The following is a 57,671-nucleotide window of genomic DNA, read 5'->3' as shown; positions in this document are numbered from 1 at the left end:
ATGGCGGAAACGCAGAAGAAGCTCGTGCGCGAGTACGAGACCATCTACCTGCTCAAGGCCGAGACGGCCGACGAGCAGGTGGACGAGATCAAGGAGCGGCTCCGCGCGGTGGTCTCGCGCGAGGGCGGCAAGGTCATCCGGTTCACCAACCAGGGCAAGCGCAAGACCGCCTTCCCGGTCGGCAAGAACCCGAAGGCGCTCTACATGCACGCGCTCTACGTCGGCAAGCCCGGCCTGGTCGCGGAGTTCGAGCGCAACCTCAAGATGATCGACAGCGTCACCAAGTTCCAGTCGGTGAAGGTCGCCGACGACGTCGACTTCGAGGCCCGGCAGGTCGAGGCCGACGTGAAGGTCACGCCGGTCGAGGACGAGCCGCGTCCCCGCGAGGAGCGCGGCGAGTTCGGCGAGCGCGGCGAGGACGGCTTCGAGGCCGGTCCCGAGTTCGAGCGAGGGGAGGAGTAAGCCATGGCGCGTCCTGACATGGGTGGCGGCAAGTTCGGTGGTGGCGGCTTCGGCGGCAAGCCGGGCGGCTTCGGCGGCGGTGGCGGCGGCGGCTTCGGCCGCGGCGGCGACCGCGACGAGCGCGGCGGCCGTGACGCCGGCGGCATGGAGGAGGGCGGTCGCGGCCGCGGCTTCGGCCGCCGCAAGGTCTGCCGGTTCTGCGCCGACAAGACCCTCAAGGTCGACTACAAGGACCAGGGTCAGATGAAGTACTTCCTGACCGAGCGCGGCAAGATCATCCCCCGCCGCATCAGCGGCAACTGCGCCAAGCACCAGCGCGAGGTGGCGACCGCCATCAAGCGCGCCCGCATCGTGGCGCTGCTGCCCTACACCGTCGTCACCGCCTAGGAGAACCACATGAAGCTCATCCTTCGCGAAGACGTGGACAACCTCGGCAAGGGCGGAGAGCTCGTCGAGGTGAAGCCCGGCTACGGCCGCAACTACCTGCTCCCCCGCGGGCTGGCGGTCCTCGCCAACCCGAAGAACGTCCGGGAGCTCGAGCACCAGAAGGCCGTGGCCGAGGCCAAGGCCGCCAAGCTCAAGGCCTCCGCCCAGGCGGTCGCCAAGCGCATCAACGAGACGCCGGTCACCCTGCAGCGCAAGGTCGGCGAGCAGGACAAGCTCTACGGGTCGGTCACCGCCCTCGACGTCGTCGAGGCGCTCGCCGCCCGCGGCCTGCAGCTCGACCGCCGCCTCATCGACCTCAAGGACCCCATCAAGACCCTGGGCGACTTCGAGGTGCCGGTGAAGCTCCACCGCGAGGTGGACGCCAAGGTGAAGGTCAAGGTCGAGGCCGAGGCCTCCTAGGCCGGACCCGACGTGAACCCCGAGGAGGGCCGGCGATGAGCCGGCCCTTCTCCTTTTCGGAGGCGCTCCTTGCTCGCTCCGCTGCTCTCCCTGGCCCTCGCCGCCCAGCCGCACGCGATGACGGTGGACGACCTGCTCGCCGTGCCCCGCGTGGCGGAGCCGGAGCTGTCGCCGGACGGGCTCGAGGTGGCGTTCACGGTGGCCCTCCCGGCCCCCGCCGGCGACCGGCTCGACTCGGCGCTGTACGTGGTCCCGGCGAAGGGCGGCGAGCCGCGCAAGCTCACGAGCGGCGCCGGCGAGCGCGTCACCTCGCCCCGCTTCTCGCCCGACGGGAAGCGCCTCGCCTTCGTCTCCACCCGCGGCGGCGCGAGCCAGGCCTGGGTCGTCCCCGCGCAGGGCGGCGAGCCGCGCCAGGTCACCTCCCTCCCGACCGAGGTGAACGAGCTGCTCTGGGCCGGCGACGGCGCGCTCCTCGTCACGAGCGACGTCGATCCGGCCTGCGGCGCCGACATGGCCTGCAACGAGCGGGCGGCGAAGCAGGCCGAGCACCGGCCGCACCTCGCGACGCGGCTCCTGTTCCGCCACTGGACGAGCTGGCGCGAGCGCACCCGCACGCACGTGCTGCGGGTCTCGCCGGAGGGCGGCGCGGCGCCGGTGGACCTCACGCCGGGCGATCGCGACGTCCCGCCCTTCCAGCGCGGCGAGGCGGGCGACCTCGCGGTCTCGCCCGACGGCCGGACCCTCTACTTCACCGCGGTCGCCGACCGCGTGGAGGCCACCTCCACCAACGGCGATCTCTACGCGGTGCCGGTGAAGGGCGGCGAGGCGCGCCAGCTCACGGCCGGCGCCGGCTGGGACGGCTCCCCCCGCCCGTCGCCGGACGGCAAGCTGCTCGCCTTCCGCAGCCAGCCGCGCGCCGGCTACGAGTCGGACCGCTTCCACCTCCTCGTGATGCCGGCCGCGGGCGGCGCGCCGCGCGACCTCACCGCGAGGAGCGAGCTCTCGGTCCAGGAGCTCGCCTGGGCGAACGGCGGCAAGGCGCTCCGCTTCACCGCCGACGTCGCCGGCCGGGTGGAGCTCTTCGAGGTGGACCTCGCCGCCGGCGAGCCGCGGCAGCTCACCCGCGGCGCCAACCTCACCGCCCTCCGCGGCGCGCGCGCCGGGCTCGCCTTCGCCGGCCTCGCCGACTCGCTGGTCCGCCCGCCCGAGGTGGTGATGCTCGAGGGCGGCCGGCCGCGCCCGCTGACGCGCTTCGGCGAGGCGGCGCTCGCCGACGTGCAGCGGGTGACCTACCGGGCCTTGGACGCGCGGTCGAAGGACGGCGCGCTCACCCACGGCTGGATCGTGCAGCCGCCCGGCGCGAAGCCCGGCGAGAGCCGGCCGGCCGTGGTGCTCGTCCACGGCGGTCCGCAGGGCGCGTGGCACGACGGCTGGAGCTACCGCTGGAACCCGATGCTCTGGGCCTCGCAGGGCTGGACGGTGATCCTGCCGAACCCGCGCGGCTCGACGGGCTGGGGCCAGGCCTACGTCGATGCGGTCAACCACGACTGGGGTGGGCGTCCGTTCGAGGACATCCTGGCGCTGACCGACGCGGCGGTGGTGGCCGGCGAGGCCGACCCGGCGCGGACCTGCGCGGCGGGGGCCAGCTACGGCGGGTACATGATCAACTGGATCAACGGCCACACCGACCGTTTCCGCTGCCTGGTCACCCATGCGGGCGATTTCGATCTCGAGTCGGCGTATTACGACACCGAGGAGCTGTGGTTCCCCGAGTGGGAGATGGGGCTGCCCTGGGAGCACCGCGCCGAGTACGATCGCTGGTCGCCCCACCGCTTCGTCACCGCCTGGAAGACGCCGACCCTCGTAACCCATGGTGAATTGGACTACCGCGTGAACGTCGCCCAGGGTTACTCCACGTTCACGGCGCTCCAGCGGCGCGGAATCGACTCGAAGCTGTTGCTGTTCCCGGACGAGGGTCACTGGATCCTCAAGCCCAGGAACGCGCGCACGTTCCACGAGGTGGTGTTCGGCTGGGTGCGCGAACACCTTCATTAAGCGTTGATAACCTACCCCCCCTTGCTATAGTCCCGGACCTCGCCGTGCTCGACTGGCTCCACAACATCATGTCCCGCGATCTCGCGATCGATCTCGGGACCGCCAACACCCTCATCTACATTCGCGGGGTGGGCATCGTCTCGAACGAGCCCTCCGTGGTCGCCGTGCAGAACGAGTCGCGCGGGGGCCGCAAGGTGCTCGCGGTCGGCAAGGAGGCGAAGGAGATGCTCGGGCGCACCCCGGGCAACATCGTCGCCATCCGGCCGATGAAGGACGGCGTCATCGCCGACTTCGAGATCACGGCGGCGATGCTCAAGTACTTCATCCAGTCCGCCCACAACCGGAAGTCGTTCGTGAAGCCGCGCATCATCATCGGCATCCCGAGCGGCATCACCGAGGTGGAGAAGCGGGCGGTGCGCGAGGCGGCGGAGTCGGCCGGCGCGCGCGAGGTCTACCTGATCGAGCAGCCCATGGCCGCGGCCATCGGCGCGGGCCTCCCCATCACCGAGCCGTCCGGCAACATGATCGTGGACATCGGCGGCGGCACGTCCGACGTCGCGGTGATCTCGCTCGGCGGCATCGTCTACAGCCGCTCGGTGCGCGTCGCCGGCGACAAGATGGACGAGGCGATCATCCAGCACATCAAGCGCAAGTACAACCTCCTCATCGGCGAGCGCACCGCCGAGCTCATCAAGATGGGCATCGGCACCGCCTATCCGTCCGAGGAGGAGCTCTCGATGGACATCAAGGGGCGCGACCTCGTCGCCGGCGTGCCCCGCACCCTCACCGTCACCTCGCCGGAGATCCGCGAGGCGCTCTCCGAGCCCATCAACGGGATCGTCGAGGCGGTGAAGGTCACCCTCGAGCGCACGCCGCCCGAGCTCGCCGGCGACATCGCCGACCGCGGCATCGTCCTCGCCGGCGGCGGCGCGCTGCTCAAGAACCTCGACACCCTGCTCCGGGAGGAGACCGGGCTGCCCGTCTTCCTGGCAGAGGATCCGCTCTCCGCGGTGGTGATCGGCGCCGGCAAGGCGCTCGAGGAGCTCGACATCCTCCGCCAGGTGGCGGCGCACACCTAGCATCCCTGTCGCATCCCCGCGCACATCCGCATCCTCCCCCGAAAGCGGACGACCGACCGGTCGTCCGCTTTCTGCTTTCCGGACGCACAGTTGGGTCGTCAGGGGCCTGACGCGCAACCTTAACCGGTCTGGTTGCCGGGACGCAGGTTTTGCGGTCGCAGTAAATTGACGTAGGGCAAAGTGGTTCGAAACCCGGGGAGTTGAAGCCACTTTTCTCCGCCAACGGCCACGGGGTTGCGGGCACAACCGTTGCACACGGCCCACCCCGAAATGCGTCCTACGCTCATCGCCATCGTCCTCTGTCTCTCCGCCGCGGCCGCCCCCGCCCGCGCCGGCGAGGCGAAGAAGTCCGACAACCAGCTCTCCGCCGACGCCCAGGCCTGCCTCGGCTGCCACGCGGAGGCGCAGGGCACCGACAAGCCGGCCATCGACGCCAAGGCGTTCCTCGGCTCGGTCCACGCCGGCATCGCCGACTGCACCGACTGCCACCAGGGCTACAAGCCCGACGGCATGCACTCCGAGGGGCTGCCGCAGCTCACCGGCCCCGACGCCGACCGCGTCGCCAAGCTCGCCGCCGCCCGCCGTCCGGGCGAGCCGAAGCCGACCGGCGAGCGTGGCCCGGGCGAGCCGGTCACGGTCTCGCCGCGCGCCTTCGTCGCCTGCGGCAACTGCCACTCCGAGGTGGCCGACCAGTACTGGGGCTCGGTCCACGCGAAGTCGATCCTCGAGCCGGGCAAGGTGGCGGGCGCGACCTGCGTCTCCTGCCACGGCGCCATCCACGCGGTGCAGCCGCTCGTCGCCAAGGACGCGAAGGGCCACCGCCCGCAGGGCGACGCCAGCATGCGCGCCCTGGCGACGCGCTGCGAGAAGTGCCACGCCAACGAGGAGTACGCGAAGGCGGCCGGCCTGAACCCCGAGGTGGGCGTCACCTACCGCGACTCGATCCACGGCCGCCAGGTGGCGGTCGGCAACCCGCGCGCGCCGAACTGCTCGGACTGCCACGGCGGCCACGGCATCCTCGCCAAGGCCGACCCGGCCTCCACGGTGGCCGGCCACAACCGCGCCCTCACCTGCGGCAAGTGCCACCCCGGCGCGAACGACACCTTCGCCTCGGTCATCGCCCACCGCGAGCTGCAGGAGGACCCGCGGAGCCCGATCCCGCACTACGTCCACCTCGCCTTCTCCTGGCTCACCACCCTGACGCTGCTCTTCTTCGGCTTCCACGTGCTCATCGACTTCCTCTGGGAGATCCGCCGCCGCCTCTCCCGCAAGGCGGGGCACCACGTCGAGCCGGAGCTGGCCGAGAAGACGGTGAAGCGCTTCGACATCCACCAGCGCATCCAGCACTGGCTGTTGCTCTCGGGCTGCATCCTGCTCGGGCTCACCGGCTGGCCGCTCCGCGGCGCCGGCTACCTCGAGAAGCCGGAGGCGCTCGAGTCGTCGCGCAAGGCGCTGGCGCTCTTCGGCGGCGCGCACGCGGCCGGCCTGTGGCACCGCTTCGCGGCCGTGCTGCTCATCGTGTCGGGCGTCTACCACGTCCTCTACCTGGCGTTCCTCGCCCAGAAGCGCGCGCTCCCCTTCAGCATGCTGCCGATGCCGAAGGACGCGCTCGACATCCGCGACAACATCCTCCACATGCTCGGCCTGAAGAAGGAGCGCCCCAGGTTCGAGCGCTTCAATTACATGGAGAAGTTCGACTACTGGGCCGTGTTCTGGGGCTGCGCGATGATGATCGGCACCGGGTTCATCTTCTGGTTCCCGGTGACGTTCGCGAAGTTCCTGCCGCACTGGGCCCTGTCGGTGGCGCAGATCATCCACGGCGAGGAGGCGACGCTCGCGATCCTCTTCCTCTTCGTGGTGCACTTCTACAACGTGCACCTGCGCCCCTCGATCTTCCCCATGAACTGGACCTGGCTCACCGGTGAGACCACGCTCGAGTTCATGAAGGACGAGCACCCGCTCGAGTACGAGAAGGCCGAGGAGAAGAAGGAGCTGCCGTAGGAAGGCAGCGCACCTCGAGGCTGCTCACGGCGGCGGGCTCCGGCCCGCCGCCTTTTCTTTAGCCCCGCTTCGCCTTCCACAGGTGCGGCTCGTGGCACTCCACGCAGCGGCGCCCGCGCGCCCGGGCGTGGACCGGCGCCTTCGCGACGTCCTTGTGGCAGGAGGTGCACGCCACGAGCGCCTCTTCCTTGGTCTTGGCGTGCGGCTTGTGACAAGCTCCGCAGGCGAACTGCATCGGCGCCTGGTCGGAGAAGCGGGACGGCAGGACCCCCTCGGCGCTGTGGCAGCGCAGGCAGTCGCGGCGGGTGGGCTTGAGGCCCGGGTCCTGGGAGAGGAAGTCGTGGCAGGCGAAGCAGTGGAGCTGCTGCATCCCGGACACGCTCACCGCGTGCTGCCCGTGGCACGCGCGGCAGCTCGCCTGCACCGGCTCGAACCCGTGCACGCTCGCGGCGTGGCAGCGGACGCAGGCGATCCGCTGCTGGTCCACGTGGATCCTGTGGCCGCGCGAGCCGCCCACCTGCGGCCAGCGCGGGTCGTGCGAGAGGTGGCAGGCGGCGCAGGCGCCCACCTCCACCTCGCCGTGCCCGCCCTTGCCGCCGGGCCGGGTCCCGGCGAGGAAGCCGCGCAGCATGGCGACCTGCTGCTCCTGCGTGTTGTGGTGGCAGCGCTGGCAGGCCACCATCCGGTGGCTGCCGCGGTTCCAGAGCGCGAACTCGGGGCTGGCCCGGTGGCAGTAGGCGCAGAGCCGCGGGTCCTCCTCCATGAACCGCTTCATGCGGACGGCGCCGGCCACGGCGGCCGCGGCGAGCACCACCGCCACGCTCGCCGCCGCGTACAGGATCCGTCGCCGCCGCTCGCCCATTCCGCCTCCCGTGACGAGGTGTTCCCGTGATCACGCTCCGGGTCAAGCTCTTCGCCCTCATCGCGGGCATCACCATCTTCTCGACCACCGGCGTGACCGCGGTGGCCCTCTGGCGGGACCTGCAGCGCTCGCAGGAGCTGCTCGCCCGCGAGGGCGCCGCCCTGGCCGCCAGTGTGGCACCGGCGGCCACGCGATGGGTGAACCCCGACGGGGCCGCGCCCGCCGGCCGGGCCGCCCTCGCGCTGCTCGTCAACCAGCTCGTGACCGGCGCGCCGGTGGCGCGCGCCTGGGTGGTGGACCGCTTCGGCAAGGTGCTCGCCTGCGCCGATCCGTCGGGGAAGGGGTGCCCCGAGGGCGCCCCGACCGTCTTCACCCCGGCGCAGAGCCCGCTCGAGGTGGTGACGCGGCTGGTCGAGCCGGAGGGGATCGTCGCCGGCGCGCCCATCCTGCGCGACGGCCAGCTCGTCGGCGCGGTGCGGGTCGAGTTCGAGCACGAGCAGGTGCTCGGGAGCGCCTGGCGGCTCGCCTGGACCGCCTCGGCGCTGGCGGCGGTCTGGATCTTCCTCGGCCACGTGCTCGCGGTGGTCCTGCTCCGCACCATCACCCGGCCGCTCACCGAGGTGAGCGAGGCCTCCGAGGCGCTGGCGCGCGACGAGGCGGGCCGGCAGCTCGAGGTGCCGCAGGAGCGCGAGCTCGCCGAGGTGGTGAAGGCCTTCAACGCCATGTCGCAGCGGCTCGCCGAGCGGCGGGTCGAGAACGAGCGGCTCATCGAGGGGCTGGAGGCGCGCGTCGCCCAGAAGACCCGGGACGTGCTGCGGGCCGACCGGCTCGCCACCCTGGGCGGCATCGCCGCCGGGTTCGCGCACGAGCTCGGCAACTCGCTCAACGTGATCCGCGGCTTCACCGCGGTGGCGCTGCGCGAGCTCCCGGACGAGCACCCGAACCGGCCCGACCTCGAGGCGGTGCGGCGCGAGACCCAGCGCGCGGCCGGGCTCCTCGAGCGGTTCCTGGTCTTCGCCCGCTCGCGCGACGCGGTCACGCAGCCGCAGTCGATCGAGCCCGTGCTGCGGGAGGCGGTCGAGGTGGTCGGCCCGGCGGCGGCGCAGGCGCGGGTCGCGACCTCGGTGGAGGTGGCCCCGGACCTGCCCGAGGTGAACGCCGACGCCGACATGCTCCGCCAGGCCTTCCTGAACCTGTGCGTCAACGCGCTCCAGGCCATGCCCGAGGGCGGGGCGCTCCGGGCGAGCGCCCGCGCCGAGGGGGGCGAGGTGCTGGTCGAGGTCCGCGACTCGGGCCCGGGGATCCCGCCCGAGGTGGCGGCGCACGTCTTCGAGCCCTTCTACACGACCAAGGCGAGCGGGACCGGGCTCGGCCTCGCCATCGTCCGCCAGGCCGCCGAGACCCACGGGGGCGCGGTGGAGGTGGAGAGCCCGCCGGGCGGCGGGGCCCTGTTCCGGATGCGGCTGCCGGTCGCCGGGGCCGCCGCCGGGGCCGGGGGTGGGGCCCGGGCCGCCCCGGTGTAGACTCCAGGGATGGCCGCTCCCGCAGCGCCCGACGTCCTCGGCGACGCCATGAAGGTGATGCTCCCGGTGTCGCTGCTGCTCGTCGCCGGCATCTTCTACGCGGTGTACCGGATCGTCTCCTGGATGGACCGGAAGGGCCTGCTCCCCGGCCAGGCGGAGGAGCGCGCGGCGGCGGAGAAGAAGGCGGAGCGGGAGGCGGCGGAGCGGCGGGCGCGCGAGGCGGGCCGGCGAGACGGCGAGGGAGGCGAGCGGTGAAGCCCAACGTGATGGTCATCGACGACCTCGACTCGGCGCGCCAGATGGTGAAGCGCACGCTGTCGCGCAGCTACGACGTCTACGACTTCGCCTCGGTGGCCGAGGCGCTGCCGGCGGTGGAGCGGGCCGCCTTCGACGTGATCGTCACCGACCTGCGGATGCCCGGGATCGACGGGCTCGAGGGGCTGAAGCGGTTCAAGCAGAAGACGCCCGAGATCCCGGTCGTGATCATGACCGCCTTCGCCACCGTGGAGACCGCCGTGGCGGCGATGAAGGCGGGCGCCTTCGACTACCTCAAGAAGCCCTTCGACCCGGAGGAGCTGGAGCTGCTGGTGGAGCGGGCGGTGGAGCACGCGCGGCTCCGGCGCGAGAACGCCCAGCTCAAGACCGCGCTCGCGGGCGGCTACCAACTGCACGGGATCGTGGGGAGGTCGCCGGCCATGCGCGACGTGGCGGCGCTGCTCGAGCGCGTGGCCCCGTCCGACGTGCCCATCCTCGTCGAGGGCGAGAGCGGCACCGGCAAGGACCTCGTCGCGCGGGCCGCGCACGCCATGAGCCGGCGCGCCGCCGGGCCGTACCTGGCGCTCAACATGAGCGCGATCCCCGAGACGCTCGCCGAGTCGGAGCTCTTCGGCCACGAGAAGGGGGCGTTCTCCGGCGCCGACGTGGCGCGCGAGGGGTTCTTCGCCGAGGCGGAGGGCGGCACGCTCTTCCTCGACGAGATCGGGACCCTGCCGCTGACGGTGCAGGCGAAGCTCCTGCGGGTGCTCCAGGACGGCGACTACATCCCGGTCGGCTCCCGCAAGCCGCGCAAGGCGAACGTGCGCGTGATCGCGGCCACCAACGAGCAGCTGCGCAAGGCGGTGGACGCCGGGCGCTTCCGCGAGGACCTCTACTTCCGCCTGCGGGTGGTGCCGCTCCGGCTGCCGCCCCTGCGCGAGCGGCGCGAGGACGTCCCGCTCCTCGTCGAGCACCTCGTGAAGAAGCACGCCCTGCGCCTCGGCCGGCCGCCGCTCGCGCCCGACGCCGAGGCGATGCGGGCGCTCCTCGACCACCCCTGGCCCGGCAACATCCGCGAGCTCGAGCACGCCATCGAGCGGGCGCTCCTGCTGGCGCGCGGCGACGCGATCACGCTCGCCGACCTGCCGCCGGAGCTCACCCCGCCGGAGCCGGCCGACGCCGCCGAGGGCGGCCGGTACAAGCGGGCGCGCGAGGCCTGGGAGCGGCGCTGGTTCGAGGACCTCCTGCGCGAGGCGGGCGGCTCGGTCGGGAAGGCGGCCGAGCTCGCCGGGCTGCACCGGAGCACGCTCTACGAGAAGCTCGCGAAGATGGGGCTCGTCTCGGGAGAGAAGAAGGAGTGAGGGCGCCGCGGCCGCGGCGGCGGTAAGCACACGTTTAACGTGCGCGCCCTTCGTGGGTTCAGCCGGTCGAGGGATCGCCTCTCCCGGAGCCCACGTGAAGATCCTGATCGCGAACCACCACCTCGCGGAGCGCGCCGGCTCCGAGCTCTACACGAAGGAGCTCGCGACGGCGCTCTCGCGGCGCGGGCACGAGGTCGCCGCCTTCACCTTCGTCCCGGGCGCGATCGCCGACGAGCTCCGCGCGGCCGGCGTGCCGGTGCTCACGCCCGCGGACGGCGAGGCGGTGGAGGCCTTCGCGCCCGAGGTGGTGCACGTCCAGCACGTCCCCTGCCTGTGCTTCCTGGCGGGGCTGCGGCTCGACGCGGCGGCGATCTTCTCCTCGCTCGGGCCCCGGCCGGCGCTCGAGGCGGCGCCGCCGCTCTGGGAGGGCGTGTCGCTCGGCCTCGCGGTCTCGGAGGAGGTGCGCGACGGGCTCGCGGCCACGCCGTTCGGCCGCGCGGTCCCGCTCCGGATCGCCCGCAACTGGTTCGACGACCACGGGCTGGTCCGGCCGGCCGCGCCCCGGCCCCGCCCGGTGCGCGAGCTGCTCGTGGTGACGAACCACCTCGCCCCGGCCCTCGGGGCGGCGCTCGACCGGATCGCGGCGGCGCGCCCCGGCTTCCGCTGGACGCACTGGGGGCTGCCGGCCGCCTCGATGCCCATCGACCCGGCGCGCCTCGCCGCCTTCGACGCGGTGATCACCATCGGCCGCACCGCGCTGCTCGCGGGCGCGCTCGGGGTGCCCTGCCTGCTCCTCGACGTCCACGGCTGCGACGGCTGGCTCGAGGCGGGGCGGCTCGACGCGCTCGCGGCCCGCAACTTCTCGGGCCGGCTCGAGGGCCGGCGGCCCTCGGACGCGGAGCTCGAGGCGCTCCTCTTCGAGGCCTGCCCGGCGCTCGACCTCTCGGCGGTGGCCGAGGCCTGCTGGTCCCGCTTCCGGCTGGGCCGCCGCTGCGAGGAGCTGGAGGCGCTCTACGCCGAGGCCCGGCGCGCCGGCCCGCGGCTGGGCGCGCGGAGCCGCGCCGTCTTCGGGCGGCTCGGCGAGGCGCTCCGCGACGGCTACGCGGCGGCGCGCCACGAGGACGGGGCGCGGCGCGGGCGCGCGCTCGAGGAGGCCCGGGCCCGGCTCGCCGGCGCCGAGGAGGACGCGCACCGGCTCCAGCAGATCCTCGACCGCGTGAGCGCGGCGCTCGCGGAGGCGGAGACCCGGGCCGCCGCGGCCGAGCGGCGGCGCGCCGAGGCGCAGGCGCGGCTCGACGCCCTGGCCCGCTCGGTGGCGGTGCGGCTCGTCCGCGCCGGCAAGCGGATCCCCGGCGTCCACCGGGCCTACCTGGCCGCGAAGGAGCTCCTGGCCGGCTGAGGCGCCGGTGAAGGGACCGCTCGCCTCGCCGGGCGGGAGGGCCGCCTCGCCGGCACCGCTCAGCGGGCCGCGAGCCGCGCCGCGTAGAAGCCGTCGCAGTCGTGGCGGCTGGGCAGGGTGAGGAGGTCGCCCTCGGCGGTGAGCGCGTCGGCCGGGAAGCCGGCGGGCGGCGGCAGCCGCGAGAAGCCGAGGTCCACGAGCGCCTGCACCAGCGCGGGCCCCTCCGCCCGCGAGAGCGAGCAGATGGCGTAGGTGAACGGCGCGCCCGGCCTGGCGTAGCGGAGCGCGTTGGCGGCGATGGCGCGCTGCAGCCCGGCGGCGCGGGCGAGGTCCTCGGCGGTCCGGCGGAGCTTCAGCTCGGGGTGGCGGCGGAGCGTGCCCAGCCCCGCGCATGGCGCGTCGCAGAGGACGGCGTCGAAGCTCGCGGGCGCGAGGCCGGGCAGGGGCTGCGAGGCGTCGGCGCAGATCACCTTCACCTGGCGGTAGCCGCGGCGCGCCGCCTCGTCGCGGAGCTGGTCGGCCTTGCGCGGGTGGAGCTCCACCGCGACCACCTCGCCGTGCGGCCCCACCAGCTCGGCGAGGTGGAAGGTCTTCCCCCCGGGCGCGGCGCAGGCGTCGAGCACGCGCGCCCCGGTGCTGCCGGCGAGGTGGCCGGCCGCGTAGAGCCCGGCGAGCTGCGCCCCCTCGTCCTGCACCTGGAACGGCACGCCCTGGGCCGCGCGCGCCAGCGCCCGCACCGGCGCGCCGGACAGGATGGCGCCGTGCGGCGAGCGGGCCGCGGGCCGCGCCGCGAGCCCCGCCGCGCGCGCCTTCTCGAGGAGCTCGTCGCGCCGCGGGCTGCGGACGCAGAGCGGCGCCGGCTGGTTCATGGCGCGGGCGAGCGCCAGCGCCTCCTCCGCGCCGAGCCAGGCCACCCACTCCTCGGCGACGAAGCGCGGCAGCGACTCGGCGACGGCCACGTGGCCGGCCGGATCGTCCCCGAGCGGCGGCGGCTCCGGGAGCCTGGGGGCGCGGGAGAGGGCGCGCAGCACCGCGTTCACGAAGCCGGCGGCGCGGCCGGCGTCCACCGCCTTCACGAGCCCCACCGTCTCGCCCACGGCGGCGTGCGCCGCGGTGCCGAGGAAGAGGAGCTGGTAGGCGCCGAGCCGGAGCGCCACCCGCGCGGCGGGATCGAGGGTCCCGATGGCGCGGCGCGAGTGCGGGGCGAGGGCCGCGTCCAGGGTGAGGGCCCGGCGGAGCGTGCCGTAGGTGAGCTCGGTGGCGAGCCCGGCCTCGCGCGGGTCGATGGCGCCGGCGGCCTCGAGCGCGGCGTCGAGGGCGCGGGAGGCGAAGGCGCCCCCCTCCTCGACGCGGCGCAGGACCTCGAAGGCGATCCGGCGCGCGCTCATGGGGTTGCCCGGAGCCCTCTCACCCGAGCACCGTGCCGGCGGGCACCGGCTGGCCCTTGAGGAAGTCGGCGGCCGACATGCGCTTGCGCCCCTCGAGCTGCAGCTCGGTTACCAGGATGGCGGTGCCTCCGCCGCAGGCCACGAAGAGCCCGCTCGACATCGCCTGCGCGGTGCCGGGGCGCATCACCGGGTCGCCGTGGGTGGCGCGCGCGGCGTGGACCTTGAGCGTCTTGCCGCCGAGCGTGGTGTAGGCGCCGGGCCAGGGCGTGAAGCCGCGGAGCCGGCACACGAGCTTCTCGGCCGGGAGCTGGAAGTCGAGCCGCCCGTGCTCCTTCTGGATGATGGGCGCGAGCGTCGCTTGGGTATGATCCTGAGGGGCCGGCACGATGCGCCCCTCGGCGAGCAGCCCGAGCGCCTCGACCAGCGCCGCGCCCCCGAGCCGCGAGAGCCGCTCGGAGAGGGTCTCGGCGGTGTCGGCCGGCTCGATGGGGAGGACCCGCTGCAGGAGCACGTCGCCCGTGTCGAGCCCCTCGTCCATCTGCATGATGCTGACGCCGGTCTCGCGGTCGCCCTCGGCGAGCGACCACTGGATGGGCGCGGCGCCGCGGAGCCGCGGGAGCAGCGAGGCGTGCACGTTCACGGCGCCGTGCGGCGCGAGCTCGAGGAGATCCTTCCCGAGGATGCGGCCGTAGGCGACCACCACGAGCACGTCGGGCGCGAGGGCCCCGAGGGCGGCGGCGAGCTGGCCGTCGCGGACCTTCTCAGGCTGCAGCACCGGGACGCCGCGGGCCTCGGCCCAGACCTTGGTGGCGGGGGCGCGCAGCTCCTGGCCGCGGCCGGCGGGGCGGTCGGGCTGCGCCACCACGCAGGCGAGCTCGTGGCCGGCGGCGGCGAGCGCCTCGAGGGCGGCAACGGCGAACGGAGGGGTGCCGAGGAAGGCGATCTTCAACGGAGGCGCTCCAGGGGAGGGGGTCTCTTGAGATGAAAGGCGCTCAGGCCTTCTCGCGCGCCCGCGCCGACTTGCGCCCGGGCTTCCCCTCGCGCGACCAAGCGGAGGGGAGCACGTCGAACGGCAGGAGCTTCGCGAGGAGCGGCAGGAGCAGCATGCCGCCCGGGGCGGCGAAGATGGCGAGCGCCGGCACGGCCTTGGCGAGGTCGATGAGGATCACCTTCACCCGCCGCTTCTCGTCGGCGGTGAGCGGCGTGCCGGCGGCGGCCTTGGCGACGAGCCCGCTCACCGAGCCGGTCTCCTTGAGCTCGGCCACGACCGCGTCGAGGTTGTCGGAGACGGCCTGCGAGACCTTCTCCAGCATCTCGTCGGCGGCGTCCTCCCAGTCGGCGGGGGAGAGGTCGTCGCCGTCGCCGCTCGGCTGGAACAGGTGGCGGTAGTCGGCGTGGACGATGGCGGCGCGCGCGCGCAGCTCCACCAGCTCCTCGGGCTGGATCCCGGCGGCGGCGGCGAGCGCCTCGAGCCAGGCGGCGCGCTCCGGCGAGGCGCCGGCGGCCACCTCGGCGAGGGCGAGGTGCTCGACGAAGGTCTGGGCGGCGACCGGCAGCACGACGCGGGCGAGCTGGGCGGGGGAGCGCGGCGTGGAGACGCGCTCGAGGAGCTCCTTCTCGTCGAGCTTCTGGAGGCCGAGCCGGGTCACCTGCCGGCGCCAGGTGCGCCGCCGGGCCGCGTCGAGCGGCGCGCCCGCGGTGAACATGCCGGCGAGCATCTCGGCGAGGAGCGCGAGCTCGCGGCTCGCCGCCAGGAGCTGGCGCCGGGCGGCCTCCTTCTCGAGGTGCCCGCGCGCGTAGTAGCCGATGGCGAGCCGCGCCAGGAGCCGGCGCTGCACCGAGAGCACGCAGGGGTAGAGCGGCAGGCCGTCCACCGGATCGCCGGCGGGGTAGGTGCGCTTCTTCAGGATCACGCCGGCGCGCGCCAGCCCCCGGCGCACCGGCCCCTCGTCCGGCTCGTCGATCTCCCCGGGGTCGGCGTCGAGCGCGCCGGCCACGTCGCCGCAGGCCGCGGCGAAGAAGGTGGCGATCTCGGCGCGCCGCTTGCCCGGCTCGAAGGTGCCGGCCTGCAGGAGCGCGAGGTCGAGGACGAGGTCGATGTGCCCCCGGATCGGCGAGAGGAACGCCTCGTCGGGGCGGCCGCCCTCCGGCGGGTCGATGCGCTGCCGCACCGAGCGGAGCACCACCAGCCGGGCCCGCGCCTCGAGGTCGGGCCCGTCGGCGTCCTGGAGGCGCAGCTCGGGCGGGAGCCGCAGGCGCGCCTGGGCCGGGTCGTAGCCGGCGAGCTCCGCCTCCACGAGCGCGGAGAGCCAGTTCTTCTTGGAGAGGTCGATGCTCACGGAAGCGGGGTTTCGGGCAGGCGTGAAGGCGGGCCATGCTAGCGCACCCGCGCCTCCGGGACCACGGCGGCGAGCGCCGCCGTGGGGGCGCGTCGGCGGCTACCCGGCCCGCTTGGCTCCCTTGCGCTGGGCCGGGGAGGCCTCCTCCTCCTCGGCGGGCGCGGCGGCCGGCACCGGGGCCGGGCCGCGGCGGATGCCGAACTTCTCGAAGAGCTGCCCCTCGACCTGCTGCAGCACCTCCGGGTGCTCGCGCAGGAAGGTCTTGGACTGCTCGCGCCCCTGGCCGATCCGCTCGCCGGCGAAGCTGTACCAGGCGCCGCTCTTCTCCACGATGTTCTCGTTGGAGGCGAGGTCGAGGAGGTCGCCCTCGCGGCTGATGCCCTGGCCGTACATGATGTCGAACTCCACCTCCTTGAAGGGAGGCGCGACCTTGTTCTTCACCACCTTGACGCGGGTGCGGTTGCCGATGACCGACTCGCCGTCCTTGATGGCGCCGATGCGGCGGATGTCGAGCCGCTGCGAGGCGTAGAACTTGAGCGCGTTGCCGCCGGTGGTGGTCTCCGGGTTGCCGAACATCACGCCGATCTTCATGCGGATCTGGTTGATGAAGATGACGATGGTGGACGACTTGGAGATGGTGCCGGTGAGCTTGCGGAGGGCCTGGCTCATGAGCCGGGCCTGCACGCCCATGTGGGCGTCGCCCATCTCGCCCTCGAGCTCGGCGCGGGGCACGAGGGCCGCCACCGAGTCCACCACGAGGACGTCCACCGCGCCGGAGCGGACCAGCGTCTCGGTGATCTCGAGCGCCTGCTCACCCGTGTCGGGCTGGGAGATGAGGAGGTCGTCGGTGCGGACGCCCAGCTTGCGGGCGTAGCCCACGTCGAGGGCGTGCTCGGCGTCGACGAAGGCGGCGATGCCGCCCTTCTTCTGGGCCTCGGCCACCACGTGGAGGGCGAGGGTGGTCTTGCCGGAGGACTCCGGCCCGTAGATCTCGATGATCCGTCCCCTGGGGAAGCCGCCGACGCCGAGGGCGATGTCGAGCGACACCGACCCGGAGGAGATGGCCTGCACGTCCTTCACGAGCGCGTCCTCGTTGCCGAGGCGCATGATCGAGCCCTTGCCGAAGGCCTTCTCGATGGACGAGACGGCCAGCTCGATCGCCTTCTCCTTCTCCGGTGCCACGGGCATGTCGGTCTTCTCCTTTGCGGGGCGGGGCGCCGCCCCGTTCTCAGCGTGGGGGTGCTTCTAACAGCGGGCTCTGACAACCACACCGATACTGAACGAAAGGTCAGGTGTCAATCAACTGGACGCCTGTCTCCCCGCCGAGCCGGCGACTCGAGACCAGCGAATGCAAAATGGAGTTCCCCCCAAGGTAGCTCACCCGTTCACGGGGCGTGCGAGCGAGCCCCCGCACGGTAGACTGCGCGTCACGGCGGGGGGTCTCGCCGCGAATTCCAAAGGGAGGAACACACATGAAGCGGATTGCGATGGTGGTCGCCGTCGCCGCGCTCGCGGCGTGCGGAAGCTCGAGCAGCAGCACTCCTGCTACCAACGACGGCTCCGCCGCGAAGGCGGCCACGTTCAACTACGACACGGGCCAGGCGGCGAGCCCCACCCAGACGGCCGTGGTGGACAGCGCCATGTCGGGCCTCGCGGCGCTCCGCTCCGGCGGCGTCGCCACCGCGCCCGGCGACACCGGGGAGATCACCACCGGCCTGCTCGGCTCGACCGGCATCGACTTCAGCCTGCCGGTGAACGCGTCGCAGACCGCCGCGCTGCAGAAGGTCGGCCAGGCGCTCACGACCTCCGGCTCCACCTACGGCTTCAACGACGACAGCTGCGTGCAGGTCGCGAGCGACCAGAGCTCCGTCAAGTTCACCAACTGCACCGTGACCATCACCAACGCAAGCACCAACACCAACCTCACCGGCACGGTCAACGGCTCCTTCGTGCTGACCGCCGCGACCGACACGCTCACGTGGACCCTCACCGTCAACGTGAAGGGCAACGACGAGAACCTCACCGGCATCGACATCACCTACTCGCGCGCCGGGAACCTGACCGTGACCGCCAGCACCGTGAAGGGCGACTTCGGTCAGGGGCTCTACGGCGGCCTGACCCACAACGGGACGGCGTACACCTTCAGCGTCGGCGAGTCGGTCATCATCGACCTCACCTACGCGAACGGCTGCGTGACCTCGGGCACGCTCGAGGCGAAGCGCGTCTGGGCGACGCGGCCGGTCGGCGCGGACGCGTCCAAGCTCGACCTCACCGACAAGGCCGTGAAGATCACCTGGACGGGCTGCGGCCAGGCCAACATCCAGTACTCCAAGTAGCGCGTCGGCCATATCGGCCGGTCGAAGGCGGCGTCGCGAGCCCTCTCGCGGCGCCGCCGCTGTTTTCAGCGAGGAATTCCCGCCCGTGCTGAACCGGCGGCCAGCGTAAGCGGACGCTTTTCTTGATCCGAGGCACGCCCGCGCCGCCCAGGTGTTCAGGCGTAGGTCGAGGTGGCGCCAGTACGCGCGGGCGGACCCTACCCGCCGGGGCCGAGCCGCGCCCGGAGCAGCGGCTCGTAGCGGGCGCCGCCCGGCGACAGGTGGGAGCGGAAGAGCGTGACCTCCTCGGCGCGCCACGGCGCGCTCGACGGCGGGGGCGCGCGCGAGAGGAGCGGCGCGAGGCCGCGGGCGCCGCGCGGATCGCGGGCCCGGCCCAGCGTGAGGTGCGGCGAGAAGCGGCGCTCCTCGGGAGGGTAGCCGAGCGGCGCGAGCCCGGCCCCGAGCGCGGCCACGAGCCCGCGGAGCGGCTCGACCTCGCCGGCGACGCCGGCCCAGAGCACGCGCGGGCGCGACGGCGAGGGGAAGGCGCCGGCCCCGGCGAGCCGCAGCGTCGCGGGAGCGGCCTGCGCGGCCGCGGCGGCGACCGCCGCCTCCACCTCGCCGCGCCGCTCCTCCGGCACCGCGCCGAGGAACTGCAGCGTGAGGTGGACGGAGTCGGGGTCCACCCACCTCACGTCGGCCGCCTGCGCGCCGGCCTCGCGCCGCAGCGCGGCCTGGAAGGCGCGGAGGTCCTCGCGCACCGGCGCGGGGAGGTCGAGGGCGACGAAGAGGCGGAGCGACGACATCCCGGATCCTCCTGGCCGCCCCTCCCCGACCCTCCCCGCGCGGTGGGGAGGGAGCGCCGCGCAACGTTCCTCTCGCGGGGAGTGGCGGGCCGCTTCCCCCTCCCGCGGAGCGGGAGTGCAACGCAGCTTCCCTCTCCCGCGGAGCGGGGGAGGGCGAGGGAGAGGTGAGACGCGTGGCCCCCGCCCCGGCGCCCCTACTCCACCGTGACGCTCTTCGCGAGGTTGCGCGGCTGGTCCACGTCGGTGCCCTTGAGGTCGGCCACGTGGTACGCGAGGAACTGGAGCGGCAGGATGGAGAGCAGCGGGGCGAGGAGCGGCGGCGCCTCGGGCACGGTGAGCGCCACCTGCGCCAGGCTCGCCGCGTGGACGTCGCCCTCGGAGACCACCGCGTACACCTGCCCGCCCCGGGCGCGGACCTCCTCCATGTTGCCGAGCGTCTTCTCGTAGGCCGGCTCGCGCGTGGCGAGGACGATCACCGGGAGGTTCTCGTCCACGAGCGCGATGGGGCCGTGCTTCATCTCGCCGGCGGCGTAGCCCTCGGCGTGGATGTACGAGATCTCCTTCAGCTTGAGCGCCCCCTCCAGCGCCACCGGGTACTGGCTGCCGCGCCCGAGGAAGAGGACGTCGCGCGCCTGCGCGCAGCGCTTCGCGACCGGCAGCACCGCCGGCTCCTGCCGGACCACCTGCTCCATCCAGGCGGGGAGCTGGCGGAGCGCGGAGAGGTGCGAGCGCGCCGCCTCCATCGAGAGCGTGCCGCGCAGCCGGCCCAGCTTGACCGCGAGGAGGAAGAGGCAGGCGAGCTGCGTGGTGAAGGCCTTGGTGGAGGCGACGCCGATCTCCGGCCCGGCGCGCGTGTAGAGCGTGCCCGAGCACTCGCGCGGGATCGCCGAGCCGACCACGTTGCAGATCGAGACGGCCCGCGCGCCGCGCCGCTTCGCCTCCTTCACCGCCGCGAGCGTGTCGGCCGTCTCGCCCGACTGCGAGATGGCGAGGCAGAGCGTGCGCTCGTCCACGATGGGGTCGCGGTAGCGGAACTCGGAGGCGAGCTCCACCTCCACCGGCAGCCGCGCCAGGGTCTCCATCATGTACCGGCCGCAGAGCCCGGCGTGCCAGCTCGTGCCGCAGGCCACGATGACCAGCCGCGAGATCCGCTGCGCCTCGTCGGCGGAGAGCTCGAGCCCGTCGAGCGCGACGTCCCCCTCCTCGAGCAGCGTGCGGCCGCGGACGGTGTCCACGAGCGCGCGCGGCTGCTCGTGGATCTCCTTGTGCATGAAGTGCTTGTGGCCCTCCTTCTCGGCGGCCACCGCGCTCCACTCGATGCGCCGCGGCGGCCGGTCGAGCGGCACGCCGTCGCGGTCCTCGAGGGAGATGCCCTGGGCGGTCAGGTGCGCGAGCTCGCCCTCCTCGAGGTAGACCACGTCGCGGGTGTGCTCGAGGATCGCCGGCACGTCGGAGGCGAGGAAGCTCTCGCCCTGGCCGAAGCCGACCACGAGCGGGCTCGCGTTCTTGGCGGCCACGATCTCGTTCGGGAAGCGGTCGGAGATGACGGCGACGGCGTAGGTGCCCTGGATCTGCGAGAGCGCCGTCCGGACCGCCTGCACGAGGTTCCGCTTCCCGTCCTCGAGCGCCTCGGCGATGAGGTGGGCGAAGATCTCGGTGTCGGTCTCGGAGGCGAACTGGTGCCCGCGCCCCTGGAGCGACGACCGGAGCGCGAGGTGGTTCTCGATGATGCCGTTGTGCACCACCGCCACGCCGCCGTACCGGTGCGGGTGGGCGTTCTCGTCGGAGGGGCGCCCGTGGGTCGCCCAGCGGGTGTGGCCGATGCCGGTGGTCCCGTGGAGCGGCCTCTCCTTCAGCACCCCGACCAGGTTCGCGAGCTTCCCCTTCGAGCGCGCCACCTCGAGCCCCGACGCCCCCACCACCGCCACGCCGGCCGAGTCGTAGCCCCGGTACTCGAGCTTCTTCAGCCCCGAGACCACGAGGTCCACGCACTGTCGCGGCCCCACGTACCCAACGATTCCGCACATGCCGGAAACTTATAGCAGGGGTCCCGGAGAAGAACGACCCGGGGTGTGGTAGGCGGCCGCGCCGCCCGGAACGCGAAAACCCCACGCGCGCCGGGCGCTTGCCCGGCATTCTGCAAGTGGCGCCCGGCGAGCCCCGCCCCCGCGCCCCGATCGCGCCGCGCGCTTGACCCTCGGTCCGGTGACGCCGCGTCACGGCAAGTCCCGGGCGACCTCGCGCGCTTTACCCGGGGTGTCGCTTCACAGAGGTGGGAGGTACCCGCGAGGCGGGGTGGACCCGAAACGCGAAACCGGCGGGTACCCGGCCATTCCTGCCCGGCGGCGCGAAACGGCTGGGGCGGCGAGGACCCGCCACGCGGCGCCGGCCGCATCGCTCAACCTGCCGCCAACACCGGGAAATCCACGCGGCGCGGCGCTTGGCGCGCGGCTCGCTCTGGCGGAGGGGCATGAGGTCTGCCCGCGTCCCGGTCGCCATCGCCGCCTTCGTCTGGTTCGCCGCCGCCGCGGCCGACACCGCCGTGGAGCCGGCGCCCGCGGCGGAGCCCGCGCGCTGCTCGCTCCTCGTCGCGGGGCGCGAGGCGGCCGCGGCCGACGACTGCCTCGTCTGCCACGAGCTGCACCGCACGCACCCGGTGGACTTCCCGTACCCGTACCCGGCGTTCTCGCGCAGCCCGTCGCTCCGCACCCCCGACGAGGCGGTGCGTCGCGGCGTCTTCCTGCCCGACGGGATGATCCGCTGCGGCACCTGCCACGACGGCGCCTCGCCCTACCGGTACCGGCTCGCCATCCCGCCGGGAGCGCAGGTCGCCCCGGCCGTGAAGGTCGGTCCCGTCACCGCGGCGTCGTCGCGCCGGGCGACGCGCGCGACCGCGCCGGCCCCGGCCTCGGGTGACGTGACCCCCACGCCGCTCTGCCTGAGCTGCCATGCCTATGATGGGTGAGCGCCGCACCGACCTCGCCCCATCCCTCGAACCGGGGACGCGCCGAGGGTTGTCTTTCCTGAATTGTTCCGTCAGTTTGATACGGAACTGGTAGCGTCGGATTCGCGCCGGCTTCGGAGGCTGGCGCAGCGCCGGAAGCAGTGAGTGGCTCCTCCAGGCCGCACTGGTTCCGGCGCACTTTTTTTCTCGCCCTTCCGGGCCGCCGGGGCCGCGGCTTGACTCGGCCGGTGGGTGGTCGCGGAGAATGCGGCGCGTGGGCGTCGCCGGCGCGAGCGAAGATCCCCGGGGCTCGGGGCGCGGCGCGCTGGCGCTGCTCGGCGTCGCCCTGCTCGGCGCGGCCGCCTACGCCAACACATTCCAGGTCCCGTTCGTCGCCGACGACCTCTCGTCGATCGTGGACAACGGGCTCGTCCGCGACCTCGCGAGCTACCTGCCGGGCGGCGGCGGCTACGCGGCGGCGCGCCACCGGTACGTGACGTACCTCACCTTCGCGCTCAACTACCGGCTCGGCGGGCTCGAGGTGGCCGGCTACCACCTGGTGAACCTCCTCGTGCACCTCGCCAACGCGGCGCTCCTCTTCGCGCTGGTGCGGGGGCTCTTCCTCGCGCCGCGGCTCGCGCGCTCGGCGCTCGCGCCCCGGCGCGACGCGGTGGCGCTCCTCGCCGCCGCGCTCTTCGTCGCCCACCCGCTCCAGACGGGCGCGGTCACCTACGTCGTCCAGCGCCTCGCCTCGCTCGCCACGCTCTTCTACCTGCTCGCGGCGGCGCTCTACCTCTCGTGGCGCCTGCGCCGGGAGGCGGGCCTCGCCGCGCCGGGTCGCTACCTCGGCGCGCTCCTCGCGACGCTCGTGGCGATGAAGACGAAGGAGATCGCCTTCACGCTGCCGCTCGCGCTCCTGCTCCTCGAGGCGAGCTTCTTCGGCCGCCCCGGGCGGCGGGCGTGGCTCGGGCTCGCGCCGTTCCTCCTCACCCTGGCGGTGATCCCGCTGACCCTGCTCGCCCCGGCGGGCGGCGCGGGGCTCGCGGGCGCGGAGGCGGCGGTCCGCGCCGGCGCCTGGTCCCGGCACGACTACCTCGTCACCCAGGTCGCGGTGGTCGGGACGTACCTGCGGCTCCTCGTGCTGCCGGTGGGGCAGAACCTCGACCACGACTACCCGCTCCAGACGACCCTCTTCGCCCCCGCGCTGGCCGGGCCGGTCGCCGCCATCGCCGGGCTGCTCGGGCTCGCCGCCGCGCTCTACCGGCGCACCGGCCCGCGCGCGGCGCGCGGCCTCGATCCGGCCTGGCGGCTCGTGGGCTTCGGGATCCTCTGGTTCTTCCTCGCGCTCGCGGTCGAGTCGAGCGTGGTGCCCATCGACGACCTGATCTTCGAGCACCGCGTCTACCTGCCGAGCGCGGGCCTGCTCGCCGGCGCCGCCGCCGCGGCCGTCCTCGGGGTCTCGCGGCTGCGGCCCGCGTGGCGCCGGGCCGGCGCGGCGGCGCTCGTCGCGGTGGTGCTCGCGCTCGCGACCGCCACCTTCCTGCGCAACCGCACCTGGTCGAGCGCCGTCTCGCTCTGGACCGACGCCGCGGCGAAGTCGCCGGCGAAGGCGCGGGCGCGGCTCAACCTCGGCAAGGCGCTCGTCGAGGCGGGGCGCCCCGGCGACGCGCTGCCGGAGTACGCCGCCGCGCTCCGGCTCGACCCCGGCTCCCCGGACCTGCGCAACGACCTCGGGGTCGCGCTCCTCCAGCTCGGCCGCTACGACGAGGCGATCGCGCAGCTCCGGCTCGCGGTGCAGCTCGCGCCGGACTACGCCGACGCCCACACGAACCTCGGCATGGCCTACGCGCGCAAGGGGCTCCTCCGCGAGGCGACCGAGGAGATGCGGCGCGGCATGCAGCTCCAGCCCGGCGCCGCGCCGGCCGCGCCCTAGTGCCAGTGCCTCTCACTTGGCCACTTCCGGCGTGCCTCTCTGTCAGGGGGCGGGTCGCGCGCGTACTGCGACCCGGGCGCCGGCCAGTCGGCCGGGGCCAGTCCGCCTCTCGACCGATGGCCCCGTCCAGCGAGCGGCGTTCGGGCCGAGACGACGAGGGGGGGCGCGCGCGAGCGTTCTCGCGGAGCTCGGCGGCGGCGCCGCCGCCTCGCCGGACGGAGTCTGCCCGCGCGAACGTGGGGGCCCGTGCAACGAGGCCGCGCCCGCGAGAGGAGGAACCCTCACGGAAGCTCGCCGCACCGCGCGCGGTGGGAGACCGGCCGGGTGGAGCACGGAACGGCTTGCCCCGCCGGTCATCGGTCAGGTCGGGCCGAACGCGAAAGATGAGGTGGTGAACGCCGTCCCCGGGGACGGCGCCTTGGCAACGCGGCGGCGCTCGCGCGCTTGCCGGGCCTCGGCGACGCGTCGGGCGACGTGCTCGCGGCCGAACTCCTGCTCCGTCGCGAGCCCATGGTGGGCGGTGCAGCAAAGGGAGATGTTGGCGGCGGTCGCCTCCCCGCGCTTCGCGAAGGCGACCCGCTGGTGGTGGAACTCGAGCCTGCGGCGAGCCGGGCAGCGCCGTCCGTCCTCGGCGACGAAGGTGCACTGGTGGCCGTCGCGCAGGGCCACCTCGCGCCGCACGTGGCTGGGGATGTGCCGCGAGCCCTCGGTCGCCGGGGCGGACCTGGGTGCCCGCGGCCTTCGGGTCTCGGCGAACTTCCGCTTGCGAAGCTCGCGGACCAGGAGCTCGAGCGCCCGGTCGACGACCTCGGCGAGGTCTCCGGCCGGCAGCTGATGGCCGAGCAGGTCCCGGGCCTCCTCCAGCCGGTCGCGGGTCTGGCGAGAGATGGTGAGCTGGAGCTTGTAGCGCTCGGGCGCGAGCGGGGCGAGCGCGGGTCGTGGCGGCGGAGGAGGCGCTACGACCGGTGTGGGGGCGGGCGCAAGCGCAGCGGGAGGAGCGAGGAGCGGCGGCGGTTCGGGCGGCAGCAAGGAGAGATCGCGCTTCGGGCGGCGCCGATGGCAGGAAGCGCGGCGAGGGGCTCGGGAGCTTGCGCAGCGCCTCGGGCACGTCCGGCCTGGGGAATCGCTCCGCGAGGAGCTGCTCGACGTCGCGCTTGCTGCGGTGGACGGCGGCGTCGAGGAGAGGGCCGTGGTTCTCCTCCGTGAGGTGCTGCGCGAGGAGGCACACGGCGGAGAGGTGGAGCCTGCCATCGGCGAGCATCTCCAGGATGACGGGGAAGCGGCGCGCCGCGCGGGCGGCGTTGATGCGCTTGTAGGCGGCTTCGTCGGAGAGGTGGAGCACGTCCACGCAATAGGCGTGCATCGAGGGGCAGGCGTGGTCGCGGTAGAGCCTGCGGGCATCGACCTCGGCGAGGTGCGCGAGGACGTCGGCGGTGGCCTCGCGCTCGCGCCGGACGAGGGAGGTGAGGGCATCGAGGAGCGCGCGGTCGGACAGCGCGGCCAGATCGGTGGAGAGCAGGGCGTTCATACGCTCCGTTGTACCAGCGGTTTTCGAGCCCTCCGGGAAGGGGTCTGGGCGGCCCGTGGCCGGGCTTTCCCGGAGCAGCCTCCGCGCTCCCCCGGAGACGGCGCGCGCGCCGCGCAGGGGACGCCGGGCGCGTCGGGAGGGGCATGCCCAGCGCGCGGGACCGTTGCGAGGCGGAAAAGCCCACGGCCCGGTCAAGCGAAAACGGAGGCCGTACGGGGTACATGGGTAACGAAATGGGCCGGCAGCAATGGGACAGGCTGCGCGGAGCTCCTGGCCCGAGCCGTCCCCGGGGACGGCTCCTGGCCGGCCCCTCCTCGCGGGCGCGGCCTCGTTTCGCGCGCCCCTGGCCCAGTGCGTTCGGACACGTCCGGCGAGGCGGCGGCGCCGCCGCCGAGCTCGGCGAGATCGCTCGCGCGTGCCCCCTCCGCTCGCGTCAGGGCCCGAAGAAGCTCACGGGTTGGTCGCGCGAGCGCCGAGCCCGTGTGACCGAGGAAGGCTCGTCAAGTGACTGGCATTGTCCCTAGCGCCGGTCGCGCACCACCGCGCAGACCCGCATCGGCCGGATGCCGTCGGGCTTGCACTCGGGGATGGGCTCGCAGACCACGCTGCAGTCGGGCTCGCGCACCGCGCACTCGCGCCGCTGCGGCGTCTGGATCCCGCAGAACGCGTGGCAGCCCGGCGCCTCGACGAGGAGCTTGTCCTGGTCCTGCAGCGTGAAGGTCTCGTTGGGCCGGGCCCGCGCCACGTCGGTCGCGACGATGAGGAGGACGGCGGCGAGCGTGGCGAGCTGCAGGAGGTTGCGCATGGGGGAGCTCCCGGCACGGGCCGCGGACAATGTAGCACCAGCCCGGCGCGGCGCCGGCCGGGCGGCCGCCCCGCCGCTCGCCCGCCCGCCCGCCCGCCCGATCGTCGCCGGCGAGGCGATCGCCCTGCCGCCCGCCCGGCCCCTGCCGGCGGAAGCGGGCGCCGGGGGCCGGGTGTTATGGTGACGGCCCCTCCATGCTCCTCCAGGCGCTCACCTCCGCGCTCCTCGCGGCCGCGCTCGCGGCGCCGCCCCTGCCGCCCGCCCCGTACGATCCGGGGAAGGCCGCGAAGGGCACGTTCCTCTACGACCTCTCCGACAGCGACGGGCCGGTCCCCTCGAGCTGGGCCTCGCTCGTCTGGGATCCGGCGCACCGCGAGCTGTACGTCGTGGACCGGACCGACGGCAGCGTCGGCGTCTTCGACGAGAACGGGATGGAGCTCTACCGGTTCGGCCAGGACGCGGAGCTCGGCAACGTGCTCGCGGTGGCGCCGCTCCCCACGGGCGAGCTGCTGGTGCTGGCGAGCGAGAAGGGCAAGCAGGTGCTCACCCGCTGCAACTTCCGCGGCGAGCCGCGCGCGCGGGTCGAGCTCACGCAGGTGCCGGACGACTTCGCCAAGGACTTCTCGCCCGACGTCCTCGTGAGCCGCGGGCGGCGCATCTTCCTCGCCCAGCGCGGGACCATGAAGGTGCTCGTGGCCGACCTCCAGGGGCGCGTCGAGGAGACGCACGACTTCTTCCACGAGCTCGAGAAGGAGCTCGGCAAGATCGGCAAGGGGGTCCGCGCCGGCAACCCGGCCATGCAGGCCTTCAACGTGGACGAGGCGGGCGACTACCTCTTCACGGTCGCCCCGCTCTTCACCGTCTTCGTCGTCTCCCCCTCCGGCAAGGTCACGAGCTTCGGCGACCGCGGCAGCTCGCCCGGCAAGTTCAACGTGGTCGGGGGGATCACGCGCGACGCCCAGGGGCGGTTCCTGGTGGGCGACGTGCTGCGCTCGGTGGTGATGGTCTTCACGCCCGAGCTCGAGTTCCGCGGCGAGTTCGGCGGCCGCGGCTGGGGGCCCGGGCAGCTCGTGGCCCCGCTCGACCTCGCGGTCGCGGGGGACCGCGTCTTCGTGTCGCAGAGCGCGCGCAGGGGCGTGAGCGTCTTCCAGTACTCGGTGCAGGACCCGCCGGCGCCGCCGGCGGAGGGCGCCGCCGCTTCCAGCGAGCCGGCCGCCGCCTCCGGGCAGCGCTGAAGGGCGGCGCGCGGCCCACGCCGGGCCCGGCTGGCGGCTGGGTCACTCACCACCACCTACAGCCACCCACGTCCATCGACGTGCAAGCGAGCGCCCCATGGCGCGCGGGAGCGGTCGGACCCTACGAACGGGGGATGCACGGACCGGGTCCGGCGGACCGCAGTTCCGGCTCGGTTTGTCCCGTGAACGGGTGACTTCGATTTGACCTCATGGACGGGTCCTTACCGACTGCATCATCGGCAGGGGAGGGGGAGGTCGGCCTCGGGCCGCACGAGGCGGGTGGGTCTTCTCACCCACCGCCGATCGGCGAAAAGCCAGCGATTCCAGGCAAATATCGTGGCACAGCCGATGCTAGGTGCCCCGGGTGCGCGCCGTACCGGTCTCCGAGGAAGTTCGCCGGTCGGCGCAAAAACAGCAGCCTGGAGGAGCACACACATGAAGTCGTTCAGATTCGCACTGGCCCTCGTTGCCACGATCGCTGCCGGCAACGCCTGGGCCTTCCACGACGGCGGCGTCGCGTACTGCGACGGCTGTCACTCGATGCACAACTCGTCCGGCAACAAGTCGATGTCGGGCGGCCGGAACACCGGCCTCACCGGCTGGAACTCGGGCGGGAAGGCCTCGACCGTCCAGTTCCAGGGCAACAACTACCTGCTGCAGGGCTCGGACAACAGCTCCACCTGCCTCAACTGCCACGCCGCCGCCGACACCGCCCCGAGCAGCTACCACGTGATGACCTTCCCGGCCCCCGCGGCCGGCAGCGCCCCGGTGGAGCGCACCCCGGGCGGCGACTTCGCCTGGCTGACGCAGACCTACAAGGGCACGGCCAGCTACGGCGCGCCGGTCACCTCCAAGGGCGAGCGCCACGGCCACAACGTCGTGGCCCAGGACTACGGCCTCGTCGCCGACGCCACCCTGACCACCGCCCCGGGCGGCAACTACCCCGCGGCCAGCCTGAGCTGCGCCTCCTGCCATGACCCGCACAGCCGCGCCCGCATCACCGACGTGAACGGCACCATCACCAACACCGCCTTCGGCTCCGCCACGCTGCCCATCGGCGGCCCTGGCTCCTACGGCGCCGCGCCGACCGCCGACGAGGCCGTGGGCGTCTACCGCCTCCTCGCCCCCAGCAACTACTCCCAGATGTCGGTCCCGGGCGTGATGGCGTTCAACGCCAACCCGCCGGTCGCCGTCGCCCCCGCCACCTACAACCGCACCGAGGCCGTCACCGAGACCCGCGTCGCCTACGGCGCCGGCATGTCCGAGTGGTGCTCCAACTGCCACCGCTCGATCCACAACGACAACGTGAACGCCGCCAACACCGCCCTCATCCACCCGGCCGGCAACGGCGCCAAGCTCACCGCCACCGCCAACAACCTGGCCGGCGCCGCGAACGGCACCACCATCGCCGCCATCTACAACGCCTACAAGAAGTCGGGCGACCTCACCGGCACGAGCGCCGGCTCCTACACCTCGCTCGTCCCGTACGAGGAGGGCACCACCGTCATCGCCACCCTCGCCGGCCACGCCGTGAACGACGGCACGCAGACCGGCGGCCCGTCGCTCGGCTCCGAGAACGTGTCCTGCCTCTCCTGCCACCGCGCCCACGCCGGCGGCTTCGACAGCATGACCCGCTGGAACAACAAGGCCGAGTTCCTCACCCTCGGCGGGCAGTGGCCGGGCAGCGACTCCCCGGTCGCGGAGGGCGCCTACGGCCAGTACAGCATGGGCATGAACCAGGCGACCTACCAGGCGGCCATGTACGACCGCCCGGCGACGAACTTCGCGTTCGCCCAGCGGTCGCTCTGCAACAAGTGCCACGCGAAGGATTAATTCCGTCGCGCCATAGGTCGTAGTGAACGGGGGGAGGGGCCGCCTGCGCGGCCCCTCCCTGCTTTATTTCCACTCACCCGGCGAAGTCGGAGGCCAGCCGTGAAGACGCTGCTCGCCACCCTCGTGTCGCTCGGCCTCACGGGCTGCGCGGGCTTCCTCACGCCGCGCCTCGCCGCGCGCCCGCCGCTCGCCGAGGAGGGCGCCGTCTTCCTCTACCTCCAAGGGTGGCCCCAGGACGCGGACCGGCTCTCGCTCTCGCTCGCCTCGCTCGCGGCGGTGCGGGAGGACGGCGGCGCGGTGCCGCTCGCGCTCGCCCTCGCCGAGCTCCCGGGCCCCGAGCCCAGGCGGCAGCGGCTGCTCGCCTCCGGCCGGCTCCCGCCGGGCGCCTACCGCGGCTTCGAGCTGCAGGTGACGAAGGCCGCCGTCCTCGCCCCGGACGGTCCGGCGCAGCTGCTGGTCCCGAAGGAGCCGTCGCCCCTCGAGGGCCCGTTCGAGGTGAAGGCGGGCGCGGCCACCGTGCTCGGCCTCACGCTCCGCTACGAGCCCTCGTTCCAGGCCGGCGTGGCCTTCACGCCCCGGTTCGCCGTGGCCGCCCCGGCGCGCCCGCCCCCCGCGCTCGACGGCGTCTGCTCCAACGCGGGCGGCAGCGATCTCACCCTCTTCGACCGGCGCCGCCGCGAGGTGTTCGCGGTGCTCGCCACCGGCCGCGAGCCGCGCGGCCTCGCGCTCTCCCAGGGCCCCTCCGCGCGGCTCTACGTCGCGCTCTCCGGCGAGGACCAGGTGCAGGTGCACGACCTCACGAGCGACGTGGAGCAGCCGCGGCTCAGGCTCTCGCCGGGCGACCGCCCCATCGAGCTCGCCCTCGCGCCCGACGGCCGCACGCTCCTCGTCCTCAACGCCGGCTCCAACACCCTCTCGTTCCTCGATCCCGACACCGGCGTGGAGCGGGCGCGGCTCCCGACCGGCACCGCCCCGGCGTCGCTGCTGGTCGATCGGGCCTGGCGCCGCGCCTACGTGCTCAACGAGGGGTCGAACAGCGTGACGGTGGTGGACGTCGCCAACCGCGCGGTGGCGGGCTCGATCCCGACCGGCGCCGGCCCCATCCGCGCCCAGCTCGACCGGGCCGGCGACAAGCTCTACGTGATCTACTCGAGCTCGCCGCAGCTCGACGCCTTCTCGCTGCCGTCGCTCGCGCCGGCCGGCCGCGTCACGGTGGGGCTCGGGGCCACCGCGCTCAAGGTCGATCCGCGGACCGATCTCCTCTACGTGGCGCTGCGCGGCGAGAGCCGGCTGCGCGTCTACGACGCCTTCTCGCTCATCCCGGTGGACTTCTTCCCCGTCCCCGGGACCGTCACCTGGCTCGCCATCGACGACGCGGAGAACGCGCTCCTGGCGCTCGTGCCGTCCCTGCCGGGCCTGGCCGTGCTCGACCTCGCCAGCCACCAGCTCCTCTCGACCGTGCCGGTGGGCGAGGAGCCCTACGCGGTGACCGTGGCGGGTGAGCGGTTCTGATGCGGAGGGCCGCCCCCCACCTCCTCCCGGCCGTCGCCCTGGCGCTCGCGCTCGCCCTGGCGCCGTGCCCGGCCGGCGCGGACGGCCTCTCGCTCTACCTGGAGCCCGGGTACTCGCACGTGGACACGCGGACCACCGACGCGCAGGGGCACGTGACCACCTCCACGGTGGACGAGCTCACCCAGCGCTACAGCCTCGGCTTCTCGCGCTCCTTCGCCCCGCTGGTCCGGCTCGAGGGGAACGGGCTCTTCGAGGACGACCGGCAGTGGAGCTCGGGCACCGGCCTCTCCGCGAGCGGCGACGCCTGGCGCGGGTCCGGCTTCGTCCGCCTGCACCTCGGGCCGCCGGTGCTCGGCGGCGACCTGAGCTACCAGCGGCAGGACGAGTCCACCCAGACCTCGCTCGGCGGCGGCCGGCTCCACGAGGTGAACGACACCTACACGCTGCACCTCGGCTGGCACCCGGTCGACCTGCCCAACCTCGAGCTGCGCCTCACGCGCGCCGACACCTACGACGTGTCGCGCCGCTTCGCCGACTCGACGCTCAACGACCTGCTCGCGAGCTGGAGCTACAACGCCGTCCGGCAGCTCAGCGTGCAGTACACGCTCGAGGCGCAGGACTCGGTCGATCACCTCTCGGGCACGACCACCGACGGGCTCCTCAACAGCGCGCACGTCACCTACGGCGACACCTTCCACGGCGGGCGGACCAGCGTCCAGGCCAACTACGCCTTCTCGAACCGGATCTCCGACACCAGCGTGGCCGGCGCGGGCGGCACGGTGGCGACGCAGCAGCTGCCCTCCGCCGGCCTCTCCCTCGTCGAGCCCCCGGCCGCGCTGCCCCAGAGCGACACCCTCGGCCCGAACGGCCTGCTGGTGGACGGGAAGACCGACGTCTCCGCCAACCTGAACCTGGGCTGGTCGGCGTCGATCGCCGGCGACACCGCCGCGCGCGAGCTCGGCCTCCAGTTCGCCGACCCGACCACGCAGCTCAACACCCTCTACGTCTACGTGCAGCGGCCGCTGCCGCCGGAGATCTCGACCGCGCTCTCGTTCACCGCCTGGCGCAGCGACGACAACCTGCACTGGACGCAGGTGGCGCTCGCCGGGACGGTGATCTTCAACGCGCTCCTGAACCGGTACGAGCTCACCCTGCAGCAGGTCCAGGCGCCGTTCGTGAAGCTGGTGGTGCAGCCGCTCCCGCCGGCCCTGACCACCGACCGGCGCTACGCCGACGTGCTCGTCACCGAGCTCCAGGCCTACCAGGTGGTCCCGGCGGCGCAGGTGCGCGGCCGCTCCACCCTCAGCTCCCACAGCGCCTCGCTGGCGATGCGCCAGCAGCTCACCGCCGACCCGCTCCTCGCCTACGACTTCGCCGGGAACCTCTCCTACAGCCGCGGCAACACCGCCTACACGCTGCAGAACGGGCTCTCGCTCGAGCGGGCCCTGCGGGACTGGCTCAAGCTCGCCGCGCGCGTCGCCCGGCAGGACACCGGGGTGAGCGCCTCCGGCACCCCGGGGCAGCACGACGGCGCCTGGCAGTACTCGGCCTCGCTCGCGGCGACGCCGCTCCCGACGCTCACCCACGCCCTCACCTACAGCGGGCAGCTCACCCAGACGCCGCGCGGCAGCGCCGAGCTCAACTCGGCCACGCTGGTGAACCGGGCGGCGCTCTACCGCGGCGTGGACCTGCTGCTCTCGACCGGCTACGCCTACAACCTGCTCGAGACCGGCGCGGTCGCGCGCGGGCCCACCGTGGTCGCGACCGCCTCGCTCATCCCGAACCGCGTGGTGACGCTCTCGAGCACCTACGCGTACTCGAGCCTGCGCCAGACCGGCGGCGGCCTCCCCGACAGCAGCCTGGAGAACGAGCGCGTGGACGGCGCGCTGTCGATCAGCCCGTTCCCCGCGTTGTACCTCTCGACCGCCGTGCAGCGGATCATCAAGGGCACCCGCCCCACCACCCTCGCCACCTTCAGCGGCGGGCTCACCCCGTTCCCGGACGGCTCGCTCCTGCTCCGGCTCGCGTACACCGAGTCCCTCGACACCGCGCTCGACGCGAAGACCCACGCCGCCTCCGCGGGCGCGCGCTGGAACTTCTCCCCTCACGCCTACCTCGACCTCAACTACAGCCTGCTCGGCTCCGACGCGCCGACCGGGACCACCGACACGCGGTCGTTCACCGCGAGCCTCGCAATCCAGCTCTAGGACCCTCCGATGAGAACCCCGCTCCGGCTCCCGACCCTCCTCGTCCTCGCCACCGCGGCGCTCGCGAGCGCCTGCGCCAGCGGCGGCGGGCACAAGTTCCACGACGCCAACATGGACTTCGGCTCGGTGAAGGTCGTGGCGGTGCTCCCCTTCGGCAACCTCTCGCGCGACTCGGCCGGCGCGGAGCGGGTGCGCGACGTCTTCGCCAACATGCTGCTCGCGAGCGGCTCCATCTACGTGCTGCCGAACGGCGAGGTGGCGCGCGGCCTGAGCCGGCTCGGCGTGGCCAACCCGATCAACCCGAGCCCGGAGGAGATCACCAAGCTCGGCGGGCTCATCAAGTGCGACGCGGTGATCGGCGGCGTGGTGAAGGAGTACGGCGAGGTGCGGTCCGGCTCGGCCTCGGCGAACGTGGTCTCGGCGAGCGTGCAGATGTTCGAGGCCTCGAGCGGGCGGGTCATCTGGTCGGCGTCGTCCACCAAGGGCGGCCTCACCATGATGGACCGGATGTTCGGCGGCGGCGGCGCGCCGGTGAACGACGTCACGGAGAGCCTCGTCAATGACCTCCTCGACCGGCTCTTCAAGCAGTAGCGCCGCGCTGGCGCTGCTGGCGCTGCTCGGCGCCGCCTGCGGGGGGCCGCGGGCGGCCGGCGGCGACGCGGCGCGCCCGCCGGCGCGGGTCCTCAAGGTGGCGCTGCTCCCGGCCGACAACCTGGCGGCCGGCCCGGTGCCGCTGCGGGAGCTCGACGGGGAGCTCCTGCGGGTGGCGCAGGGCGCGGGCCTCCAGGTGGTCTCCGGCGAGCCGGTCGAGGACTTCCTCGAGAAGCACCGGCTCCGCTTCACCGGCGGCATCGACGCCACCTCCGCCGCGGCGGCGCGGGAGGAGCTCGGGGTGGACGCGATCCTCCTCGCCGAGGTGGAGGCCTACGCGAGCCAGCCCGCCCCGCGGCTCGCGGTCACGGCGCGGCTCGTCTCGGCGACGCCCGAGGCGCGCCTCCTCTGGATCGACGGCGTGGCGCGGGCCGGCGACGACTCGCCCGGCCTGCTCGGCCTGGGGCTGGTGCGCGACCCGCGCGCCCTCGAGGCGCGCGAGCTGGCGCGGCTGCGCGGCTCGCTCGCGCGGGCGCTCGAGACCGGCGTGGCGGCGCCGCCGTGCCCGGACGAGGGGCGGTTCGAGCCGCGGGTCGCCTTCCGCTCGCCGCAGTTCGACCCGGGCGGCGGCTACTCGGTGGCGGTGCTGCCCTTCTTCAACGAGACCTCGCGGCGCCGCGCCGGCGAGCTGCTCGCGCTCGAGCTCACGCGCCAGCTCGCGGCGTACCGGCGCCTGCAGGTCGTCGAGCCGGGCGTGACCCGCGATCGGCTGCGCCGCTACCGGGTGATCATGGAGGGCGGCGTCTCGCTCGACACCGCGCGCGCCATGATCGAGGTGCTGCAGACCGACGTGGTGATCGCGGGCTACGTCCGCGAGCTGGTGGACGGGGACGCCCCGTCGATGGACTTCACCGCCATGGCGCTCGATCGCGCCGGCCGGCTCGTCTGGCAGGCGACCTCGCACGCCACCGGCAACGACCGCGTCTGGCTCTTCGAGCAGGGCAGGGTGAGCACCGCCAGCGCGCTCGCCTGCCGCCTCTCGCGCTCGGCGGCGGTGTCGCTCTTCGGAGCGACCGAGCAGGCCCCCGCCTCGTCGGCGCCCACGCGGGCGACCGAGGAGCGCAGGCCGTGACGCAAAATCGGACCAGCGCGCGCGGGGTCGTGCAGCCCTTGCGTGACCCGGAGTGCGCGCGGCGCCGGAGCGGCGCGAGAAGCCGCGGATCCGCGCGTCCGCCCTGTCCCTTGGTCGAGGCACACGCGATGCAGTCGGTACTCCACCGGAGCAGCGAGCAACCGGGCGATCGCCCGGCCGCCCGCGAAAGGACGTGAACGTGAACCACCGGACCGCAACCGCCACTCTCCTCCTCGCCTTCGCCACGCCGGGGCTCGCGCGCGCCCAGGGCGCGCCCGCCGCCGCGCCGACCCCCGCGCCCGCCGCCGCGCCCGCCGGGGCGCAGCGCGAGATGCGCGCGTACCTCGTCCGCGACGGGCGCGAGGTGCAGGCGCCGCTCTTCTCCGAGCAGTCGGCGACGCTGCCGGTGGCGCGGGTGGACGACGAGGAGATCACGCTCCAGCAGGTCACCGACGCGCTCGCCGCCGCCCACGAGGAGGGCCACGCCGCGCCCACGAGCCAGCACGACTTCAAGCCGGTCCTCGACCGGCTGGTGGACATGAAGCTCTGCGTCATCGAGGCCCGGGAGATGGGGCTCGAGGACCTCCCGGAGGTGAAGCAGGCCATCCAGGACGAGGAGACGACGCAGCTCCTCGTGCGCGTCCGCGCCCGGGCGGTCGCCGGCGTGAAGCCCGACCCGAAGGTCGTCGAGCGGCTCTACCGCGACGCCGTCCGCGAGTACCAGGTCCGCTCGCTGCTCTTCGCCAAGGAGGCCGACGCCAAGGCCTTCCAGAAGGCGCTCGCGGCCGGCGGCAGCTTCGAGGCGCTCGGGGCGAAGCTCGTCGCCGCGAAGAAGGCCCAGGGCCGGCTCGAGGCGGGCTACACCGGCGCCGCCGGCGTGAAGCCGGAGGTGGCGAAGGTGATCGCCACGGCGCCCGCCGGCGCGGCGCGGGTGGTGAAGCTCGCGGACGGCTTCACGGTGGTGCAGGTGCTCGGCGCGCGCTACCCCGAGGTCCCCGCCGAGCGGGCCAGGGCCGAGCAGCGGGCCCTCGAGGCCGCCCGGCAGTCGGCCACCTTCAAGTACTACGACGCGCTCGCGAAGCAGCACGCGCGCACCGACAAGAAGCTCCTCGCGAAGCTCGACCTCGAGGCGAGGAAGCCGGGCGTCGCGGCGCTGCGCAAGGACCAGCGGGTGCTCGCGACCATCGAGGGCGACAAGCCGCTCACGGTGGCCGACCTCATCCGCGGCATGGAGGAGAAGTTCTTCCACGGCATCGACGCGCCCATCAAGGAGCGCCGCGCCAACGCCGCCAAGCCCCACGTCTTCCAGGTGGTGCTCCGGCAGCGGCTGGTGCTGGCCGAGGCGCGCCGCCAGAAGATCGCCGAGAGCGCCGAGTTCCGCCGCTACATGGCCGAGTTCAAGGAGGCCACGCTGTTCAGCGCCTACCTCGAGCGCGCCATCATGCCCGACGTGAAGGTCACCGAGGACGAGGGGCGCGCCTACTACGCGAAGCACAAGGCCGACTTCGCCACCCCGGCCATGTACAAGCTCGAGAGCCTCACCTTCTCGAGCGCCCAGGACGCGCAGGCCGCCTTCGACAAGCTCCGCGCCGGCACCGACTTCCGCTGGCTCCGCGCCAACGCGTCCGGGCAGGTGAAGGAGGACCAGCGCAAGGCCCAGCTCGACAACACCGTGGTGAGCGCCACCGCCCTCCCGCCCGAGCTCGCGAACCAGCTCTCCGGGGCCCGCCCGGGCGACTGCCGGCTGCAGGCGGTCGAGGGGCAGTACTTCCTGGTGCGGCTCGTGAGCGCCACCCCGGGGCAGCAGCAGCCCTACGAGGCGGCGCGCGCCGTCATCGGGAAGAAGCTCATCGGCGAGAACCTGAACCGCGCGCTGCGCGCGTCGAACGCCAAGATCCGGAAGTCCCACGCCGTGGCCGTCTACCTGACCCGCATCGGCTACTAGCGCGACCGCGCCCGAGGTCACCTTGAAAGAGCTCTCGAATCGGTGGTGGAGCCTGCTCGCCCTGGCGCTCGCGCTCGGCGCGGCCCTGGCGCTCCTGGCGCCGGCCGGCGCCGGCGCGGCGGAGCGGAAGTTCAAGACCAAGAGCTGCATCGACTGCCACCAGAAGGCGGCCGACAAGTTCAAGGAGGCGAAGTACGCCCACGCCGCGGTGAAGGAGCAGAAGTGCGAGTCCTGCCACCTGCGCCACGGCACCTCCGGCAAGCTCCTCCTGAAGCAGACCGGGAACGCGCTCTGCTACTCCTGCCACAAGAAGGAGTCGATCGGCATGGACAAGCCGGTCGTCCACAAGGTGCTCCGCACCGGCGAGTGCACCAAGTGCCACGACCCGCACGGCTCGAAGGCGCCGCACTTCCTCAAGGCGGAGGGGGCGGAGGCCTGCTTCGGCTGCCACCAGCGTGAGCCGTTCCAGCGCAAGACCGTGCACGCGGTGCTGAAGGACGGCTGCGGCTCCTGCCACGCCGCCCACGCCTCCACGGTGAAGGACCTCCTCAAGTCCGAGCAGTCGAAGCTCTGCGCCGGCTGCCACCAGTCGAACGCCTCGTTCCAGAAGGCGCACGGCGGCTACCCGGTCACCACCTGCACCAACTGCCACGACCCGCACTCGTCGGACGGGCCGAAGCTGCTCCGGGGCAGCCTGCACAACCCGGTCGCCACCCAGTCCTGCGAGGCCTGCCACGCCTCGCCGAAGTCGCCCAAGCCGTTCGCGGTGCAGGCGAAGGGCGCGCAGCTCTGCGAGGGCTGCCACGACGCCAAGGCCTTCGCGGGCAAGGTGCAGCACGCCCCGGTGAAGAAGGGCGAGTGCCTCTCCTGCCACGACCCGCACGGCTCGGCGGCGCCCAAGCTCGCCCGCGCCGCCGGCGCCAAGCTCTGCCAGACCTGCCACAAGCGCTTCGCCGAGCCGGCGGCGGTGCAGCACAAGCCGATGACCTCGCCCCAGGGCTGCGCCTCGTGCCACCAGCCGCACGCCTCCGGGAACGCCAAGCTCCTCAAGGTGCCGGCGGAGCAGATCTGCGCGAGCTGCCACGGCAAGGTGAAGGAGCAGGCCGCGAAGAAGAAGGTGATGCACGCCGCCTTCGCGGCCGGCGACTGCGGCGCCTGCCACGACCCCCACGGCGCCTCCACCCGGAACCTCTTCAAGGCGCGCGTGGACCGGGTCTGCTACTCCTGCCACCGCGACGCCGAGACCCGCTTCGTCAAGGTGCGCACGCACCGGCCGGTGCAGGACGGCAACTGCACCGCCTGCCACGACGGCCACGCCTCCGACAACCCGAAGCTGCTCAAGGCCCAGGGCTCGAAGCTCTGCGAGGGCTGCCACGCGCAGCTCTTCACCGCGGCGCCGGAGGGCGGCACGACCCACAAGCCGTTCGGCGAGGGCAAGTGCCTCGACTGCCACGACCCGCACGGCTCCAACGCCCCCGGCATGGCGCGCAGCGAGCAGAAGACGCTCTGCCTCGGCTGCCACGCCGCGACCGGCAAGGAGCTCGCCGGCGCGACGAGCGTCCACCCGGCCTTCGCCAAGGGCTCCTGCACCGGCTGCCACAGCCCGCACCGCTCGAAGCTGAAGCGGCTCCTGCTCACCTCGCCGCCCGACCTCTGCTTCGCCTGCCACAAGCCGGTGAAGGAGCGGCTCGGCAAGGAGAAGGCGCACGCCCCGGCGAGCGACTGCCTCACCTGCCACAAGCCCCACGCCTCGGCGCAGCCGTCGCTCGTGGCCGGGCCGGTGGGCGAGGTCTGCGCCCAGTGCCACGACGTCACCGACAAGACGTTCTCGGGCTCGCACCTCGGCATCGACCCCAAGGCGATCCGCTGCGTGAGCTGCCACGACCCCCACGCCTCGAAGGACGGGAAGCTCTTCAAGGTCAACCAGCACGCGCCCTTCGCGTCGCGGCAGTGCGACGCCTGCCACGTCGCGTCCAAGTAGCGGGAGACCCCATGCGCTCGCGTACCCCCCTGGTCCTCCTCGCCGCCGCGCTCCTCGCCGCCGGCGCCGCCCGCGCCGCCGGCCCGGACAAGCTCAAGCTGAAGCCCGGCGCCAACGGCAAGGTCTGCCTCGACTGCCACTCCGGCGACTTCGACGCCGTGCTGAAGCGGAAGTTCGTCCACACGCCGGTCCGGTCGCGCGACTGCACCGGCTGCCACAGCCCGCACGCCTCCAACCACGGCAAGATGCTCTCGGCCGAGCCGGGCCGGACCTGCGCGGCCTGCCACCAGGTGGTGCCCGAGAAGCCGCGGAGCACGCACAAGCCGGTGGCCGACGGCGGCTGCCTCACCTGCCACGACCCCCACGCCTCCGGCTTCAAGAACAACCTCGTGAAGGCGCCCAAGGACCTCTGCGCGGGCTGCCACAAGGCGGTGGTCACAGCGGCGGCGAGCGTGAAGTTCAAGCACCGGCCGGTGGAGCAGGACTGCGCCACCTGCCACGACCCGCACGGCTCGGCCAGGGGCGAGCGCCTCCTCAAGGGCGGCGTCCCGGAGCTCTGCGTCGGCTGCCACAAGATGGAGCGGCCGGCGCTGGTGGCGAAGCACCAGAACTACCCGGTGGCCGGCGCGCGCTGCACCTCCTGCCACGACCCGCACGGCTCGAACGTGCGCGGCATGCTCTACGACAACGTCCACCCGCCGGTGGCGAAGGCGATGTGCGCGCAGTGCCACGAGCCGCCCGGCTCGGCGAGGAAGTTCCAGCCGAAGCAGGCCGGGGTGACGCTCTGCAAGGGCTGCCACGCGCAGAAGGTGGCGGGCATGCTCGACCGCACCCGCGTGCACTGGGCGGTGTCGAACGGCGACGCCTGCCTCTCCTGCCACAGCCCGCACGCCGGCAAGCAGAAGGGGATGCTGAAGGCGAACATGGTGACGGTCTGCGGCAGCTGCCACGCCGACACCGTGAAGCGCCAGGCGCTCTCCGAGACCAAGCACAAGCCCATCGCCGACGGCCAGTGCACGCGCTGCCACGACCCGCACGGCGCCCCCGCCGCGCTGATGATGCAGCGGCCCGAGACCATCGAGCTCTGCGGCACCTGCCACGACTGGCAGAAGCACTCGACCCACCCGATCGGCGCCAAGCACAAGGACCCGCGCAACCCGAACCTGATCCTCGACTGCCTCTCCTGCCACCGGGCGCACGGCACCGAGTACAAGCACATGAACCCGTTCCCGACGACGACCGAGCTCTGCACCAAGTGTCACGAGAAGTTCAAGAGGTGATCACCGTGCCCACGTCCATGAAGAACGTCCTGGTGCTGGCGCTCCTCGCCGCCGCCCCGGCGGCCCGGGCCGAGCTGGCCTTCGTCTCGCGCGGACCGGTCTACGCCGACTCCAAGAACGCGCCGCTCAAGGCGCCGGAGGGGGTGGGGTGCGCCGACGGGACGCTGGTGGTGGCCGACACCGGCAACGGGCGGCTCGTCTCCTACGAGTGGCGCGACGGGGTGGTGAGCGGCGGGACGGAGATCAAGCTCGCCCAGGTCACGCACCCGGTGCGCGTGCAGCTCGACGGGCAGGGCAACCTCCTCGTCCTCGATCGCAAGGCGAAGAAGATCGCGCGGCTCGATCCCAAGGGCGCCTTCCAGGGCTGGCTCGAGCCCAAGGGCGCCGCGGGAGTGGTGCCGCAAGCCTTCAAGCTCGACGCCGCCGGCGACGTCTGGGTCCTCGACCAGACCTCCAACGCCGTGCTGGCGCTCGACCCGACCGGCGCGCTCAAGAGCAAGGTGGAGCTGCCGAAGGGCGGGATCTTCGTGGACCTCACCGTGGACGCCGCCGGGACCGTCTACGCGCTCGACGCGCGCGGGGCGGAGGTCTGGTCGGTGGAGAAGGGCGGCGCCGCCTTCAAGCTCCTCTCGAAGGGGCTGAAGGAGAGCATGAACTTCCCCGCGTACCTGACGCACGACGGGAAGGGGACGCTGCTGGTGGTGGACCAGAACGGGATGGGCGTGGTGCTGCTCGGCATCGACGGCAGCTACCTCGGCCGGCGGCTCGCGCTCGGCTGGACCGAGGGCGCGGTCTACTACCCGGCGCAGCTCTGCCTCACGCCGGGCGGCGAGATGGTGGTGGCCGACCGCGGGAACAACCGGGTGGACCTGTTCTCGGTGACGCGCTGAGGCCGCGCGTCGCACCCCTGAGCCGCTGAATCCCCGCTGCGCTCCCTCCCCGCCCGGGCGGGGAGGGCAGGGGAGGGGCGGCCAGCGGTGCCTCGCGTCGGCCTCCTGCCGCTGCGCTCAGGCGCACTTGCCCGCGGTGCAGGTCTGCCCGGTGGGGCAGGTGACCGGCACGCCGGTGTCCACGCAGGACGGGCCGGTGGGCGGCAGCGCGGCCGGATCGCCGCAGCTCACGGTGCCCACGTCGCACGGGTTCGCCGGCGCGCAGCTCGCGCCGGCGACGCACGCCTGGCAGGTGCCGCCCAGGCAGACGCCGCCGGTGACGGAGGCGCAGGCGGTGGCGTCGGGCTGGAAGGCCACGTCGGTGCAGACCGGCCCGCCGGTGCCGCAGGCGATGACGGCGGAGGTGGCGCACGGGTTGGCGGAGGTGCAGGCGGTGCCCTGGGCGCAGGCGGTGCACGCGCCCGCGGCGTCGCAGACCCCGGAGGTCGCGCCCGAGGTGCAGGCGGTGCCCGCGGCGACGAAGGTGCGGTCGGTGCAGACCGGCGCGCCGCTCGCGCACTCGAGGGTGGCCGTCGCCGCGCACGGGTTCGTGGAGGGGCAGGCCGCCCCCTGGACGCAGTCCACGCAGCTCGCCGAGGAGCCGCTGCAGACCCCGGCGCCGCCCGCGGTCGTGGTGCAGGCGGTGCCGGCGGCGGCGAAGGCGCCGTCGGAGCAGACCGGCGAGCCGCTCGCGCAGGAGGTGGACGCCGCGGTGGCGCACGGGCCGCTCGGCGCGCAGGTGCCGCCGCAGCGGACGAAGTGCCAGACCACGCGCAGCGCGCCGGTGCCGAGGCTGGTGCAGTCGATGGTGTAGTCGCCCTGGACCTCGTCGGCGGTGGTGATCGCCGCCGGCGCGCCCGCCGTCGGCCCCCGGGCGCAGCCCACGTGGCTGATCCCGGCGGTGTCGAAGACCATCTCCACGAAGCCCGGCGCGCCGCCGCAGGAGAGGCTCCAGGTGGCGCTCCCGCCCCAGGAGAAGCTGGCCGGGGAGAGGAAGCCCTCGGCGACGTTCGGGGTGAGCGCCTTGGTGTCGGCGTCGGCGGTGCAGGCGGCGCCGGAGGGGGCGGTGACCGGCTGGAGCGTGCTCGTGCCGGAGAGGAGGTAGACGCGCTCGACGCTGTCGGCGCCCGCGTACGCGAGCGAGACGTTGCCGTTGGCGGCGAACGCCGAGCTCGCGTTGAGCGTCGAGCTCACCGTGAAGGTGCCCGCGAGGTCCTGGGTGGGATCGGCCGCCACCAGCGCCCAGTCGCTGAAGTGCGGGCTCGAGGCGGTGAGGAGCCCCGCGGCCGGGTTGAGGAGCACCGACGGCGCCGTCACCCAGTAGCCGGTCGCGTCCTGGGTGCGGATCGCCTGGCGCGCCGCCGGCGACGACGGGTCGGCGCGGAAGGTGATGGAGACCGGCGCCGCGAACCGCGCGCCCGCCGGCTCGAGCCGGTACGCCGCCCCGAGCCCGCGCGGCGCCGTGTTGGTGATCGCCTGGACCGACACGGTGGTCGAGGCCGCGAGCGCGCCGGGCGGCACGTGCAGCGTGAGCCGGCCGTCGGCGCTGGAGATCGAGCCGCCGCGGCCGTCGAGGGTGGCGGCCACCGCCGCGCCGGCGGGCGAGCCGGCGCCGACCGGCACCGGCCGGGTCGCGCCGGCCGCGCTCTTCGAGCCGCAGCCCGCGGCGGCGAGGAGCGCCGGGAGGAGCAGGAGCCCGGCGAGGCGGCGGGGGGAAGCGGAGCGGGCCCGATCGAGCGTCATGACGCCACCCTCCGCGAAGCGGGCTCTCCGACGCAAGACACCCGAGCGAGCACCGGTCAGGGCGAGTGCTGGCCTTACGGTTATAGGAACCGCGAGGAGGCTCAGCCATGACCCATGCCGGAACCCGCGCCGCCGCCGCGGCCTTCACGCTGCTCCTGTCCGGGGCCGCGCGCGCCGCCGGCATGGCCGGCCACCTGCAGAGCTGCACCTCGCGCTCCGGTGCGACCTGCAGCGAGTGGGACGTGATGTCGGCGGGGCCCCAGCTGCAGCCGCGGCTGGAGAGCGCCTGCAAGTACTCGCGGGGCAAGCTCGCGATGGCGCCGTGCCCCCAGAAGAAGCGCGTCGGGACCTGCACCTATCCGGCCGGGCAGGGCGTGCCCGGCTCGAAGCTCTTCTTCTACCCGCCCACCACGCTCGACAAGGCGCGGCAGACCTGCGCGCAGGAGAAGGGGATCTTCGCCGAGCGGTGACGGGCGGCGCGCGCGCCGCTCAGGGCTCCGCGTCCGGGCCGTCGTCGTCCCGGCCGTTCGCGCCGTTCGCGCCGGAGGGCCCCGGCCGCAGCACCGACTGCACCGTCGAGAGCGCGACGCCGAGCCGGCGCGCCGCCTCGCGCTGGCTGCAGAGCCCGACCGCGAGCGCCCAGCGCAGGTGCTCCCGGTCCTCGCGCGAGAAGCGGCGGGCGCGGCGGGACGGGCCGGAGGGGCGGCGCCGCCGGTACTCGTCGGCCCAGGCCTCCTCCTGCGTGCCCCACGCCAGGTTCTCGGGGCGGTTGTTCTCGCGGTCGCCGTCGAGGTGGCGGACCACCGGCTTGTCCTCCGGCGGGAGCCCGTGGAAGGCGCCGCAGATCACCGCCGGCAGGGAGAGCGAGAGCCGCCGCCCCTCGACCTCGATCTCGACCGTGCGCCGCTTCCCCGGTGCGCCGCCGACCGGGTGCCAGTCCACGTACTCCCAGCTCCCGAAGCCCTTGTGGCGCAGGCGCGACCAGACCCGGCCGTCCTCGCCGGCCATGAAGTCGGGGCTCGGGCTGTACGGCAGCGGGACGAGCTTCACGCCCGACGCGGTGCGGATCTCCACCTCGCGCTCACCTCTCTCGCCCCCGCGGTCCGGGGGCAAGATGCTTCAGGTAAGCGGCGGTTTCAATGCCGCCAAGGCGGCGAATGGGGGGAGCGGGCCCGCCCGCACCACGAGCGGGCCGGCGAGCGGCGGAGCGCTCGCTCGCTAGGGCCCGCCGCCGCCCGGGCGCCGGTTGGCGTGGCACTTCTCGCACTCGGCGATCGGGAACGCGACCTTGCCGTGGCACGCCCCGCAGGTCTCGCCGCTCGCGATCTGCAGCATCGAGGTGCGGGCCGCGCCCTGCGAGGTGCTGGGGAAGATCTCCGGGTGGCAGACCTCGCACCCGTTCCAGACGGTGTGCTTCGGGTGCGAGAAGACGATGTTCCCCTGCATCCAGCCCTTCGACTCGAAGGGGACCTCCTTCGACATCTGCAGCTTGCGCCGCTCGAAGGAGACGCCGGGGAGGAAGTCCGCCGGGATCACGAGCCCCTGCGCCTCGGCCTTCTCCCAGTCCACGTGGCCGCCGCGGGCCCGCGGGAGCTTCGCCGCGAACGCGTCCCAGTCCCGGCGGAGCCGGTCGCCGTCCACGCCGGCGTGGCAGCGGACGCAGGCGGGCGACGAGCCCACGTCGGCGGAGCCCGAGCAGGCGGCGAAGATCGGCTTGCCCTCGGAGATGGTCTTGCCGTTGTGGCAGGCGCCGCAGTGGAAGCCGCCGCGGTTGGTCTCCGCCGAGACCTGGGAGGCGCCGGCCGTCATGGCGAAGCCGACGTCCACGTGGCAGAGCCGGCAGGTGTACCGGGCGCGGTGGCGCCAGTGGTCGAAGGCCACCGGCGGCACCCCCGCCGCCCCGGCGCGGCGGCCCATGATCACCCGGCCGTAGGTGTGCGGCGGCGGCAGCTCCATGCCGGCGGCGGCGAGCGGGGAGAGGAGCAGCAGCGCGGGGAGGAGGGCGCCGGGGATCCGCATCAGGACTTGTCCTTCCGCTCCTGCTCCTTCGTCTCGAGCACGAACTGGTAGAGGTCGCGGCAGAGCTGCAGCCGCTTCAGCCAGACCTTGCGGCCCGACTCCTCGAGCGCCTCGAGCCGCGGCTCGAGGGCGTCGCAGCGGGTGACGAGCGAGCGGAGCTCGGGCTCGGAGAGGGTCATCGCGTCCTGCGTCTTCGAGCAGACGTCCGCGAACTCCTGCTGCCAGTCCGCGGGCCCGGCGCGGGCCGGCCCGGCCTTCGCCGCCTTCGCGCCCGGCGCCGCGCGGGCGGCCGGGGCGAGCAGCGCGAGGATCGCGCCGGCCCCGAGCGCGAGCGTCCACCTCCGGACGGTGCGCATCACTGCACCGGCTTCGAGTGGCAGCGCTGGCAGTCCGTCAGCGGGAACGCCACCGTGACGTGGCAGGCGCCGCAGGAGCGCCCCTCGAAGATCTCGACCATGGTGTACTTCGAGGCGCCCCGCTTCACGCCCACGAAGATCTCGGGGTGGCAGAGCTCGCAGCCGTTCCAGACGGTGTGCTTCTTGTGGGAGAAGATGATGTCCGGCATGCCGGCGAGCTTGGGCGAGAGGGCGAAGTCCTTCTGCGCCGAGATCGAGGTGCGGGCGATGGAGACGCCCTCGAGGTGGTCGGAGGGGTTGATGAGGTGGTCCTCCTCCGCCTTCTCCCAGTCGACGCCGTTGCCGAAGCGGCCCCGGGGCAGCTTGGCCGTCACCGAGGCGAAGTCGTGCTCCGGCTTCACGTTCATGCCGAGCGAGTGACAGCGGACGCAGGTGCGGCGGTCGCCGGTCGCGGCCTTGGTGCAGGCCTCGAAGACCGGGTGCCCGTCGGAGACCAGCTTCTTGTTGTGGCAGGCGCCGCAGTAGAAGCCGTTCGCGTTGTCGGCCGCGCGGATGTTGGTGCCGCCGGGCTTCATGGCGAAGCCGATGTCCACGTGGCAGACGCGGCAGGTGTACTTCGTGCGGTGGAACCAGTGCTCGAAGACCACCGGCGCGAAGCCGGCCTTCTCCGACTGGTTCGCGATGACCACCCGGCCGAACTCGTACGGCAGCGGGCGGCGCTTCTTGGCCGGGCCCGACTGGGCCTGGGCGGCCGTGGCGGCGAACAGGACGAGCGCCGCGAACGCGATCGATCGCTTCATGTGGGTCCCCCCGTTCCGGACCGCGGAACGGCTGGGGACGTTAGCAGATTGCGCGCCCGGCGCGGGCTCGAGGCGCCGGTCGCAATCCAATTGAGTGCCATGGGCGCGCGCGGGAGCGGCAGAGGCGCCCCCGGCAGGCCCGCCGCGGCGCCGCAAAATCTGTCTCGCGCCCGCCGCTTCCGCACAATCTGCGTGGATCGGGGCTTGCGTCGTAAGGGGCAACACGGCGCAGCCCCGCCCGTCCGCGCGCGCACTTGGAGTGAGACGCACCCGCGGTATGGGTGAGGGCGTTACCTTTGCATCGTCGCCGGACGCTCGCCGGCCTCGTCCGGCGATCGTCTTGCCGGAGGGCGAGCAGGGAGGTCACGATGTCCGGTGCGCGCGGTCGAGTGCAGCGTCTCCTCGCCCCCGTCGTCAGCCTGCTCGCCCTGCTGGCGTGCGGGCGCGAGGGCACCACCCAGGGAGCGGCCGAGCAGGCCGCCCAGGAGATGGTCTTCGGCGTCAGCTTCAACGTCCGGGTCGGCAGCCGGCCCGCCAACGGGATCGTCAGCTCGAGCGACGGGCGGATCAACTGCGGCTACCCCACGGCCGCCACCGCCTGCAGCGCGACCTACGGCTGGTCCGAGCGCGCGACGCTCACCGCGACGCCGAAGGCCGGCTACGCCTTCCAGTCCTGGGCCGGGGACTGCGGCGGCAGCGCCGGCTGCGTCCTCGCGAGCGGCGCCGACCGGACGGTCTACGCCTTCTTCGCCGTCTTCACGCAGGTCGGGCACTCGGGGAACTTCTCCGACCCGGCGCAGCACGGGCCCGCCTTCCTCGACTTCCTGGGCAAGGTGGCGGGCGCGCCGGGCTGCACCGCCTCGAGCTGCCACGGCCCCAACCTCACCGGCGTCGGCATCGCGCCCGGCTGCGACGGCTGCCACCAGACCGCCGGGTACGTGAGCTGGCGGACCGACTGCTCGTTCTGCCACGGCGCGCGGACCGCGCAGTCCAAGGCGGGCTACGACGTCGCCGTCCACCCGACCTGGGCCGCGCCGCCCGACGACGTCCGGCAGCGGCTCGGGAGCGCGATGAACCCGGCCCGCACCGGCGCGCACCAGGCGCACCTCACCGGCGTCGCCGCCGACGGGACCGCGCTGGCGGCGCCGTTCCCGTGCGGCACCTGCCACGCCGTGCCGAGCACCTACGATCACGTCGGCGGCCAGAACGCGCGGGCCACCGTCGCGCTCACCGGCTCGGGCCAGCTCCCGGCCGCGCTCGGCACGTACGACGCGAGCACGGGTACCTGCGCCGCCTACTGTCACGGCCCGGGCGGCTCGCCGGTCTGGGGCACCACGACCCTCGCCTGCGACGCGTGCCACGGGCTGCCGCCGCCCTCGCCGCATCCCGCCATCCCGAGCAGGCTCACGGTCTGCGTCTACTGCCACGCGAAGACGATGAACGCGGACGGCACGCTCAACGTCGCCGGCGGCAAGCACGTGAACGGCGTCGCCGACCTCTCGGGCGGCGGGGGCGGCGTGGGCTGCGGCGCGTGCCACGGCTTCCCGCCGGACACCGGCGCGCACCTCGCACACTTCGGGATCACCGGCGCCGAGGCGTCGGGGACGTACGGCGACACGAGCGTGCTCCAGGATCGCTACCCGGCGGCCACGCCCACCACCGCGCCGGCCGCGTACGCCTTCGGCTGCGGCAACTGCCACCCGGTGGACCCGGCGAAGCACATGGACGGCACGGCCGAGGTGGTGCTGCACGAGGCGGGGGCGCCCGCGGGCTCGCTCAAGGCCCGCAGCGCCACCGACGCGGCGTACGACCCCGCCACCCGCACCTGCAGCGGCACCTACTGCCACTCGAGCGGCCAGCCGTCGCCGGTCCCGGTGGCGAGCCCGGACTGGAGCGCCACGGCGCACCTCGGCTGCGCCGGCTGTCACGGCAACCCGCCGCGCTACGCCTCGGGCGACCCGGGCAGCGCGACCGCCAACAGCCACCTCGGCCTCGCCGACGACGGCTTCGAGTTCGGCCACTTCCTCGGCGAGCCCGGGCCGTGGCACCAGAGCAAGCACGGCGGCTGGAAGGCGGGGCAGGACGCGGCGCCGATCACCTGCCAGACCTGCCACTACGACACCGCCGATCCCGCCAACGTCGGCCCGAGCGGCTTCTACTACCTCGACACCAGCGGCGACTACCAGCTCGCGGGCGGCTACGCCGGCCGCACCGCGCTGCGCGTGTACCAGCAGCTCCAGTGCACCGCCTGCCACGCCGGCGGCGGCCCCGCGGCCGGCTCGGGAAAGGTGCTGCCGCTGCGCCACGTGAACGGCGCGCGCGACGTGGTCTTCGATCCGCGGACCGCGCTGCCGCAGCCGTGGCCGTGGCTGCCGGGCGGGCTCGACGCGCCGAGCGCGCCGTACTGGCTCACCGACGGCAACCCCGGCTGGCTCGACTGGCCGGCCGCGATCGTCCAGGTGAACGGCACCACCGTGTCCTTCGGCCTGGCCGGCGCGACCTACGACCCGGCGACGAAGCGCTGCGGCAACGTGGCCTGCCACATGGCGGAGGCGCCGGTCTGGGGGCGGCCGTACGGCTTCAAGTCCGACTTCGGGATGTGCCTGAGGTGTCACCCGAGGATCTAGCGGACGAGCCGGCCGGGCCGCGAGGCCGGCGAGCGTCGCGCGCGCTCGCCGGCCTTCGCCGCCGGACCCCGGGTCGCGATCGCCCGGGGCGCTCCCGCCTCCCGGGGCGACGCGAACCCGACGCCCCAAGCGCCGGTGGGCTGGGCACTTCCTGCCCAGGCTGGCGCGAAGGGAGGGGGTGATCACGACCCGCTGCGCCGGCCGTGAAATCCGCGCAACCGGGCGGAAGCGCGGGGCAATTCCCGATCTCGAGACCTGGCGCGCCGGTCGCTCTGGCGAGGGGGCATGAAGCCCGCCCAGGTCCTCGTCGTCGTCCTCGTCGGTCTCGTCGGCTCCGCCCGGGCGGAGAGCGCCGCCTCGCCCATCGACGAGGACCGGCTCGCCTTCGCCGACTACATGCGGCAGCTCGATCAGCTCACCCGGCCCGGCGGCGGCGCGCTCCCGGCGTCGGGCGCCGCGCCGCGACGAACGCTCGCGCAGGCGGTCTACGGGGACGCGCTCCCGGCCGCGATCGCGCCGGCCGGGCAGGCCGCGGCGCCGCCGGAGCCGCGGTGCTCCCTCTTCGTCCCCGGCAAGGAGGCTGCCGCCGCGGACGACTGCCTCGGCTGCCACGAGCTCCACTCCTCGCACCGGGTGGACTTCGCCTACCCCGCGGTCGTCCAGCGCGGGGGCGCGCTCCGCACCGCGGCCGAGGCGGTCCGGCGCGGCGCCTTCCTGCCGGAGGGGCGCGTGCGCTGCGGGACCTGCCACGACGGGCGGTCGGAGTACCGCTACCACCTCGCCATCCCGGCGGGCGCGAAGCTGCGCCCGGCCGTCAACCCGCGCGATCCGGTGAACCACCGGGCGCTCGCCGGCGCGCCGTCGCAGCCGGGCGTCCTGCGCGACGTGAGCCCCACGCCGCTCTGCCAGACCTGCCACTCGTACGGCGACTGAGCGGCGAGGTGGCAGGAGTCGCAGGCGCGAGGGCAGGTCCCCGGTCGGCGAGGGCCCGTCCGGCCGCCGCTCTACCCTGAGCGCGACTGGCCCGGCCGCTCTCGCGAGCGGAGCTTTCTCGCAGCACCGTGCTCCCGCTCTCCCCGACCCTGCTCGCGCTCCTCGCCGCCGCCACCTCCGCCGCGAGCGACCAGCGGGCCCTGAGCGCCGGGTGCCTGCTCTTCACCCGCCAGCCAGACGCGCCCGCCGAGCAGTGCATGTCGTGCCACGCCGGCGGCGGCGCCTCGACGACGCTCCACTCCACGCACCCGGTGGACCTCGACTACGAGGCGGCGCGGCTCCGGGGCGGCTTCTCCGCGCCGCTCCGCCCGGCCGACGAGGTGCGCCGCCAGGGCGTGTCGCTCCCCGACGGCCGCCTGCGCTGCAGCACCTGCCACGCCTCGTCGTCGGACTGGAACCACCACCTCGCGCTCCCGCCCAACTCCCATCCCCGGCCGGCCGTCCACCTCCGCGATCCGACCACGTGGGGCGGGACCCCCGGCCGCATGGGCGCGGCCGCGCAGGCGCTCGAGGCGGAGGCCCGGCGCACCAAGGACGCCACGCCGACGCCGCTCTGCAAGGTCTGCCACGCCTTCGACTGACGCGCTTCCGGCGGCCGGACCGCCAGCCGCTCAGATGCAGTTCTCTTGCGAGTACGAGGTGAACGCGCCGGCGGCCGACCAGGGAGAGGTGTGGCCCTGGGCGTCCTGGGCGCGCACGCGCCAGAAGACGGTCAGTCCGGGGCCGGTGTTCATGCCCTCGACCGCACAGCCAGGATCCACGAGACCGTAGACGTAGACGCTCGCCGCGGTGGACGACAGCCAGGGCGAGGTCGCCGGAACGAGGCCGCCGCTCGGGAAGCCGGCCGTGACCGCGCCCGCGAAGGTGGCGTTCGGCCCGACCTGCACCTGGTACTGCACCGCCGTGCCCGACGGCGCCGTCACCGGGCTCCACGCCAGCTGCGTCCAGAGATCGCTCCCGCCCCAGTCGACGTACTGGTCCGCCGTGGGGAGGAGGTCCGGGGCCGAGGGGACGCTCGGATCCGGTGTCGTGAAGCTCTGGAGCGCGGTCGTGAGGACGTTGCGGGAGCTGTCGCTGCTGCGGACGCGCCAGACGTAGGTGGTGCTCGGGGCGAGGCCGGACAGGGTGACCGAGTGCTGGTTGGTCAGGGCGCCGCTGCCGGCCACGTAGGTCGGGGCCCCCACTCCGTACTCGACCCACGACGTCGATCCTCCGCCGGAGGTCTGCCAGGCGATGACCGCGCTGCCCTTGGTGACCGTCGCCGCGGGCTGGGCGACCCACGCCGGAGGCTGGTAGCTCACGACGGGCGTCCAGTCCTGGACCGAGTGACAGTGCTGGCAGGTCTCGTCCCAGGGCGGATTCATGCCGTGCGGAGCTTCCGGCGAGGGGAAGTTCCGGAGGCCCTCGTGACCGTGGCAGTAGAAGCAGGGACTCCCGGCGGGCTGCGGATCGACCGGGTTGCCCGGGCCGAACCCGCCGTTCGCGAGCCGCTGGTCGGTGTGGCAGCTCATGCAGTAGGCGTGGCGCTGGCCCTGGTGGCAGGCCGAGCAGAGCACCTCGGCGCCGACGCCGGCGCGATCGATGGCGTTCGGCGGGATGACCCTCCCGTTCACGGTGGCCGCGAAGAGGAAGGCGTTCCTGCTGGCGTGACCGGCGTGGCAGGCGGTGCACGGGAGCGGCCCCTGACGTCGTGCGTACGGGGCGGCCAGGGTCCCTCCGGAGCCGGTGCCGGCCCGGCTCCCGTGCCAGTCGCCGTTGACCGCATCCGTCCAGCCGAGCAGCACGGGCGGCGTCCTCGCCGCGTCCGGAGCGCCGCCGCTGGAGAGCACCTGGCCCGCCCCCGCGCCCGGCGACGCCGGAGGGCTGTGGCAGGCGATGCAGGTCGCGCTCACCCCGTCGCTGCCGAGGAGGGCGGCGTTGCCCGAGAGGTGACTCGCGCCGTGCGCGCTCGCCTGGTGGCAGGACCAGCAGGTGGTCCCGCTCGAGGTGAGCCGAGGGTCGCCGAACATGGGATCGTGGAGGGACGGGCCGGCCCGCTCGGTCGGCGCGGCGCCGCCCGGGTTGATGCTCGCGTGGCAGGAGGTGCAGGGGAGCGGTCCCGTGGCGCTCCAGGAGACCGTCCGCGCCGGCGCGCCGAGCGGGTAGTGACAGGCCACGCTGCAGGTGGTGCTGGTGGACGTGCCGCTCACCTGCGCGCCGGCGGTGCTCGTGCCGCCGGGGAGCACGAGCGCCGGGTTGAGCACGAGCTCCTGCCGTCCGTCGAGGTGGCTCGAGGGATCGGTGGGGTGGCAGTTGCCGCAGCCGATCTGGAGGCCGGGGCCGTTCACCGTGATCCGGGTGTCGCCGTAGGTCGTGTCGGGCTGCGAGCCGGAGTGGGCCACGTGGGCACCGGTGGCGGGCGGCGCGCCGTGGCAGGCGTTGCACCCCGCGCCGCCTCCTGCGCCGAAGGCGACGTCCACCACCCCATTCACGTGCTTGCCGCCCGCGACGTCGATGGTGCCGTCGGAGCGGACGGTGCCGGGGTGGCACATCGCGCAGCCGGCCGGCGCGCTCGAGACGGCCGGGTGTGGAGCGGCCGGAGGCATCCCGTGGCACGAGCCGCAGACGATCCCGGGGGTGCCCCAGGCCGGCGACGGGCTCACCCCGTGACAGTAGGTGGTGCAGGTGCCGGTGAGGGCGTCGTAGCTGCCGAGGAGCTGCACCTGCCCCGAGGCGGTGGAGGTGGTGAGGGTGACGACCGCCCGGGCCGAGGCGCCGCGGACGTGGCCCAGGTCGGCGGGTACGCTGTGGCAGGTGGCGCAGGGGAACGGCCCCGCGAGCCGCTGGCCGGCGGCGGTGATCCCCTGGAGGTGCGCCTGGTGCGCGCCGGCGCGGGCCGGAGCGGGCGCGCCGTCGAGCCGCTGCGAGACGGCGTCCGGAGGCGCGGCCCAGTCCAGGTGCGCGGCGGGGTCGTACCCGGCCATGCTCGCGGCGTCGCGGGCGCCGTGGCAGAAGGAGCAGTTGGTGCGCCAGCCGGCCCAGCCCGCCTTCTCGTGACAGGCGTCGCAGGAGGGCGCGATCCCCGCGCCGGTGAGCTGGGCGCCGTGGCAGCCGGCCGTGGCGCAGCTGAACGAGTCGGGGGCGCCGCCCAGGGTGTCGAGGTACGCGGGGCCGTGAATCGCCGGGCTCGTGAAGTTGCCGTGCCCGACCTCGCCCGGGAGGCCGAAGATCGCGGCCACCCACTTGTCGGCGCCGGACGTGTGCGCGTCGAGGACGCAGGGGCCCCGGTACGCGCAGTCGCCGCCCCAGGCGCCGAACATCATGCCGGCGCTCGGCGTCGCGGTCAGGGTGGCGGTGGCGCTCCAGGCGTAACGCGCCGGTCCGCACGCATTGGCGGTCCCGCCAGCCGGCCCGCAGTGGAGCTGACCGTCGGTGGAGTCGATGGTGCCATTCACCGGTCGTGATACGCGGACCAGGAAGAAGACCCCCGCGGAGCCCTTGGCGGAGGACGAGCCGGCGTCGTGAGACCTCCCGCACGCAGAGAGCGTCGCCAGCAGCAGGGTGAGCGCGATTCGACGAGGCCCGACGAGCTTGTCTGGAGTCATGATCGAGTGGGGCCTTTGGTCACGTCGGCGGGATGCCGTGGCACGGCCCGCAGGTCGTCCGCCCGCCCCAGCTCACCTTCCCTTGCGGCGCGAAGAAGTGGCAGTTCACGTTGGAGCAGGTCTTCTTGCCGGGCGACGGGTCGTAGCTGGCGCCGCTCAGGCTGAGCGACATGGTGCCGCTGCCCGTGGTGCCGGGGCGGCTGTAGGTCACGTTGGGCAGCGCCCTTCCGTAGCTCAGGCTGAAGTCCGGGTAGGAGTAGGCCCAGACCGCGAAGACGGGGCGGTAGGGATCGGGCGGCAGGCCGTTCACCAGGCTCGCCGGCAGCGGCCGCTCGTCGAACACCACGTCCCGCGAGCCGTTCACGTGGCGCAGCGGCAGCACCCGCCCGACGCCGGGCGGCGACTTGCCGCCGGTGTAGTGACAGGAGGTGCACTGGAGCTGCGCGTACTCCGGCGTGGTGAGGCGGGAGGCGGTCCCGCCCGGCAGGTGGTAGTCGCCCGTGGTGTCGAGCCAGTAGAAGCCGGAGCTGCCGGTGCTGCTCGGATCGGTGGTGTCGAAGTGGCACTGCTGGCAGGTGATGGGCGAGGCCTTCATGGTGGCGCCCCAGGCGCCGTAATAGGCCGCGTAGTTGCCCGCGCCGTGCTCGGAGCCGTGGTAGGGGCCGGGCATTCCCAGGAAGTGTCCCGCCTCCTTTCCCTTTCCGACGGGGAAGCCGAGGTGGCTGTTCGCGTCGGTGGCGCCGGCGGGCCCCGAGGCATAGCGCGGAGGGTTGCCGTGGCACCCGGAGCAGCCGAGGTGCGCGCCGGAGGTCCAGCCCGGCGCGGTCGCGAAGGCCGGGAGCTCCTGGCCGCTCGAGTGGCAGTAGACGCCGCTGCAGGTGCCGCTCGCGGCGTCGTACGCGGCGGTCGAGGCGTTCCGCGCCTTCAGGGACAGCAGCGGCGCGGCCGGCTCGTAGAGCGTCACCTCGACCTTGCCGTCGAGGTGCTTCGCCGGGTCGATGGGGTGACAGTTGCCGCAGCCGAAGGCGTACACCCCGGGCGCCGTGGTGGGCGTCGCCGCCGGGTAGAGGTCCTGCAGCACGCGGACGTCGCCGTACGTGGACGTGGTCTCGCGGCCGGCGAGGCCGTAGTGCGCCGCGTGCGCGCCGGTGGCGGGCGGGAAGCCGTGGCAGAAGGAGCAGTTGGTGCGCCAGGACGGGAAGCCGGCCTTGGCGTGACAATCGTCGCAGGAGGGCGCGATGCCGGCGCCGGTGAGGTTGGCGCCGTGGCACCCGGCCGCATTGCAGGCGAAGGCGTCGGGCGCGCCGGAGACGAACGCGACGTAGGCGGGCCCGTGCACCGTCGGGCTCGTGAAGTTGCCGTGCCCGACCTGGCCGGGCGGGCCGAACGCGGCGGCGACCCATTTGTCCGAGCCGGAGACGCGGGTGTCGAGCACGCAGGGGCCCCGGTACGAGCAGTCGCCGGCCCACGCTCCGAACGTCATGCCGGGCGCGGGCGTCGCGGTGAGGGTCGCGGTCGCGCTCCAGTCGTAGCGCGCCGGGCCGCAGGCGTCGTCGGCGCCGCCGGCTGGGCCGCAGCGGAGCTGGCCGTCGTCCGAGGTGATGGTGCCGTTCACCGGCCTCGAGACGTTCACGAGGAAGTAGAGCCCGGCCTGGCCCTTGGCGGTGCCGGTGCCGGCGCTGCGCGAGGAGCTTCCGCCGCACGCGGCGACGGCCAGCAGACCGGCGGCGAGCGCGAGCCGGCGCAGACTTCCGGTGCAACGGCGTGAGTGAGCCATCGAGTCCCCCCGGCGCCGCGCCATCCAACGGCGCGCAGCGGTCGAACGGGGGCGCACTGCAAGAATTGCTCCCCGGCGAGCTCCCCCGATGGTGAGGGTAAGCTGCCGGATCTACCGGCGCGGCGCAGGGCTGCGAGCCCGCGCAATGCGTCAAAAAAACACAACTTGCGGCATAACACCCAGTGACCGTCGTTCTCGGTGGGTGAATGGCCTCGATTGTCGGCCAGATCGGCGGCTCGTCCGGTGGCACGAAGGTTGCGCCGCAAAGCCGCTCGGGTCTGGGCTCGCCGTGCGCTCTCCCAGCGTGAAGTGCGCGGCGCTCGCCTGTTCGGGGGAGGCTTCGAATGCGCCGCAACGCGTTTGCGTGGATTGTCCTGTTGTCGACGGCGGTGGCGTGCGGTCGCAATGAGCGTCCCGCCAGTAGTAGCTCCGAAGGGGTAGTCGGCGTCTCGTACAACGTGACGGTCCGGACCCCGGTGGGCGGCATCGTCGCCTCCGACGTGGGCGGGATCAGCTGCGGCGCGTCGGCGATGACGACCGTGCGCGACGCCAATGGCGTCCTGCGCCAGGTGCCCGTCTACTACCCGGGCGCCGATCGCTGCGGGCCGGTGGCGATCCCCTGGAGCCAGGCGGTCGTCCTCACCGCCACGCCGCAGGGCGACAACGCCTTCACGAGCTGGTCGGGTGATTGCGGCGGCAACGGCACCTGCACGCTCCGGGCGGGCGCGGACAAGACGGTGATGGCCATCTTCGGCCCGCGAGGCAGCGGCCATCCCAACTACCTCAGCCCGGCCGACCACGGGCCCGCCTACCTCGACTACCTCGGCAAGGTCGCGGGCGCGCTCAACTGCCCGAGCTGCCACGGCGCCTCGCTCTCCGGCGCGGGCATCGCGCCCTCCTGCCACCAGTGCCACGCGCAGGCCGGCTGGACGGGCTGGCAGACCAACTGCTCCTTCTGCCACGGCGCCCGCACGGTCCAGAGCAAGGCCGGCTACGACGCGGCCGCGCACGGCGCCTGGTCGGCGCCCCCCGACGCGCTCTCGCAGCGGCTCACGGGCACGGCCGCGCCCGCCCGCACCGGCGCGCACCAGGCGCACCTGCTCGGGACGAACGGCGCGGGCCTGTCCCTCGCCGGCCCCTTCTCGTGCGCCACCTGCCACGCCGTGCCGGCCGACCTCGGGCACGTGCGCGGCAAGTCGGCCCGCGCCCAGGTGACCCTCGCCGGCGCCGGCCAGGCCTCGCTCCCGGCCTCCCTCGGCAGCTACGACGCGGCGAGCGGCACCTGCAGCACCTATTGCCACGGGCCGGCCCAGCCTGCGTGGTCGAGCAGCGGCATCCAGTGCGGCTCCTGCCACGCCATGCCGCCGCCCGATCCTCACCCCGCCGTCGGGAGCGCCCCGGCCGGCTGCGCCGGGTGCCACTCCAAGACCGTCCTCGCCGACGGCACCATCGACATCGCCGGGGGGAAGCACGTGAACGGCGTCCTCGACTTCAGCGGCGGCGGCACCGGCGGGAGCGGCTGCGCCGCCTGCCACGGCTATCCGCCCACCACCGGCGCGCACGCCGCGCACTACGGGCTGACCACGGCGCAGGCGACGAGCGGCTACGGCGACACCAAGGTCCTGCAGGACCGCTTCCCCGACGCGACCGCCACCACCGCGCCCGCCGTCTACGGCTTCGGCTGCGGGCAGTGCCACCCGGTGGACCCCGCGAAGCACATGGACGGGAAGGTGGAGGTGGTCCTCTACGAGGCGGCCGCGCCCGCGGGGTCGCTCAAGGCGCGCAACGCGACCACGGCCACCTACGACAAGGCGAGCGGCACCTGCAGCGGCGTCTACTGCCACTCGAGCGGGCGGCAGGGCGCGCAGTTCGTGACCGCGCCGGCGTGGACGTCGGGCGCGCACCTCGCCTGCAACGGCTGCCACGACAACCCGCCGCGCTACACCTCGGGCGGCGCGGGCAGCGCGACGGCCAACAGCCACGTCAACCTCGCGGACGACGGCTTCGAGTTCGGCCACTTCGCCGGGCTCATCGGGCCGTGGCTGGCGAGCTACCACGGAGGCAATTCGGGATCCGGCGCCGACTCCGCTCCCATCACCTGCCAGACCTGCCACTTCGAGACGACCGACCCGGCCAACACCGGCCCGAGCGGCTTCTACTACCTCGACACCACCGGCAACTATCAGCTGCCGGGCGGCGATCCCTACAGGCTGAGCGGCCTCTGGTACCAGCGGCTCCAGTGCACCTCGTGCCACGGCGGGACCAACGCCAAGGCCCCGCTCAAGACCGGCAAGGTGCTGCCGCTGCGGCACGTGAACGGGACGAGGGACGTGGCCTTCGACCCCCGGACCACGCTCCCGTCGATCAGCTGGCTCCCCGCGGCGCCCAACACGCCCACCCAGCCGTACTGGCTGATGCCGATCGTCGGATCGCCGGATTGGCCGGCGTACGTGACGCGCAGTCCCGGGGGCCAGACGATCTCGTTCAGTCTCTCGAGGTCCCGGTATGATCCCGCCACCAAGACCTGCACGAGCGTCGCCTGCCACCTGGCCGAGAACCCGGTCTGGGGGACGCCCTATGTCTCCGCGTACGACCAGGCCTGCTACAACTGCCACGTCGAGCTGATCTATTGAGCCAATCGCCTCGAGGCATGCGACGCCGGGCCTCGCGCGAGAAGGCGACCGCCTGGGCGCTCGCCCGCCAAAGGGGTATCATCGGCCGATGAGGCCGCTCGCGCTCGCCGCCGTCCTGCTGATGGCCGCGCCCGCCCTGGCCACCGAGGCGGTCGCGGTCTCGGTGGAGGGGCTCGCCCGCGCCTCGGACGCCGTGGTCCGCGGCCGGGTGACCCGGCTCGGCGCGACGCTCTCGCCGGACCGCCGCCGCGTCTACACCATCGTCGATCTGGCGGTGACCGCCCGCTGGCGGGGCAAGCCTGCCGGCAGCCTGCAGGTCATCGTCCCCGGCGGCACGGTCGGCGACCTCACGCAGCGCGTGGACGGCGCGCCCGAGCTCGCGAAGGGCGAGGACGTGGTCCTGTTCCTCGACCGCGCCGAGGCCGGGGCGTACCGCGTCAACGGCCTCGCCCAGGGCAAGTTCGCGGTGAAGGGCCAGACCGCGTCCCCCGACCTCTCCCACACGAACTTCATCACGCAGCGGATCGCCGCCGGAGAGCGGCGCGCCGAGGCGATGTCCACCGCGGAGCTCGAGCGCCGCGTCAGGAGCGTGC

At 73.9% G+C, this 57,671-nt stretch carries 45 protein-coding genes (1 of these 45 cut by a window edge); 29 read left to right on the top strand and 16 right to left on the bottom strand.

The window, feature by feature from the left end:
- The 6 genes from rpsF to AMPC_RS12260 all read left to right on the top strand — a co-directional run bounded on the left by rpsF (position 1) and on the right by AMPC_RS12260 (position 6,443).
- The gene (rpsF, locus tag AMPC_RS12285; protein ID WP_248341244.1) at positions 1-462 is read left to right on the top strand and encodes a 30S ribosomal protein S6; all 462 of its coding nucleotides are present in this window, start codon (positions 1-3) and stop codon (positions 460-462) included.
- A gap of 3 nt (positions 463-465) precedes the next feature.
- Entirely contained in the window at positions 466-849 is a 384-nt protein-coding gene (gene rpsR, locus AMPC_RS12280) for a 30S ribosomal protein S18 (RefSeq protein WP_248341236.1), read from the top strand.
- A gap of 9 nt (positions 850-858) precedes the next feature.
- Positions 859-1,308 carry a 50S ribosomal protein L9 gene (gene rplI, locus AMPC_RS12275; RefSeq protein WP_248341226.1) on the top strand — a complete coding sequence of 150 codons (450 nt, stop codon included), beginning with the start codon at positions 859-861 and terminating at the stop codon, positions 1,306-1,308.
- A 69-nt stretch (positions 1,309-1,377) separates the two neighbouring features.
- Positions 1,378-3,363, top strand: coding sequence for a S9 family peptidase (locus AMPC_RS12270; protein ID WP_248341224.1), 1,986 nt, complete (start codon positions 1,378-1,380; stop codon positions 3,361-3,363).
- A gap of 44 nt (positions 3,364-3,407) precedes the next feature.
- Complete coding sequence (locus AMPC_RS12265; protein WP_318654297.1) at positions 3,408-4,442, top strand: rod shape-determining protein; 1,035 nt, start codon at positions 3,408-3,410, stop codon at positions 4,440-4,442.
- Between the two features lie 270 nt (positions 4,443-4,712).
- Positions 4,713-6,443 carry a cytochrome b/b6 domain-containing protein gene (locus AMPC_RS12260; RefSeq protein ID WP_248341222.1) on the top strand — a complete coding sequence of 577 codons (1,731 nt, stop codon included), beginning with the start codon at positions 4,713-4,715 and terminating at the stop codon, positions 6,441-6,443.
- 58 nt (positions 6,444-6,501) lie between these two features.
- Here AMPC_RS12260 and AMPC_RS12255 read toward each other — a convergent pair whose 3' ends face one another.
- Positions 6,502-7,305, bottom strand: coding sequence for a hypothetical protein (locus AMPC_RS12255; RefSeq protein ID WP_248341221.1), 804 nt, complete (start codon positions 7,303-7,305; stop codon positions 6,502-6,504).
- A gap of 26 nt (positions 7,306-7,331) precedes the next feature.
- On the opposite strand from AMPC_RS12255, the gene AMPC_RS12250 reads away from it, so the two are divergent.
- From AMPC_RS12250 to AMPC_RS12235, 4 genes are all read left to right on the top strand, one after another.
- A complete protein-coding gene (locus AMPC_RS12250) occupies positions 7,332-8,828 on the top strand; it encodes a sensor histidine kinase (RefSeq protein WP_248341219.1) in 1,497 nt (498 codons plus the stop codon).
- Between the two features lie 9 nt (positions 8,829-8,837).
- Positions 8,838-9,083, top strand: a complete 246-nt coding sequence (locus AMPC_RS12245; RefSeq protein WP_248341203.1) for a hypothetical protein — start codon at positions 8,838-8,840, stop codon at positions 9,081-9,083.
- Positions 9,080-10,444 carry a sigma-54-dependent transcriptional regulator gene (locus AMPC_RS12240; protein ID WP_248341201.1) on the top strand — a complete coding sequence of 455 codons (1,365 nt, stop codon included), beginning with the start codon at positions 9,080-9,082 and terminating at the stop codon, positions 10,442-10,444. Before AMPC_RS12245 ends, AMPC_RS12240 begins: the two co-directional genes overlap by 4 nt.
- A 94-nt stretch (positions 10,445-10,538) precedes the next feature.
- Positions 10,539-11,843, top strand: coding sequence for a glycosyltransferase family protein (locus AMPC_RS12235; protein WP_248341199.1), 1,305 nt, complete (start codon positions 10,539-10,541; stop codon positions 11,841-11,843).
- 59 nt (positions 11,844-11,902) lie between these two features.
- On the opposite strand, the gene AMPC_RS12230 is transcribed toward AMPC_RS12235, so the two are convergent.
- The 4 genes from AMPC_RS12230 to recA form a co-directional block, all read right to left on the bottom strand.
- Positions 11,903-13,231 (bottom strand): transcription antitermination factor NusB, encoded by a 1,329-nt coding sequence (locus tag AMPC_RS12230; RefSeq protein ID WP_248341197.1) that lies wholly within the window; start codon positions 13,229-13,231, stop codon positions 11,903-11,905.
- Positions 13,232-13,250: 19 nt separating this feature from the next.
- Positions 13,251-14,180, bottom strand: coding sequence for a methionyl-tRNA formyltransferase (gene fmt / locus AMPC_RS12225; RefSeq protein ID WP_248341195.1), 930 nt, complete (start codon positions 14,178-14,180; stop codon positions 13,251-13,253).
- Positions 14,181-14,223: 43 nt separating this feature from the next.
- The gene (locus AMPC_RS20505; RefSeq protein ID WP_263009621.1) at positions 14,224-15,570 is read right to left on the bottom strand and encodes an LETM1 domain-containing protein; all 1,347 of its coding nucleotides are present in this window, start codon (positions 15,568-15,570) and stop codon (positions 14,224-14,226) included.
- Between the two features lie 99 nt (positions 15,571-15,669).
- Complete coding sequence (gene recA, locus AMPC_RS12215) at positions 15,670-16,758, bottom strand: recombinase RecA (protein WP_248341181.1); 1,089 nt, start codon at positions 16,756-16,758, stop codon at positions 15,670-15,672.
- Positions 16,759-17,042: 284 nt separating this feature from the next.
- Between recA and AMPC_RS12210 the strand changes: the two genes are divergently transcribed.
- Entirely contained in the window at positions 17,043-17,906 is an 864-nt protein-coding gene (locus AMPC_RS12210; protein ID WP_248341163.1) for a hypothetical protein, read from the top strand.
- Between the two features lie 197 nt (positions 17,907-18,103).
- On the opposite strand, the gene thpR is transcribed toward AMPC_RS12210, so the two are convergent.
- Positions 18,104-18,691 carry an RNA 2',3'-cyclic phosphodiesterase gene (thpR, locus tag AMPC_RS12205; protein WP_248341156.1) on the bottom strand — a complete coding sequence of 196 codons (588 nt, stop codon included), beginning with the start codon at positions 18,689-18,691 and terminating at the stop codon, positions 18,104-18,106.
- A gap of 194 nt (positions 18,692-18,885) precedes the next feature.
- Positions 18,886-20,718: a glutamine--fructose-6-phosphate transaminase (isomerizing) gene (gene glmS / locus AMPC_RS12200; RefSeq protein WP_248341140.1), complete on the bottom strand. Its 1,833-nt coding sequence runs from the start codon at positions 20,716-20,718 to the stop codon at positions 18,886-18,888.
- 443 nt (positions 20,719-21,161) lie between these two features.
- Here glmS and AMPC_RS12195 point away from each other — a divergent pair, with 443 nt between their 5' ends.
- Positions 21,162-21,656 (top strand): hypothetical protein, encoded by a 495-nt coding sequence (locus AMPC_RS12195; protein ID WP_248341117.1) that lies wholly within the window; start codon positions 21,162-21,164, stop codon positions 21,654-21,656.
- 253 nt (positions 21,657-21,909) lie between these two features.
- A complete protein-coding gene (locus tag AMPC_RS12190) occupies positions 21,910-23,568 on the top strand; it encodes a tetratricopeptide repeat protein (RefSeq protein ID WP_248341115.1) in 1,659 nt (552 codons plus the stop codon).
- A 360-nt stretch (positions 23,569-23,928) separates the two neighbouring features.
- On the opposite strand, the gene AMPC_RS12185 is transcribed toward AMPC_RS12190, so the two are convergent.
- Both AMPC_RS12185 and AMPC_RS12180 read right to left on the bottom strand, forming a co-directional pair.
- Entirely contained in the window at positions 23,929-24,597 is a 669-nt protein-coding gene (locus AMPC_RS12185; protein WP_248341105.1) for a hypothetical protein, read from the bottom strand.
- Positions 24,598-25,616: 1,019 nt separating this feature from the next.
- Positions 25,617-25,901, bottom strand: coding sequence for a hypothetical protein (locus AMPC_RS12180; RefSeq protein WP_248341103.1), 285 nt, complete (start codon positions 25,899-25,901; stop codon positions 25,617-25,619).
- A gap of 194 nt (positions 25,902-26,095) precedes the next feature.
- Between AMPC_RS12180 and AMPC_RS12175 the strand changes: the two genes are divergently transcribed.
- From AMPC_RS12175 to AMPC_RS12130, 10 genes are all read left to right on the top strand, one after another.
- Positions 26,096-27,136 carry an NHL repeat-containing protein gene (locus tag AMPC_RS12175; protein ID WP_248341101.1) on the top strand — a complete coding sequence of 347 codons (1,041 nt, stop codon included), beginning with the start codon at positions 26,096-26,098 and terminating at the stop codon, positions 27,134-27,136.
- A 435-nt stretch (positions 27,137-27,571) separates the two neighbouring features.
- Positions 27,572-28,969, top strand: coding sequence for a cytochrome C (locus AMPC_RS12170; protein ID WP_248341099.1), 1,398 nt, complete (start codon positions 27,572-27,574; stop codon positions 28,967-28,969).
- A 99-nt stretch (positions 28,970-29,068) separates the two neighbouring features.
- Positions 29,069-30,481 (top strand): YncE family protein, encoded by a 1,413-nt coding sequence (locus AMPC_RS12165; protein ID WP_248341098.1) that lies wholly within the window; start codon positions 29,069-29,071, stop codon positions 30,479-30,481.
- The gene (locus tag AMPC_RS12160; protein ID WP_248341089.1) at positions 30,481-32,688 is read left to right on the top strand and encodes a hypothetical protein; all 2,208 of its coding nucleotides are present in this window, start codon (positions 30,481-30,483) and stop codon (positions 32,686-32,688) included. Before AMPC_RS12165 ends, AMPC_RS12160 begins: the two co-directional genes overlap by 1 nt.
- Positions 32,689-32,697: 9 nt before the next feature.
- Positions 32,698-33,279, top strand: a complete 582-nt coding sequence (locus tag AMPC_RS12155; protein WP_248341083.1) for a GNA1162 family protein — start codon at positions 32,698-32,700, stop codon at positions 33,277-33,279.
- Positions 33,248-34,411, top strand: coding sequence for a hypothetical protein (locus AMPC_RS12150; RefSeq protein WP_248341081.1), 1,164 nt, complete (start codon positions 33,248-33,250; stop codon positions 34,409-34,411). Before AMPC_RS12155 ends, AMPC_RS12150 begins: the two co-directional genes overlap by 32 nt.
- Positions 34,412-34,610: 199 nt before the next feature.
- Complete coding sequence (locus tag AMPC_RS12145) at positions 34,611-36,356, top strand: peptidyl-prolyl cis-trans isomerase (protein ID WP_248341079.1); 1,746 nt, start codon at positions 34,611-34,613, stop codon at positions 36,354-36,356.
- Positions 36,357-36,378: 22 nt separating this feature from the next.
- On the top strand, positions 36,379-38,337 hold the full coding sequence (locus AMPC_RS12140) for a cytochrome c3 family protein (RefSeq protein WP_248341077.1): 1,959 nt from the start codon (positions 36,379-36,381) through the stop codon (positions 38,335-38,337).
- A gap of 11 nt (positions 38,338-38,348) precedes the next feature.
- The gene (locus AMPC_RS12135; RefSeq protein ID WP_248341075.1) at positions 38,349-39,617 is read left to right on the top strand and encodes a cytochrome c3 family protein; all 1,269 of its coding nucleotides are present in this window, start codon (positions 38,349-38,351) and stop codon (positions 39,615-39,617) included.
- Positions 39,618-39,622: 5 nt separating this feature from the next.
- Complete coding sequence (locus AMPC_RS12130; RefSeq protein ID WP_248341073.1) at positions 39,623-40,507, top strand: NHL repeat-containing protein; 885 nt, start codon at positions 39,623-39,625, stop codon at positions 40,505-40,507.
- Positions 40,508-40,624: 117 nt separating this feature from the next.
- Here the strand turns inward: AMPC_RS12130 and AMPC_RS12125 are convergent, their stop codons facing one another.
- The gene (locus AMPC_RS12125; protein ID WP_248341065.1) at positions 40,625-42,289 is read right to left on the bottom strand and encodes a hypothetical protein; all 1,665 of its coding nucleotides are present in this window, start codon (positions 42,287-42,289) and stop codon (positions 40,625-40,627) included.
- Positions 42,290-42,396: 107 nt separating this feature from the next.
- Here AMPC_RS12125 and AMPC_RS12120 point away from each other — a divergent pair, with 107 nt between their 5' ends.
- Entirely contained in the window at positions 42,397-42,759 is a 363-nt protein-coding gene (locus AMPC_RS12120; RefSeq protein ID WP_248341063.1) for a hypothetical protein, read from the top strand.
- A gap of 19 nt (positions 42,760-42,778) precedes the next feature.
- Here the strand turns inward: AMPC_RS12120 and AMPC_RS12115 are convergent, their stop codons facing one another.
- The 4 genes from AMPC_RS12115 to AMPC_RS12100 all read right to left on the bottom strand — a co-directional run bounded on the left by AMPC_RS12115 (position 42,779) and on the right by AMPC_RS12100 (position 45,464).
- Positions 42,779-43,363: an HNH endonuclease signature motif containing protein gene (locus tag AMPC_RS12115; RefSeq protein WP_248341060.1), complete on the bottom strand. Its 585-nt coding sequence runs from the start codon at positions 43,361-43,363 to the stop codon at positions 42,779-42,781.
- 144 nt (positions 43,364-43,507) lie between these two features.
- Entirely contained in the window at positions 43,508-44,308 is an 801-nt protein-coding gene (locus AMPC_RS12110) for a c(7)-type cytochrome triheme domain-containing protein (protein WP_248341051.1), read from the bottom strand.
- The gene (locus AMPC_RS12105; protein WP_248341049.1) at positions 44,308-44,664 is read right to left on the bottom strand and encodes a hypothetical protein; all 357 of its coding nucleotides are present in this window, start codon (positions 44,662-44,664) and stop codon (positions 44,308-44,310) included. Before AMPC_RS12105 ends, AMPC_RS12110 begins: the two co-directional genes overlap by 1 nt.
- On the bottom strand, positions 44,664-45,464 hold the full coding sequence (locus AMPC_RS12100; protein ID WP_248341048.1) for a c(7)-type cytochrome triheme domain-containing protein: 801 nt from the start codon (positions 45,462-45,464) through the stop codon (positions 44,664-44,666). Before AMPC_RS12100 ends, AMPC_RS12105 begins: the two co-directional genes overlap by 1 nt.
- Before the next feature lie 389 nt (positions 45,465-45,853).
- Here AMPC_RS12100 and AMPC_RS12095 point away from each other — a divergent pair, with 389 nt between their 5' ends.
- From AMPC_RS12095 to AMPC_RS12085, 3 genes are all read left to right on the top strand, one after another.
- A complete protein-coding gene (locus AMPC_RS12095) occupies positions 45,854-48,091 on the top strand; it encodes a CxxxxCH/CxxCH domain c-type cytochrome (protein WP_248341040.1) in 2,238 nt (745 codons plus the stop codon).
- A gap of 285 nt (positions 48,092-48,376) precedes the next feature.
- On the top strand, positions 48,377-49,024 hold the full coding sequence (locus AMPC_RS12090) for a hypothetical protein (RefSeq protein WP_248341030.1): 648 nt from the start codon (positions 48,377-48,379) through the stop codon (positions 49,022-49,024).
- A 128-nt stretch (positions 49,025-49,152) separates the two neighbouring features.
- Positions 49,153-49,665 carry a hypothetical protein gene (locus tag AMPC_RS12085; RefSeq protein ID WP_248341028.1) on the top strand — a complete coding sequence of 171 codons (513 nt, stop codon included), beginning with the start codon at positions 49,153-49,155 and terminating at the stop codon, positions 49,663-49,665.
- Between the two features lie 30 nt (positions 49,666-49,695).
- Here the strand turns inward: AMPC_RS12085 and AMPC_RS12080 are convergent, their stop codons facing one another.
- Positions 49,696-52,668 (bottom strand): CxxxxCH/CxxCH domain c-type cytochrome, encoded by a 2,973-nt coding sequence (locus AMPC_RS12080; protein ID WP_248341026.1) that lies wholly within the window; start codon positions 52,666-52,668, stop codon positions 49,696-49,698.
- Between the two features lie 19 nt (positions 52,669-52,687).
- Positions 52,688-54,445 (bottom strand): CxxxxCH/CxxCH domain c-type cytochrome, encoded by a 1,758-nt coding sequence (locus AMPC_RS12075; protein WP_248341018.1) that lies wholly within the window; start codon positions 54,443-54,445, stop codon positions 52,688-52,690.
- A 458-nt stretch (positions 54,446-54,903) separates the two neighbouring features.
- Here AMPC_RS12075 and AMPC_RS12070 point away from each other — a divergent pair, with 458 nt between their 5' ends.
- Positions 54,904-57,078, top strand: coding sequence for a CxxxxCH/CxxCH domain c-type cytochrome (locus AMPC_RS12070; protein ID WP_248341002.1), 2,175 nt, complete (start codon positions 54,904-54,906; stop codon positions 57,076-57,078).
- Positions 57,079-57,166: 88 nt separating this feature from the next.
- Positions 57,167-57,671, top strand: partial view of a hypothetical protein gene (locus AMPC_RS12065; protein WP_248341000.1) — the 5' portion only. 5 nt of this gene lie beyond the right edge of the window; 505 of the gene's 510 nt are visible here — the first part of the coding sequence; the start codon lies at positions 57,167-57,169; its stop codon lies off the right edge, out of view.

It is taken from the genome of Anaeromyxobacter paludicola (assembly GCF_023169965.1).
GTDB lineage: Bacteria > Myxococcota > Myxococcia > Myxococcales > Anaeromyxobacteraceae > Anaeromyxobacter_B > Anaeromyxobacter_B paludicola.
The sequence above is the reverse complement of the archived record's forward strand: the minus strand, read 5'-3'. Positions and strand labels throughout refer to the sequence as shown.

Coding starts and splice junctions, on each gene's coding strand:
- rpsF (WP_248341244.1), top strand. CDS start 1: ATGGCGGAAACGCAGAAGAAGCTCGTGCGCGAGTACGAGACCATCTAC.
- rpsR (WP_248341236.1), top strand. CDS start 466: ATGGCGCGTCCTGACATGGGTGGCGGCAAGTTCGGTGGTGGCGGCTTC.
- rplI (WP_248341226.1), top strand. CDS start 859: ATGAAGCTCATCCTTCGCGAAGACGTGGACAACCTCGGCAAGGGCGGA.
- AMPC_RS12260 (WP_248341222.1), top strand. CDS start 4,713: ATGCGTCCTACGCTCATCGCCATCGTCCTCTGTCTCTCCGCCGCGGCC.
- AMPC_RS12255 (WP_248341221.1), bottom strand. CDS start 7,305: ATGGGCGAGCGGCGGCGACGGATCCTGTACGCGGCGGCGAGCGTGGCG.
- AMPC_RS12245 (WP_248341203.1), top strand. CDS start 8,838: ATGGCCGCTCCCGCAGCGCCCGACGTCCTCGGCGACGCCATGAAGGTG.
- AMPC_RS12230 (WP_248341197.1), bottom strand. CDS start 13,231: ATGAGCGCGCGCCGGATCGCCTTCGAGGTCCTGCGCCGCGTCGAGGAG.
- recA (WP_248341181.1), bottom strand. CDS start 16,758: ATGCCCGTGGCACCGGAGAAGGAGAAGGCGATCGAGCTGGCCGTCTCG.
- AMPC_RS12210 (WP_248341163.1), top strand. CDS start 17,043: ATGAAGCGGATTGCGATGGTGGTCGCCGTCGCCGCGCTCGCGGCGTGC.
- thpR (WP_248341156.1), bottom strand. CDS start 18,691: ATGTCGTCGCTCCGCCTCTTCGTCGCCCTCGACCTCCCCGCGCCGGTG.
- glmS (WP_248341140.1), bottom strand. CDS start 20,718: ATGTGCGGAATCGTTGGGTACGTGGGGCCGCGACAGTGCGTGGACCTC.
- AMPC_RS12195 (WP_248341117.1), top strand. CDS start 21,162: ATGAGGTCTGCCCGCGTCCCGGTCGCCATCGCCGCCTTCGTCTGGTTC.
- AMPC_RS12180 (WP_248341103.1), bottom strand. CDS start 25,901: ATGCGCAACCTCCTGCAGCTCGCCACGCTCGCCGCCGTCCTCCTCATC.
- AMPC_RS12175 (WP_248341101.1), top strand. CDS start 26,096: ATGCTCCTCCAGGCGCTCACCTCCGCGCTCCTCGCGGCCGCGCTCGCG.
- AMPC_RS12170 (WP_248341099.1), top strand. CDS start 27,572: ATGAAGTCGTTCAGATTCGCACTGGCCCTCGTTGCCACGATCGCTGCC.
- AMPC_RS12160 (WP_248341089.1), top strand. CDS start 30,481: ATGCGGAGGGCCGCCCCCCACCTCCTCCCGGCCGTCGCCCTGGCGCTC.
- AMPC_RS12155 (WP_248341083.1), top strand. CDS start 32,698: ATGAGAACCCCGCTCCGGCTCCCGACCCTCCTCGTCCTCGCCACCGCG.
- AMPC_RS12150 (WP_248341081.1), top strand. CDS start 33,248: ATGACCTCCTCGACCGGCTCTTCAAGCAGTAGCGCCGCGCTGGCGCTG.
- AMPC_RS12135 (WP_248341075.1), top strand. CDS start 38,349: ATGCGCTCGCGTACCCCCCTGGTCCTCCTCGCCGCCGCGCTCCTCGCC.
- AMPC_RS12125 (WP_248341065.1), bottom strand. CDS start 42,289: ATGACGCTCGATCGGGCCCGCTCCGCTTCCCCCCGCCGCCTCGCCGGG.
- AMPC_RS12120 (WP_248341063.1), top strand. CDS start 42,397: ATGACCCATGCCGGAACCCGCGCCGCCGCCGCGGCCTTCACGCTGCTC.
- AMPC_RS12110 (WP_248341051.1), bottom strand. CDS start 44,308: ATGCGGATCCCCGGCGCCCTCCTCCCCGCGCTGCTGCTCCTCTCCCCG.
- AMPC_RS12105 (WP_248341049.1), bottom strand. CDS start 44,664: ATGCGCACCGTCCGGAGGTGGACGCTCGCGCTCGGGGCCGGCGCGATC.
- AMPC_RS12100 (WP_248341048.1), bottom strand. CDS start 45,464: ATGAAGCGATCGATCGCGTTCGCGGCGCTCGTCCTGTTCGCCGCCACG.
- AMPC_RS12090 (WP_248341030.1), top strand. CDS start 48,377: ATGAAGCCCGCCCAGGTCCTCGTCGTCGTCCTCGTCGGTCTCGTCGGC.
- AMPC_RS12080 (WP_248341026.1), bottom strand. CDS start 52,668: ATGACTCCAGACAAGCTCGTCGGGCCTCGTCGAATCGCGCTCACCCTG.
- AMPC_RS12075 (WP_248341018.1), bottom strand. CDS start 54,445: ATGGCTCACTCACGCCGTTGCACCGGAAGTCTGCGCCGGCTCGCGCTC.